At 68.3% G+C, this 53973-nt stretch carries 60 protein-coding genes and 1 pseudogene (1 of these 61 cut by a window edge); 27 read left to right on the top strand and 34 right to left on the bottom strand.

What is annotated here, in order from left to right:
• Positions 1 to 104 precede the first annotated feature (104 nt).
• Together JYG37_RS29105 and JYG37_RS29100 are read right to left on the bottom strand one after the other, a co-directional pair.
• The gene (locus tag JYG37_RS29105; RefSeq protein WP_050014981.1) at positions 105 to 704 is read right to left on the bottom strand and encodes a GNAT family N-acetyltransferase; all 600 of its coding nucleotides are present in this window, start codon (positions 702 to 704) and stop codon (positions 105 to 107) included.
• Between the two features lie 59 nt (positions 705 to 763).
• Positions 764 to 1678 carry a LysR family transcriptional regulator gene (locus JYG37_RS29100; RefSeq protein WP_050014980.1) on the bottom strand — a complete coding sequence of 305 codons (915 nt, stop codon included), beginning with the start codon at positions 1676 to 1678 and terminating at the stop codon, positions 764 to 766.
• Between the two features lie 107 nt (positions 1679 to 1785).
• Between JYG37_RS29100 and lysA the strand changes: the two genes are divergently transcribed.
• Positions 1786 to 3024 carry a diaminopimelate decarboxylase gene (gene lysA / locus JYG37_RS29095; RefSeq protein ID WP_124556027.1) on the top strand — a complete coding sequence of 413 codons (1239 nt, stop codon included), beginning with the start codon at positions 1786 to 1788 and terminating at the stop codon, positions 3022 to 3024.
• Between the two features lie 144 nt (positions 3025 to 3168).
• Here the strand turns inward: lysA and JYG37_RS29090 are convergent, their stop codons facing one another.
• Entirely contained in the window at positions 3169 to 4056 is an 888-nt protein-coding gene (locus tag JYG37_RS29090; protein WP_050014976.1) for a DMT family transporter, read from the bottom strand.
• Positions 4057 to 4180: 124 nt separating this feature from the next.
• On the opposite strand from JYG37_RS29090, the gene JYG37_RS29085 reads away from it, so the two are divergent.
• The 3 genes from JYG37_RS29085 to JYG37_RS29075 all read left to right on the top strand — a co-directional run bounded on the left by JYG37_RS29085 (position 4181) and on the right by JYG37_RS29075 (position 6995).
• The gene (locus JYG37_RS29085; protein ID WP_213346293.1) at positions 4181 to 5656 is read left to right on the top strand and encodes an aminotransferase-like domain-containing protein; all 1476 of its coding nucleotides are present in this window, start codon (positions 4181 to 4183) and stop codon (positions 5654 to 5656) included.
• 281 nt (positions 5657 to 5937) lie between these two features.
• Complete coding sequence (locus JYG37_RS29080) at positions 5938 to 6522, top strand: M35 family metalloendopeptidase (protein WP_239468981.1); 585 nt, start codon at positions 5938 to 5940, stop codon at positions 6520 to 6522.
• A gap of 86 nt (positions 6523 to 6608) precedes the next feature.
• The gene (locus JYG37_RS29075) at positions 6609 to 6995 is read left to right on the top strand and encodes a hypothetical protein (RefSeq protein ID WP_050014970.1); all 387 of its coding nucleotides are present in this window, start codon (positions 6609 to 6611) and stop codon (positions 6993 to 6995) included.
• 42 nt (positions 6996 to 7037) lie between these two features.
• On the opposite strand, the gene JYG37_RS29070 is transcribed toward JYG37_RS29075, so the two are convergent.
• The gene (locus tag JYG37_RS29070; RefSeq protein WP_050014968.1) at positions 7038 to 8471 is read right to left on the bottom strand and encodes a nicotinate phosphoribosyltransferase; all 1434 of its coding nucleotides are present in this window, start codon (positions 8469 to 8471) and stop codon (positions 7038 to 7040) included.
• A 73-nt stretch (positions 8472 to 8544) separates the two neighbouring features.
• Positions 8545 to 9585, bottom strand: coding sequence for a bifunctional nicotinamide-nucleotide adenylyltransferase/Nudix hydroxylase (locus JYG37_RS29065; protein ID WP_213346292.1), 1041 nt, complete (start codon positions 9583 to 9585; stop codon positions 8545 to 8547).
• A 191-nt stretch (positions 9586 to 9776) separates the two neighbouring features.
• On the opposite strand from JYG37_RS29065, the gene JYG37_RS29060 reads away from it, so the two are divergent.
• On the top strand, positions 9777 to 10229 hold the full coding sequence (locus JYG37_RS29060; protein WP_089489557.1) for an SRPBCC family protein: 453 nt from the start codon (positions 9777 to 9779) through the stop codon (positions 10227 to 10229).
• On the opposite strand, the gene speD is transcribed toward JYG37_RS29060, so the two are convergent.
• The 5 genes from speD to JYG37_RS29035 are packed head-to-tail and all read right to left on the bottom strand — an operon-like array spanning position 10192 to position 13729.
• Positions 10192 to 10608, bottom strand: coding sequence for an adenosylmethionine decarboxylase (gene speD / locus JYG37_RS29055; RefSeq protein WP_124638794.1), 417 nt, complete (start codon positions 10606 to 10608; stop codon positions 10192 to 10194). The two genes, JYG37_RS29060 and speD, sit on opposite strands and share 38 nt — an antisense overlap.
• Positions 10605 to 10754 (bottom strand): hypothetical protein, encoded by a 150-nt coding sequence (locus JYG37_RS29050; protein ID WP_155634559.1) that lies wholly within the window; start codon positions 10752 to 10754, stop codon positions 10605 to 10607. Before JYG37_RS29050 ends, speD begins: the two co-directional genes overlap by 4 nt.
• The gene (locus tag JYG37_RS29045) at positions 10751 to 12265 is read right to left on the bottom strand and encodes a DUF4178 domain-containing protein (protein WP_213346291.1); all 1515 of its coding nucleotides are present in this window, start codon (positions 12263 to 12265) and stop codon (positions 10751 to 10753) included. Before JYG37_RS29045 ends, JYG37_RS29050 begins: the two co-directional genes overlap by 4 nt.
• A 9-nt stretch (positions 12266 to 12274) precedes the next feature.
• Positions 12275 to 13315, bottom strand: coding sequence for an SPFH domain-containing protein (locus JYG37_RS29040; RefSeq protein ID WP_050014959.1), 1041 nt, complete (start codon positions 13313 to 13315; stop codon positions 12275 to 12277).
• A 27-nt stretch (positions 13316 to 13342) separates the two neighbouring features.
• Positions 13343 to 13729, bottom strand: a complete 387-nt coding sequence (locus tag JYG37_RS29035) for a DUF350 domain-containing protein (RefSeq protein ID WP_006480820.1) — start codon at positions 13727 to 13729, stop codon at positions 13343 to 13345.
• Positions 13730 to 13850: 121 nt separating this feature from the next.
• Here JYG37_RS29035 and JYG37_RS29030 point away from each other — a divergent pair, with 121 nt between their 5' ends.
• The 5 genes and pseudogenes from JYG37_RS29030 to JYG37_RS35105 form a co-directional block, all read left to right on the top strand.
• Complete coding sequence (locus tag JYG37_RS29030; RefSeq protein WP_213346290.1) at positions 13851 to 15365, top strand: polyamine aminopropyltransferase; 1515 nt, start codon at positions 13851 to 13853, stop codon at positions 15363 to 15365.
• Positions 15365 to 16984, top strand: coding sequence for an FAD-dependent oxidoreductase (locus JYG37_RS29025; RefSeq protein ID WP_204384392.1), 1620 nt, complete (start codon positions 15365 to 15367; stop codon positions 16982 to 16984). The genes JYG37_RS29030 and JYG37_RS29025 overlap by 1 nt, the downstream gene beginning before the upstream one ends.
• A gap of 124 nt (positions 16985 to 17108) precedes the next feature.
• Positions 17109 to 17891, top strand: a complete 783-nt coding sequence (locus JYG37_RS29020) for an N-acetylmuramoyl-L-alanine amidase family protein (RefSeq protein WP_213346288.1) — start codon at positions 17109 to 17111, stop codon at positions 17889 to 17891.
• A gap of 54 nt (positions 17892 to 17945) precedes the next feature.
• Positions 17946 to 18332 carry a lysozyme inhibitor LprI family protein gene (locus JYG37_RS29015; protein WP_089470254.1) on the top strand — a complete coding sequence of 129 codons (387 nt, stop codon included), beginning with the start codon at positions 17946 to 17948 and terminating at the stop codon, positions 18330 to 18332.
• Positions 18333 to 18445: 113 nt separating this feature from the next.
• Positions 18446 to 18544, top strand: a pseudogene (locus tag JYG37_RS35105) (GNAT family N-acetyltransferase); the annotation flags it as partial.
• Between the two features lie 25 nt (positions 18545 to 18569).
• Here JYG37_RS35105 and JYG37_RS29010 read toward each other — a convergent pair.
• From JYG37_RS29010 to JYG37_RS29000, 3 genes are all read right to left on the bottom strand, one after another.
• The gene (locus tag JYG37_RS29010) at positions 18570 to 19916 is read right to left on the bottom strand and encodes a glutamine synthetase family protein (RefSeq protein ID WP_124630676.1); all 1347 of its coding nucleotides are present in this window, start codon (positions 19914 to 19916) and stop codon (positions 18570 to 18572) included.
• 157 nt (positions 19917 to 20073) lie between these two features.
• The gene (locus JYG37_RS29005) at positions 20074 to 20631 is read right to left on the bottom strand and encodes a helix-turn-helix domain-containing protein (protein WP_050014949.1); all 558 of its coding nucleotides are present in this window, start codon (positions 20629 to 20631) and stop codon (positions 20074 to 20076) included.
• Between the two features lie 17 nt (positions 20632 to 20648).
• Positions 20649 to 21938 carry an NAD(P)/FAD-dependent oxidoreductase gene (locus JYG37_RS29000; protein ID WP_089489771.1) on the bottom strand — a complete coding sequence of 430 codons (1290 nt, stop codon included), beginning with the start codon at positions 21936 to 21938 and terminating at the stop codon, positions 20649 to 20651.
• Between the two features lie 76 nt (positions 21939 to 22014).
• On the opposite strand from JYG37_RS29000, the gene JYG37_RS28995 reads away from it, so the two are divergent.
• From JYG37_RS28995 to JYG37_RS28945, 11 genes are all read left to right on the top strand, one after another.
• On the top strand, positions 22015 to 22449 hold the full coding sequence (locus JYG37_RS28995) for a hypothetical protein (protein ID WP_213346286.1): 435 nt from the start codon (positions 22015 to 22017) through the stop codon (positions 22447 to 22449).
• Positions 22450 to 22520: 71 nt separating this feature from the next.
• Entirely contained in the window at positions 22521 to 23669 is a 1149-nt protein-coding gene (locus JYG37_RS28990; RefSeq protein WP_213346285.1) for an acyl-CoA dehydrogenase family protein, read from the top strand.
• A gap of 36 nt (positions 23670 to 23705) precedes the next feature.
• Entirely contained in the window at positions 23706 to 24110 is a 405-nt protein-coding gene (locus JYG37_RS28985) for a thioesterase family protein (protein WP_050014941.1), read from the top strand.
• A 17-nt stretch (positions 24111 to 24127) separates the two neighbouring features.
• Complete coding sequence (locus JYG37_RS28980; protein WP_050014939.1) at positions 24128 to 25147, top strand: NAD(P)H-dependent flavin oxidoreductase; 1020 nt, start codon at positions 24128 to 24130, stop codon at positions 25145 to 25147.
• Complete coding sequence (gene pheA / locus JYG37_RS28975; RefSeq protein ID WP_124595067.1) at positions 25144 to 26286, top strand: prephenate dehydratase; 1143 nt, start codon at positions 25144 to 25146, stop codon at positions 26284 to 26286. Before JYG37_RS28980 ends, pheA begins: the two co-directional genes overlap by 4 nt.
• Positions 26283 to 26954, top strand: a complete 672-nt coding sequence (locus tag JYG37_RS28970) for a hypothetical protein (RefSeq protein ID WP_050014935.1) — start codon at positions 26283 to 26285, stop codon at positions 26952 to 26954. The genes pheA and JYG37_RS28970 overlap by 4 nt, the downstream gene beginning before the upstream one ends.
• The gene (locus JYG37_RS28965; protein WP_176017007.1) at positions 26951 to 27475 is read left to right on the top strand and encodes a shikimate kinase; all 525 of its coding nucleotides are present in this window, start codon (positions 26951 to 26953) and stop codon (positions 27473 to 27475) included. Before JYG37_RS28970 ends, JYG37_RS28965 begins: the two co-directional genes overlap by 4 nt.
• 153 nt (positions 27476 to 27628) lie before the next feature.
• Positions 27629 to 29074: an efflux transporter outer membrane subunit gene (locus tag JYG37_RS28960; protein ID WP_213346283.1), complete on the top strand. Its 1446-nt coding sequence runs from the start codon at positions 27629 to 27631 to the stop codon at positions 29072 to 29074.
• A complete protein-coding gene (locus JYG37_RS28955; protein WP_050014931.1) occupies positions 29071 to 30270 on the top strand; it encodes an HlyD family secretion protein in 1200 nt (399 codons plus the stop codon). The genes JYG37_RS28960 and JYG37_RS28955 overlap by 4 nt, the downstream gene beginning before the upstream one ends.
• 2 nt (positions 30271 to 30272) lie before the next feature.
• Complete coding sequence (locus tag JYG37_RS28950) at positions 30273 to 31811, top strand: DHA2 family efflux MFS transporter permease subunit (RefSeq protein WP_213346281.1); 1539 nt, start codon at positions 30273 to 30275, stop codon at positions 31809 to 31811.
• A gap of 144 nt (positions 31812 to 31955) precedes the next feature.
• Positions 31956 to 32096, top strand: a complete 141-nt coding sequence (locus JYG37_RS28945; protein WP_204384394.1) for a hypothetical protein — start codon at positions 31956 to 31958, stop codon at positions 32094 to 32096.
• Here JYG37_RS28945 and JYG37_RS28940 read toward each other — a convergent pair.
• The 5 genes from JYG37_RS28940 to JYG37_RS28920 are packed head-to-tail and all read right to left on the bottom strand — an operon-like array spanning position 32093 to position 35675.
• The gene (locus JYG37_RS28940; protein WP_060011815.1) at positions 32093 to 32404 is read right to left on the bottom strand and encodes a DUF1330 domain-containing protein; all 312 of its coding nucleotides are present in this window, start codon (positions 32402 to 32404) and stop codon (positions 32093 to 32095) included. The genes JYG37_RS28945 and JYG37_RS28940 overlap by 4 nt on opposite strands.
• Positions 32401 to 32751, bottom strand: coding sequence for a non-heme iron oxygenase ferredoxin subunit (locus JYG37_RS28935; RefSeq protein WP_089489772.1), 351 nt, complete (start codon positions 32749 to 32751; stop codon positions 32401 to 32403). The genes JYG37_RS28940 and JYG37_RS28935 overlap by 4 nt, the downstream gene beginning before the upstream one ends.
• Before the next feature lie 14 nt (positions 32752 to 32765).
• Entirely contained in the window at positions 32766 to 33293 is a 528-nt protein-coding gene (locus tag JYG37_RS28930) for an aromatic-ring-hydroxylating dioxygenase subunit beta (protein WP_050018150.1), read from the bottom strand.
• Positions 33294 to 34553: an aromatic ring-hydroxylating oxygenase subunit alpha gene (locus JYG37_RS28925; RefSeq protein WP_050018149.1), complete on the bottom strand. Its 1260-nt coding sequence runs from the start codon at positions 34551 to 34553 to the stop codon at positions 33294 to 33296.
• A 15-nt stretch (positions 34554 to 34568) separates the two neighbouring features.
• Entirely contained in the window at positions 34569 to 35675 is a 1107-nt protein-coding gene (locus JYG37_RS28920) for a 3-deoxy-7-phosphoheptulonate synthase (RefSeq protein WP_204384396.1), read from the bottom strand.
• A gap of 206 nt (positions 35676 to 35881) precedes the next feature.
• Here JYG37_RS28920 and JYG37_RS28915 point away from each other — a divergent pair, with 206 nt between their 5' ends.
• Positions 35882 to 36322 carry an acyl-CoA thioesterase gene (locus tag JYG37_RS28915; RefSeq protein WP_050018148.1) on the top strand — a complete coding sequence of 147 codons (441 nt, stop codon included), beginning with the start codon at positions 35882 to 35884 and terminating at the stop codon, positions 36320 to 36322.
• 40 nt (positions 36323 to 36362) lie between these two features.
• On the opposite strand, the gene JYG37_RS28910 is transcribed toward JYG37_RS28915, so the two are convergent.
• From JYG37_RS28910 to JYG37_RS28900, 3 genes are all read right to left on the bottom strand, one after another.
• Entirely contained in the window at positions 36363 to 36602 is a 240-nt protein-coding gene (locus tag JYG37_RS28910) for a LuxR C-terminal-related transcriptional regulator (RefSeq protein ID WP_050018147.1), read from the bottom strand.
• A 267-nt stretch (positions 36603 to 36869) separates the two neighbouring features.
• A complete protein-coding gene (locus JYG37_RS28905) occupies positions 36870 to 37808 on the bottom strand; it encodes a LysR family transcriptional regulator (protein ID WP_050018146.1) in 939 nt (312 codons plus the stop codon).
• Positions 37809 to 38079: 271 nt separating this feature from the next.
• Positions 38080 to 38289 (bottom strand): hypothetical protein, encoded by a 210-nt coding sequence (locus JYG37_RS28900; protein WP_124630668.1) that lies wholly within the window; start codon positions 38287 to 38289, stop codon positions 38080 to 38082.
• A gap of 409 nt (positions 38290 to 38698) precedes the next feature.
• On the opposite strand from JYG37_RS28900, the gene JYG37_RS28895 reads away from it, so the two are divergent.
• From JYG37_RS28895 to JYG37_RS28885, 3 genes are all read left to right on the top strand, one after another.
• The gene (locus JYG37_RS28895; RefSeq protein ID WP_050018145.1) at positions 38699 to 38926 is read left to right on the top strand and encodes a hypervirulence associated TUDOR domain-containing protein; all 228 of its coding nucleotides are present in this window, start codon (positions 38699 to 38701) and stop codon (positions 38924 to 38926) included.
• A complete protein-coding gene (locus JYG37_RS28890; RefSeq protein WP_050018144.1) occupies positions 38923 to 39507 on the top strand; it encodes a DUF488 domain-containing protein in 585 nt (194 codons plus the stop codon). The genes JYG37_RS28895 and JYG37_RS28890 overlap by 4 nt, the downstream gene beginning before the upstream one ends.
• 118 nt (positions 39508 to 39625) lie before the next feature.
• A complete protein-coding gene (locus tag JYG37_RS28885) occupies positions 39626 to 40363 on the top strand; it encodes a sulfite exporter TauE/SafE family protein (protein WP_124557348.1) in 738 nt (245 codons plus the stop codon).
• A 48-nt stretch (positions 40364 to 40411) separates the two neighbouring features.
• Here the strand turns inward: JYG37_RS28885 and JYG37_RS28880 are convergent, their stop codons facing one another.
• From JYG37_RS28880 to ftrA, 6 genes are all read right to left on the bottom strand, one after another.
• Positions 40412 to 40990 (bottom strand): NnrU family protein, encoded by a 579-nt coding sequence (locus JYG37_RS28880; protein ID WP_050018142.1) that lies wholly within the window; start codon positions 40988 to 40990, stop codon positions 40412 to 40414.
• A 314-nt stretch (positions 40991 to 41304) separates the two neighbouring features.
• The gene (locus JYG37_RS28875; RefSeq protein WP_050018141.1) at positions 41305 to 41916 is read right to left on the bottom strand and encodes a TfoX/Sxy family protein; all 612 of its coding nucleotides are present in this window, start codon (positions 41914 to 41916) and stop codon (positions 41305 to 41307) included.
• Positions 41913 to 43022, bottom strand: coding sequence for a malate/lactate/ureidoglycolate dehydrogenase (locus JYG37_RS28870; protein WP_050018140.1), 1110 nt, complete (start codon positions 43020 to 43022; stop codon positions 41913 to 41915). The genes JYG37_RS28875 and JYG37_RS28870 overlap by 4 nt, the downstream gene beginning before the upstream one ends.
• Before the next feature lie 60 nt (positions 43023 to 43082).
• Positions 43083 to 44537, bottom strand: a complete 1455-nt coding sequence (locus JYG37_RS28865; RefSeq protein ID WP_006480804.1) for a M20 family metallopeptidase — start codon at positions 44535 to 44537, stop codon at positions 43083 to 43085.
• A gap of 78 nt (positions 44538 to 44615) precedes the next feature.
• A complete protein-coding gene (locus JYG37_RS28860) occupies positions 44616 to 45686 on the bottom strand; it encodes an NAD(P)H-dependent flavin oxidoreductase (RefSeq protein ID WP_213346280.1) in 1071 nt (356 codons plus the stop codon).
• Between the two features lie 85 nt (positions 45687 to 45771).
• Positions 45772 to 46734, bottom strand: coding sequence for a transcriptional regulator FtrA (gene ftrA / locus JYG37_RS28855; protein ID WP_176017002.1), 963 nt, complete (start codon positions 46732 to 46734; stop codon positions 45772 to 45774).
• Positions 46735 to 46864: 130 nt separating this feature from the next.
• Here ftrA and JYG37_RS28850 point away from each other — a divergent pair, with 130 nt between their 5' ends.
• Together JYG37_RS28850 and JYG37_RS28845 are read left to right on the top strand one after the other, a co-directional pair.
• Entirely contained in the window at positions 46865 to 47284 is a 420-nt protein-coding gene (locus tag JYG37_RS28850) for a rhodanese-like domain-containing protein (RefSeq protein ID WP_124630662.1), read from the top strand.
• A 90-nt stretch (positions 47285 to 47374) separates the two neighbouring features.
• Positions 47375 to 47701, top strand: coding sequence for a superinfection immunity protein (locus JYG37_RS28845; RefSeq protein ID WP_050018136.1), 327 nt, complete (start codon positions 47375 to 47377; stop codon positions 47699 to 47701).
• A gap of 15 nt (positions 47702 to 47716) precedes the next feature.
• Here the strand turns inward: JYG37_RS28845 and JYG37_RS28840 are convergent, their stop codons facing one another.
• The 7 genes from JYG37_RS28840 to JYG37_RS28810 all read right to left on the bottom strand — a co-directional run.
• Positions 47717 to 48877, bottom strand: a complete 1161-nt coding sequence (locus JYG37_RS28840; RefSeq protein WP_213346279.1) for a cytochrome P450 — start codon at positions 48875 to 48877, stop codon at positions 47717 to 47719.
• 104 nt (positions 48878 to 48981) lie between these two features.
• Positions 48982 to 49248, bottom strand: coding sequence for a YodC family protein (locus JYG37_RS28835; RefSeq protein WP_050018134.1), 267 nt, complete (start codon positions 49246 to 49248; stop codon positions 48982 to 48984).
• 344 nt (positions 49249 to 49592) lie between these two features.
• Positions 49593 to 50453, bottom strand: a complete 861-nt coding sequence (locus tag JYG37_RS28830) for an isocitrate lyase/PEP mutase family protein (protein ID WP_050018133.1) — start codon at positions 50451 to 50453, stop codon at positions 49593 to 49595.
• Between the two features lie 141 nt (positions 50454 to 50594).
• Positions 50595 to 52262, bottom strand: coding sequence for an ankyrin repeat domain-containing protein (locus JYG37_RS28825; protein WP_213346278.1), 1668 nt, complete (start codon positions 52260 to 52262; stop codon positions 50595 to 50597).
• A 182-nt stretch (positions 52263 to 52444) separates the two neighbouring features.
• Positions 52445 to 52870, bottom strand: coding sequence for a GNAT family N-acetyltransferase (locus JYG37_RS28820; RefSeq protein ID WP_050018131.1), 426 nt, complete (start codon positions 52868 to 52870; stop codon positions 52445 to 52447).
• Between the two features lie 57 nt (positions 52871 to 52927).
• Positions 52928 to 53788: a MurR/RpiR family transcriptional regulator gene (locus tag JYG37_RS28815; protein WP_050018130.1), complete on the bottom strand. Its 861-nt coding sequence runs from the start codon at positions 53786 to 53788 to the stop codon at positions 52928 to 52930.
• A gap of 55 nt (positions 53789 to 53843) precedes the next feature.
• Positions 53844 to 53973, bottom strand: the 3' end of a protein-coding gene (locus JYG37_RS28810; RefSeq protein ID WP_050018129.1) for a NirD/YgiW/YdeI family stress tolerance protein. 224 nt of this gene lie beyond the right edge of the window; 130 of the gene's 354 nt are visible here — the last part of the coding sequence; its start codon lies off the right edge, out of view; it ends in the stop codon at positions 53844 to 53846.

The following is a 53973-nucleotide window of genomic DNA, read 5'->3' as shown; positions in this document are numbered from 1 at the left end:
TCGCGCGCGGCGCACCGTTTCCCCCGCCGTCCCGCCGCCGCCTCCCCTGCCGGCGGCGCGACGCACGTTTCGAGCATCGAGCGCTCCGCCTCGCACGTCACGCGTTACGTCGCCAGCTTCGCGTCGAGTCGCGCCCGCACTTCCGGCCATTCGTCGTCGATGATGCTGAAGCGCACCGAGTTGCGCTTGCGGCCATCCGGCATGATCCGTTCGTGACGCACGATGCCCTCCTGTTTCGCACCGAGCCGCAGGATCGCCGCGCGCGATTTCTCGTTCAGCTCGTCCGTCGTGAACTGCACGCGCACGCATCGCAGCGTGTCGAACGCATAGCCCAGCAGCAACCGTTTCGCTTCGGTATTCGCGCGCGTACGCTGCGCCGATTCGCTCAGCCACGTATGACCGATCTCGAGCTTGCGATTCTTGCGGTCGATCTTCCAGAAGCGCGTGCTGCCGATGGCGCGGCCCGACGCGCGATCGACGATCACGAACGGCATCACGGTGCCGGCCGCCCGCCCCTGCAACGCCGTGTCGATGTAGGCGTCGACCGTCTGCGCGCCGGGCACGACCGTGACCTTCAGGTTCCACAACGCGCCGTCAGCCGCGGCATCCAGCAGCGCCTGCCGGTCGGATGTGTCGAGCGGACGCAGGACGACACGTGCGCCGGTGAGGGTCGGTTGTTCGAGAAAAGACGATGCGTCGGTCATGACGGGATTCCGGAAAATGACGGCGATGGCGGCGAAACGCCCATCATACGGCGGTGCCGCTAGCCGAGGTGGGCGGCCAGCCGGCGGCGGATCGCCTTCGCTTCGGCGCGCAGCGCATCGGCGAACGCGTCGACGAGCAGGTTCTTCGGCCGGTGCTCGGGCACGATCACGCTGACCCGGTACGGAAACGACCGCGTCAGCGGCCGCACGTGCAGGTCGCGGCCGACGAAATCGAGCGCGGTGAGCGGGTTGACGATCGCGGCGCCGAGCCCCTGCCGCACGAACGCACACACCGACACGGCCGACGGCGTGTCGACCACCGAGCGCGGCGCGATGCCGAGTTGCGCGAACGCCTCGTCGATCAGGATGCGATACGGATCGTTCAGCGACAGGCTCACGAACGGGCGATCGGCGAGATCCAGCAGGTCGATCGCGTCCTGCGCGAGCAGCGGATGGCCGCCGGGCAGCACGCACACTTCATCCACTTCGAGCAGCGGCGTGAGCACCGTGCCGGCCGGCGCGACATCGCGCTCGGTCAGCCCGAGGTCATAGCGCTGCGCGGTGAGCCACTCCTCGAGCACCGGCGACTCCTGCGTCGCGACCGACACGCTGACGCCCGCATGCGCGTCGTGAAAGCGCCGGCATGCACCGGGCAGGATCGCGTGCGAGAACGCCGGCAACGCGATTACCGACAGTTGCCCGTCGCGAAACTCGCGCAGGCGCGCGGCCGTCGCCGCGATGCGTTCGAGCCCCGCATACGCGAGCCGCACATCGTCGAACAGCGTGAGCGCGGCCATCGTCGGGCGCAGCCGGCCGTGCGCGCGTTCGAACAGCGCAAAGCCGACGACCTGCTCCATCCGCGCCAGTTCGCGGCTGATCGTCGGCTGCGACGTGTACAGCATCTCGGCCGCGCGCGTCGTGCTGCCGGTGACCATCAGCGCGCGAAAGACCTCGATATGACGGTGCGTCAGCATGATCTATATATCAGAAACGAATCGAATGAAGATAAACAGGCATTTTACCGTATAGCCAATCAGGCGCATCATCCGGCTATCCGTTCATTCGATCCGATTCATCCGCCATGTCCCTCGATTCCCGCCAGCTCGCGACGCTCGCGCAGCAATACGGCACCCCGCTGTGGGTGTATGACGCCGACGTCATTCGCGACCGCATCGCCCAACTGCGCCAGTTCGACGTGATCCGCTATGCGCAGAAGGCAAATTCGAACGTCCATATCCTGAAGCTGATGCGCGACGAAGGCGCATGCGTCGACGCCGTGTCGCTCGGCGAGATCGAGCGCAGCCTCGCGGCCGGGTTCAGCCCGGGCGGCGAGCCGGAAGGCGTCGTATTCACGGCCGACCTGATCGACCGCCCGACGCTCGCGGCGGTGCTGAAGCACGGCGTGACCGTGAACGCCGGCTCGCTCGACATGCTCGCGCGCATCGGCGAGCACGCGCCCGGCCACCGCGTGTGGCTGCGCGTCAACCCCGGGTTCGGCCACGGCCACAGCAACAAGACCAACACCGGCGGCCCGCAGAGCAAGCACGGCATCTGGATCGACGACGTGCCGCGCGCGATCGAGATCGTGCGCCAGTACGGGCTGAAGCTGGTCGGCATCCACATGCACATCGGGTCGGGCGTCGACTACGGCCACCTGTCGCAGGTGTGCGATGCGATGGTCGATCTCGTCACGTCGCTCGGCCACGACATCGACGCGATCTCGGCCGGCGGCGGCCTGTCGATTCCGTATCGCGACGGCGAGCCGCGCGTCGACGTCGGACACTACTTCAGCCAGTGGGACGCCGCGCGCAAGCGCATCGAACGGCATCTCGGCCATCCGGTGCGCATCGAGATCGAACCGGGCCGCTTTCTGGTTGCCGAAGCCGGCACGCTCGTCACCGAGGTGCAGGCCGTCAACCGCCGGCCGAAGCACGATTTCGTGCTGATCGACGCGGGCTTCAACGACCTGATGCGCCCGTCGATGTACGGCAGCTATCACGCGGTGTCGGTGCACGCGCACGATGGCGCGTTGCCCGCCGGCCGGCCGCTCGTCGACCTCGCGATCGCCGGGCCGCTGTGCGAATCGGGGGACGTGTTCACGCAGGACGCAGGCGGCGTGGTCACGCACCGCAAGCTCGCGCAGCCGCAGATCGGCGACCTGCTGTTCCTGCACGACGCCGGCGCGTACGGCGCGTCGATGTCCTCGAACTACAACAGCCGGCCGCTCGCGCCGGAAGTGCTCGTCGATCGCGGCACGCCGCGGCTCATCCGCCGCCGGCAGACGATCGGCGAATTGCTCGCGCTCGAAACGTTCGAGTAACCCGCGCGCGGCGTGACGAACGCCAACGGCCAGGCTTGCCGCTACCGGTAGCCTGGCCGTTTTGCCTGGTGTCTTGCTGCCGGGCGCAGGATCGCTATCGTGCGTTCGGCAGCAACGGGCTTGCCGCCAGCCGCGGCGCGTGCATCACCCCACGCGCTGCACGGGCGCCATCTTCGAGAAGTACTTCGCGCCCGCCACGCAGCCGACCACGATTACCGTCACGACGACCATCGACGGCGGCACCGTCTCGTGCAGCAGCCCGGCCGCGAGCAGGAAGCCGAAGAACGGCTGCAGCAGCTGCAACTGGCCGACGCCTGCAATCCCGCCGAGCGCCAGCCCGCGATACCAGAACACGAAGCCGATCAACATGCTGAACAGCGACACGTACGCGAGCCCCCACAGCGCGGCGGCATCGACGCCGTCGAACGACGCGGGCCACGTCAGCCACGTGAGCGGCAGCATCAGCGGCAGCGACAGCACAAGCGCCCACGAGATCACCTGCCAGCCGCCGAGCTGGCGCGACAGGCGCGCGCCTTCCGCATAACCGAGCCCGCACGCGACGATCGCGGCCAGCATCAGCGCATCGCCGACCACCGACGCGTGCCCGCCGTTGCGCAGCGCGAACGCGGCCACCGCGCCGCTGCCGACGATCGAAAAGATCCAGAACGGCAGCCGCGGCCGCTCGCCGCCGCGCCACACGCCGAACAGCGCGGTCGCGAGCGGCAGCAGCCCGACGAACACGATCGCATGCGCGGACGTCACGTGCTTCAGCGCAAGCGCCGTCAGCAACGGAAAACCGACCACGACGCCGAGCGCGACGACGGCCAGCGACACGGCCTCGGTGCGCGACGGCCGCTTCTGCTTCAGCACGACGAGCAGCAGCAGGCCGAGCGCGCCGGCGATCGTCGCGCGGGCGAACGTGAGAAACAGCGGGTCGAGCCCTTGCACCGCGACCCGTGTCGCGGGCAGCGAGCCACTGAAGATGATGACGCCCAGCATGCCGCTGAGCCATCCGTCGGTCGTCTTTTGCACGGTCAATCCTGAATGGAAAGTGGATGACCGATGATCCGCCGCCGGCGAAAACGGCGTAAGCTACAGCCCAATACAATTCAGACAAACTGTACTGGACAACCGGCCGTACAGTTCATCGTCCACCATGCACCCTTCCGCCCCGATTCCCGCTCCGCCCGCACCGTCGCGCACGCGCGTGGAAACCGTCATGGACACCCTGCGCGCGCGGATCGCGAGCCGCGCGCTGATGCCCGGTGCGCGCGTGCCGTCGATCCGGATGATGGCCGACGCGCTCGACGTATCGAAATCGACGGTCGTCGATGCGTACGAGCGGCTCGCGAGCGAAGGCGTGCTCGTCGCACGGCGCGGTTCGGGCTTCTATGTGTCGGGCCACGCACCGCCGCTCGCGCTCGCCGAGCTGGGCCCGCGCCTCGATCGCGAGCTCGATCCGCTGTGGCTGTCGCGCCAGTCGCTCGAAGCGGCGCCGACGTCGGTGAAGCCCGGTTGCGGGTGGCTGCCGTCGTCGTGGCTGCCCGACGAAAGCCTGCGTCGCGCGCTGCGCGCCGTGTCGCGCGACGAAGCCGATGCGCTGACCGACTATGCGACGCCGCTCGGCCTGCCCGCGCTGCGCCAGCAGCTTGCATGGCGGCTCGCGCAGCACGGCGTCCACGCGGAACCCGCGCAGATCATGCTGACCGACGGCGGCACGCACGCGCTCGACCTCGTGTGCCGCCTGCTGCTGGAGCCGGGCGACACCGTCGTGCTCGACGATCCGTGCTACTTCAACTTCCAGGCGCTGCTGCGCGCGCACCGTGCGCGGATCGTCAGCGTGCCGTTCACGCCGAACGGCCCCGATCTCGTGCGCTTCGAGCAAGCACTCGCCGAGCATCGACCGCGCCTGTACATCACCAACGCCGCGCTGCACAACCCGACGGGCGCGACGCTCGCGCCGCCCGTCGCGCACCGGCTGCTGACGCTCGCGGCCGAGCACGGCCTGCTGATCGTCGAGGACGACATCTTCGCGGATTTCGAGAGCACGCCCGCGCCGCGCCTCGCGGCGTTCGACGGGCTGTCGCGCGTCGTGTCGATCGGCAGCTTCTCGAAGACGCTGTCGGCCGCGATCCGCTGCGGCTATGTCGCCGCGCGGCCGGAATGGATCGACGCGCTCGTCGACCTGAAGCTCGCGACGTCGTTCGGCAACGCGCAGATCGGCGCGAACGTCGTGCATCGGCTGCTGATCGACGGCACGTACCGGCGCCATCTCGACAGCCTGCGCGCGCGGCTCGCGGATGCGATGGGCGAGACGATCCGGCGCCTCGCGCGAGCCGGGCTCGGGATCTGGACGGAGCCGCGCGGCGGGTTGTTCGTGTGGGCGCAATTGCCGGACGGGCTCGACGCGGCGCGAGTCGCACGTCATGCGCTGGACCACGACGTGGTGCTCGCGCCGGGCGACGTATTCAGCGTGTCGCGCAGCGCGTCGTCGTACATGCGCTTCAACGTGTCGCGCTGCAAGGGGCCGGCGGTGTTCGATGCGCTCGCGCGGGCGATGGACGCGGCGCGGGTGGGAGAGCGCGGCGGCGCGCAAGCCGATGCAGGCCGGGGCGTGCTGGCTGATGAATGATCGAGGCCGGCAACATTCTTCTTGCCGAACAGATCCGCAACGCCCGAGTTGCATCGGTCAAGATGCCGTGATTCACCCATCGAAAATCGTACCTGTCTCATAGACGGGCATACCTTCTTAAATCGATAGTAGCCCCCTCATTCCGGATAACTATCGAGTCCATGGGCCTAACTTTCAACTCACACGACACCACACGCCAAGAAGAAGACGAAGAGTGGATTTGCGTCGGGACCACCTGTACCAACACAATACCCGGTTCCATTCACGCTATCGAACTCGACATGACGCAAATCTGCGAGAACATGTCGAACAAGACGTTCAGGCGGTTAATTGCACGTCTGCGTGACGCTGCAGTCGTCCTGATTCGCGAGCGGATGGAGGCGCTCGCCGCTTGGGATCAGGAAGAACAAAGCCGCGTCCGGACGTGGTTCGGGCGATCTGACGAAACAGTCCGGCAACGTTTGGGCATCGGGTTACCCAAGCTTCTGAGCGTCATGCAGCAACTCGAACCCGAGAACGTCATCAGATGGGACGAGCAAACGCAGAGGAACATAACGTGCACCGTATTTCCCGACAATTGGATTACGGATGCAGCAGTATGCAAACCCGACTCACACAAACGAATGATTGCAATTTACCCGCACTTCTGCACGCTTCCCGATGCTCGGCTTTCTACGAACTGCAAGCTGAAAGTGCTGATTCACGAGTGCACGCACTATATCGACACCTTCGATTCAAACGACGAAATCTATGGATTCGGCACCGGCCTGAAATATTGGGCTCAGACACACGCGGATGTAGCAATCGACAATGCAGACAGCCTCGCTTGTTATATTTCATTTTTCGACGACCGGACCCTGTGGTGATATCTCCCGCTCGCATGATCAGCATGGCAATCTGTACTTGCCTGTCGTTCCCGATTTCGTCCACTGCATGTACCGTTTCCGAAGACATGCTCGACAGCGTCCCGCTCAATTCCGATGCCATTCCCAACAAGGATCGCGTCAGAATAGCGGAGATGGTCATCCGTGCGCGCGAGTGGCCTGACGCCGAAATTCGAGGCATCGTCACGGCCGGCGCCTACATTGGCGAAACGAATCCGCAGGCACTCGCGCGGCAAAGATCGATGCACTTGACAGACTATCTGGTTCAACTAGGAGTCAAGCGCGAAAACATATGGTCGGACACCCACATGATTTCGAAGCCCTATCCGAAAGACAGTGCGGGTTACGAAGGCTATCTTCAGATTGGAGTGACGCTGGTCCCCATATGCAACGGTGGATGTCAGCATCTGTGCGGTGACCCGCGCGTCGCGCCGACATCCAGGGCACTCCGTTAAGATGCCAAAGTAACGCAAACCTGTCTCAGGGCCTCACCCGCGTCACACCTCCCCCGCGTGCGCCCTTGCCCTGACCTCCGCAAACGACGTATCGACGAGCAGACGCCCGGTGTCGAACACCGTCTCGAGCGCCTCGTCCCATTCGCCTTCCCGCGCCCGATCGTCCCACGCAACCGGCAGCGTCGCCGTCCGATACTCGCCGGTGCGCCAATTGCGCAGCAGCGTCAGCCGTCCTCGCTTCGAGCGCTTGCCCTGATCGGTGACCGGATCCTTGCGGACGTCGTGCCATACGCCGCCGCGCCGGATGGCCGAGCACTTCATCGCGAAGCGCTGCGTATCGCGATTCACCCGCTGCAACAGCGCACCGCCCATGCCGAACACCACGTTGCCGGCCGCGTAGCCTGCCTCGTCGAGCGCGGCGAGGATCGCTTCGATCGACTGCTCGTCGACGCCGTCGCCCTGGATCACGCGCACGTGATTCAGCACGCGCCGCCCCTTGCCGTTCACGGTCGAGCCGAACGACACGTCGAGCGCCCGCACCGTTTGCAGCACGATCGTCACCGGGTCGCCGGAATCGGGACGCACGACGAGCGTCGCGCCCGAATCGATCACCGCCTGCCGAAGTTCGCCGCCCCACAGATCGAGCGCGGCGAACAGATCATAGGAGTCCGATACGACCGATACGATCGCGCCCGGCAAACCGAAGCGGTTGATCATGTTGCGGTACGCGTCGGCCTCGCCTTCGCGCCCCCACGACGTGATCGTGCTGTGCTCGGCCGCCGGCACCGAGTAGGCGGCCATCGGCTCGCGATAGAAGCGGTTCGCGGCCAGCACGCCGAGCACGGTATCCGAGCCCATGAAGCTTACGAGATGCGCGGCGCCGCCGATCGCGGCCGATTCCGCGCTCGACACGCCGCGCGCGCCGAAGTCGTGCAGCTTGAACGGCAGTTGCGCGAGATCGTCGTCGGTCCTTTCGAGGAAGCGGCGGATCGTTTGCCGCAGGTGCCAGCTGCGGGTCGCCACCGTCACCGGATACCAGATGCGCAACAACATCGTCTCGAGATACGACGCGAGCCAGAACACCTGCGGATCGTCGCATTCGACCGTCATCAGCACGTTGTGCACCGGCACGATCGAGCCTTCCGGCACCGCACGGATCTTCACCGGCAGGTAGCCGTCGTAGTGCTCGACGATATGGCGCCATCCGGCTTCGTTGAACGGCTCGCCGTGCACGGCGAAGAAATCGCGCGCGTCGTCGATCATCGCGTGCGTGACCGGCTTGCACAGGTACTCCTTCAGCAGCATCTGAAGGCCGAAGAACAGTGTGCGGTCATAGCGGCCGCCGCGCGATTCGACGTACGAGAACATCGCCGATGCGTCCGGCGGATATTGCAGGAAGTGGGAAGCCTTGTACGAATCCGTGTTGAGAATCGGATTGGCGAGAACCGCGGCAAAGCCGCCGGGATCGTTTTGCATGGCTAGAGCTCCTCTAGGCCGTTGAAGTGCCGCCGCGTCTGTCGCGGCGGACCGAATGCGGGGAATCAGCGCGTCACAGCTTCCCCAGGAAGTGATACGCGATGTCGAAGTGATCCTCGAACATCACGTTGCGCATCTGCGCGAATTCGTTGAGCGGGACCCAGCGCGCCTTGTCGGCGTCGTCGCTGCCCTTCACGCGCGGCAGCTCGCCGGTCGGAAAGTTGAACAGGCACGCATGCGTGATCGTGCGGCCGCGCAGCGAACGCGTCGGGTGATCGAACACCTGGCGATCCTTGATCGAGCCGCGCAGCACGGGCTCCGGCAGCTTGAGGCCGGTTTCCTCGCGCAGTTCGCGAATGCACGCCGCATCGAGCCGCTCGTCCTGGTTCACGAAGCCGCCCGGCAGCGCCCACAGGCCACGGCCCGGTTCGCTGCGACGGCGCACGAGCAGGATATGCCCCGAGTGCACGACCACCGCGTCGACCGTCACGAACGTGACCGGATACGGCGCTGCCGCCCACGCCTTGCGATACGCGGCGATGAATTCGGCTTCCGACTTCAGTTGCGCGAATTCCGGCTGCGTGCGGAACCGCTCGAGCCAGCCGAACACGGGTTCGGGCACGGCCCACTGCACGAAGCTGTTGGTCCGTTCGGCGAAATACTGGTCGCGGATCTCGGTAGCGGAAATGTCTTCCGTCGCGTCGACGTCGACGAGCTCCCATTGCGGGAACATCCGCAGGTAATACGACGTGGCGTCCTTCTCGTGGCCGATCAGCCCGACCTTGCGCTGCGCGACGTCGCCGAGCGCGCCGGCCACCGCATCCTGCACCCAGCGCACCCAGTCGCCGTCGTTGTAGGTCGAATCCTGCAGCGGGGCGATCGTCACGCGGTCGCGCTCGGACGCGTCGAGCAGCGAAGCCAGCATCTGGCGGCGCTCGTCGAACGAGAACGGATCCTTGATGGTGCGGGGCTTGTCGGTCGATCCAATCAGCACGCACACGCGCTCGGCCCGGCTCAGTGCCAACTTCAGCACGTTCAGGTGACCACGATGCGGAGGCTGGAAACGACCGATGAAAACGAGCGCGTCGAAGCGCCGGTTCTGTTGCGTACTCATGAGGCTCCCTCAAGAGATTGAAACGCTCCGGGTCTGTCCCGAAGGGTTGGGATAAATCCTAGGGGAATTCCCGAAGTGCGTCAATCGATCCCATTCGAGCCCACGCTCGACTTGACGATGTCTGACGAAACACAGGTTATTGGCGCGGTACACTCGATTGCATTCCAATCCGAACCCTGGCGCGCGCTCTCATGAGGATCTCAGTCAGCCGGACCGTCGGCGTCGATCGCAGACGCCTCTTCACGTGGTCGCAGGATTACGCGCGGCGGCTCGTGTGGGACAGCTTCCTCATCGATGCCTATCTGCTCGACGGAACGACCGCCCATGTCGGCGTCGATGCGTTCTGCCGCAGCCAGTCGGGCGCGACGATGGTGTCGCGCTACATCTCGTACCGTCCGCCGCAGGTCGCCGCCGTCGAAATGGTCGACGGGCCGAAAGTGCTCCAACGCTTCAGCGGCAGCTGGAACTTCACCGAGCACACGCCCGGCATGACCGAAGTGAAATTCACGTACCACTTCCGCGCCCAGCCTGCCTGGCTGCGCTGGCTGCTCGAACCGCTGATCGGCGCGTTCTACCTCGTGCACACGCGCCGGCGTCTCGATTCGTTCAAGCGCTGGGCCGAAGCGGAAGCGCTGCCGCGCTGAGCGGCGCGCCGCCGCGCGCAACCTGCTGCCGTACCTGCGCCTGCGTGCCGAGCGCCGCGGCGATCGCATCGACCGCGTCGGCCGCGCGCGCCGCGCCGCACATGAACGCGTCGACGGCCGCGAAACGATGCTCGGGCCACGTATGGATCGTGATGTGCGACTCCGCCAGCAGCACGACACCCGTCACGCCATGCTCGCCGCCGAAATGATGGAAGTGCGCGCCAATCACGCGCGCGCCGGCCCGTTGCGCCGCGTCGGTGAGGATCGCCTCGAGTCGCGCGGCGTCGCGCAGCAGCGCCGCGTCGATGCCGGCCAGGTCGGCCAGCACGTGCAAGCCGAGCACCGCGCAGGGCGGCGCGATCCCGTCGCGCGCGGTCATTTGTGCGACCCGTACGACGAGTAGCCGCTGCGCGCCGACGAACTGCCCCACCCGCCGCCGCCCGAACCGCCGCCGCCGATCGACGCGCAACTGAACAGCGTGACGACGATCAGGCCGTAGATGCCGTAAAGGATGTACCGGATCACGCGTTGCCCCCGTCCGACGCAAAACGCGCCCACAGCCATTCCGGCAGCCACAGCACCAGCAGGCCGACCAGCACGTAGACGGAGCGTCCGGTGAACGAGAACAGCGAACCCAGGTTGAAGACCACGAGCAACGCGCTGAACATGAACGGCAGCGGCGCAAAACTGTGCGGCCCCTTCCTGCCGAACAGGCCCATCGATTCGGTGGCGCCCGCGGCGGCGGCGGTGGCCGTCGCCAGCGCCGGCGTGCCGAAACGCTCGGCGAGCGCGCTGCCCGTCAGCGGCCGCGCACGCGACCAGACGATCTCCGCGTCACTGCGCTCGCGCGTGAGCTTGTCCTTCTGCCAGCCGTAATCGATGATCGACGTGCGGTCGCCCGCCTGCACGCGCCAGTTGAATGCCCCGACCACGTAGACGACCTCCGATTCGTATTCCTCGCGCAAACGATAGGTCTTGCCGCCATCGGTCACGCTGGATTCGCCGCCGATCGTCGGCCAATGGTCGAGCACCTGCACGCGCTCCCAGCGCCCTTCGCTTTGCACCAGCCACAGGAAGCCGCGCTTCGGGTTCAGCAGCAGGTATTCGTCCCAGGTCTCGGCGTCGCCCGGCACGCGGCAGCGCATCATGCCGATCACCGTGTACTTCACACCATCGAACGTGCCGATCGCGCCGAGTTCGAGCGCGCCCTTCACCGATTCGAGCTTGCGCTGCGCCGCGAACACGGTCTGCTGCTCGGCCGTGCACTGCACGCCCGCATGGCAGCTGCCGCACACGACGTAGTCGGCCACGTTCGGCGCATAGGACAGTGGCGCACCGCAGCTCGGGCACGCGAACGGCACCATCTCCGCGCCGCGTTTCTCGCGCGTATCGTTTTCGGTATCGCGCAAGCCCGTGAACCCGAGCGCATCGAATTCCAGCGCCTCGCCGGAATAAACGGCCGGGATGCCGCCGTTCGATTCGGCGTCGGAATAGTCGTAGGTCGCGAATGCATTGCCGGTGCGCAGGTCGACGACGCGCGCCTCCCAGCCGGCATCGACGCGGAACGGCAGCTCGCCGTCGCCGCCCGTGCAGCGTGCGGTACGCACGTCGGACACCAGATACGCGCGGCCGCCGCGGTCGATCCGCATGCCCGGCTCGAGCGTGCCGAATGCGGGCCACGCGGCGCCTGCCGCATCGTCGGGTTCGCGCACCGTGATCGCGTACTGGCCCGACGCATCCGACAGCCATCCGAACGCGCCGTCGTCGAACACGACGTACCATTCGCTCCACGCACCGGCGTCGTAGGTCATCTGGATGCGGCCGAGCACCGTGAACACGCGGCTACCGTAGCGCCCGGCCGTGCCGATCTGGATCGGCGATGCATCGTCGAGCACCGTGGCCAGTTCGCCGATGCGCTCGACGTCGGCGCCGCGCTTGAGCAGCGTGCTGCGGCAGAACGCGCAGACGGCCATCACCGCCGCGGCCGAGCGAAACTCGACCGGCGCGCCGCATTGGGGGCACGAGGTACGGAACATGCGCGACGCTTACCGCGTGAGCTTCGCGAGGATCTCGGCCTTCGCGCGCGAATAGTCGTCTTCGGTCACGAGGCCCTTGTCGAGCAGCGCCTTCAACTGCTCGAGCCGCTGCACGTAATCGGTGCCCTCGGCCGCTCCCGCGGCGATCGGCGCCGCGACGGGCGCGGGCGGCGCAGCCTGCGCCGGTTGTGCGGCGCCCGCGATCTGGCCGGCCATCGCCTGCCCGATTGCCGCCCCGGCGGCCAGCCCCGCGCCGACCCCGGCGATGCCGCCCGGGTTTTGCGCGGCGAGCGGAATCGCCTGCGCGGTCTGGTATTGCGTGGCGCGCGCGAGATCGCCGGCCATCCCCGCTCCGATCCGCAGGTCGAGCGCCTTTTGCAGCTCGGCCGGCAGCGACACGCTCTCGACCGCGAACGCGTCGAGCGCAAGCCCGTAGCGCGTGAACACCGGCACCAGCGCGTCGGCCACACGCTGCGACAGCAGCGACTGGTTCGCGGCCATGTCGACGAACGGCACGTCGGCCGAGCCGAACGTCGTGCTCATCGCGGTGACGACCAGGTTGCGCAGTTGCTGCTCGAGATCGTCGACCGTATAGGCCGCGCGCGTGCCGCTGACCTCGCGATGGAATGCGGCCGCATCGACGATCCGGTACGAGTAGATGCCGAACGCGCGCAGTTGCACGAAGCCGAATTCGCGATCGCGGATCGTCACCGGCTGCGCGGTGCCCCAACGCCGGCCCAGCTGCAGCCGCGTGCTGAAGAAGTAGACGTCCGACTTGAAAGGCGACTGAAAGAATTTATCCCAGTTCTTCAGGTTCGTGAGCACCGGCAGCGTGCGCGTTTCCAGCGTATAGAGCCCAGGCTGGAACACGTCGGCGACCTTACCCTCGTTGACGAAGATCGCGACCTGCGTTTCGCGCACGGTCAGCTTGCCGCCGTACTGGATTTCCTGGTCTTCCATCGGATAGCGCCAGGCCAGTACGCCGTCGGTGTCTTCCGTCCATTGCAGGACGTCGATGAACTGCTTGCGGATGAATGAACCCAGACTCATGTCGGTCTCCTCGAAACGCGTGGCGCGTCAGGTCAGGCAGGCGGCATTGATAATGCCGACGACGAGCGACGCGGTGCCCATCAGGCCGCCCATCGCGACGTTGCGATCCTCGATCGCATGATTCATGCCGGGCATCACGCGCGTCAGCACCGCATAGGTGATCAGTTGCACGATCATCGCGCCGACGGCCCAGATCACGACTTCGCCGAGCGTGGAATTGTGCGCGATGCTGGACGCGAGCGTCAGGCAGAAACCGATCAGCGCGCCGCCGAACGACAGCGTCGCGGCCGCGTTGCCGTCGCGGATCAGCGCGAGTTCGTCGAACGGGGTGACCTTCAGGTACACTGCCGCGAACACAAGAAGCAGCACGAACGCCGACAGTAAATGAACCGCATAAAGATAGGCACTATTCATTCTTTTCCTCGGATTTTGTGCTCGGTTCGCCGCCCCGTCGCCGGTCGGCCCGCACGGGGCCGCCAGACGAAAATCCGCGCCAGTATATCCACATTGCCGAACACTGCACAACGGATGCGCGATGCTGCATAAGCGTGCGCTCGTCCTGTCGATTCTCGTGCTCGCGTCGTGCGGGCTCGGCTACGAACTGATCAGCAGCGCGCTGTCGAGCTACCTGCTCGGCGATTCGATCCTGCAGTTCTCGTCGGTGATCGGCTGCTACCTGTTCGCGATGGGGATCGGCTCGTGGCTCGCGAAGTTCGTCGAGGACGACGACGTGCTCGACCGCTTCGTCGACATCGAGCTGCTCGTCGGCCTGCTCGGCGGCGTATCGGCCGCGCTGCTATTCGTCGTGTTCGCCTGGCTCGCCGCACCGTTTCGCGCGGCGCTTTACGCACTGGTGCTCGCGCTCGGCCTGCTGATCGGGATGGAGATTCCGCTCGTGATGCGCGCGTTCCAGCAGCGCCGCCAGGCGTTCCGCCATACCGTCAGCGAGGTGCTGACCTTCGACTATCTCGGCTCGCTCGTCGTGTCGCTGATCTTCCCGCTCGTGCTCGCGCCGCGTCTCGGCCTGCTGCGCACGAGCTTCCTGTTCGGCCTCCTGAACGCATTCGTCGCGTTGTGGACGACGCACCTGTTCCGCGACGAAATCCGCAACGTGCGCGGCAAGCTGATGCGCGCGTCGCTCGTGATCGGGCTGCTGATCGCCGGGTTCGCGCTGTCGGAGCGCATCACGCACTGGGCCGAACACGGCGTATACGGCGACGAGACGATCTATTCGGAAACGACGCCGTATCAGCGCATCGTGCTCACGCAGTGGCACGACGACATGCGGCTGTACCTGAACGGCAACCTGCAATTCTCGTCGCGCGACGAGCACCGCTATCACGAAGCGCTGATCCATCCGGCCATCGAGGCGCTGCCGTGGGCGAAGCGCGTGCTCGTGCTGGGCGGCGGCGACGGCCTCGCGGTGCGCGAACTGCTCAAGCACCGCCATCTCGAACGGATCACGCTCGTCGATCTCGATCCCGCGATGACGAAGCTGTTCTCGACGTCCGCGCCGCTCGTCAAGCTGAACCAGGGCGCGCTGAAGGATCCGCGCGTGCAGGTGATCAACGACGACGCGGTGCGCTGGCTCGAATCGAATGCCGACGTGTATGACGCGATAGTCGTCGACTTCCCCGATCCGACCAACTTCGGGCTCGGCCGCCTGTATTCGGTGCCCGTATTCCGGCTGCTCGCGCGGCACCTGTCGGAGAACGGCTACACGGTGATCCAGTCGACGTCGCCGTATTTCGCGCCGCATGCGTACTGGACCATCATCGCGACGCTGCGCGAAGCCGGGTTCAACACGTGGCCGTACCACTGCTACGTGCCGTCGTTCGGCGACTGGGGCTTCGTGATCGCCGGCAAGCGCCGCGATTTCACGGTGCCGACGCACTACTCGGTGCCGACGCGCTGGCTCGATCCGCAAACGGCCGCCGAGATGTTCCACTTTCCGGCCGACATGCCGGCGCTGCCGATGTCGCCGAACGAACTCAACGACCAGCCGCTCGTGCGCCGCTTCGACGACGACTGGAAGCACGTACTGCGCTAATGGACCGTCGCACGTTCCTCGTCGCGTCGGCGGCCGCGTCGCTCGCCGCCTGCGGCCGCACCGGCTGGATCGAGACGACGCCGCGCATCGACTACCCCGGCATGCGCGAAGGCCACGCGCTGCGCGACCATGCCACGCTGCCGCCGCCGTCCGGCACGATCGAGACGGACGTCGCGATTCTCGGCGCCGGCGCGGCCGGGCTGTCGTGCGCATGGCAGCTCGCGCGCGCCGGCCATACGCGCTTCACGGTGCTCGCCGGCCCCGAATTCGGCGGCAACGCGGCCGGCGGGCGCTTCGGCACGCTCGGCTATCCGAAGGGCGCGCACTACCTGCCGCTGCCGTCGCTCGAATCCGTGCATCTGCGCGACATGCTCGCCGATCTCGGCGTGATCGAATCCGCCCCGTTCTCCGCGCGCCCCGTGTACGACGAGCGTGCCCTCGTCCACGCACCGGACGAACGCCTGTTCATCGGCGGGCAGTGGCAGGACGGCATCGTGCCGACCGCCGGCCTCGACGCCGACGCACTCGCGCAGCAGGCGCGCTTCTTCGCGTACACGGACGGGCTGCGCACCGCGCGCGGCGCCGACGGCCGCAAGGTGTTCTGCATCCCGATCGCGGAATCGTCGCGCGACCCGCGCTGGCGCGCACTCGACCGGCGCTCGTTTCGCCAGTGGCTGCGCGACGAGGGCTACACCGCGAAGGCGCTGCACTGGTATCTTGACTATTGCTGCCGCGACGACTACGGCGCCGGTTACGAGCACGTCTCCGCATGGGCCGGGCTGCACTATTTCTCGTCGCGCGGCGGCCATGCGGGCGACGCGGGCGACGGCGCGGTGCTGACCTGGCCCGACGGGCTGCACACGATGGTGACGAAGCTGGGCGATTCGATCGCCGCGCGCACCGGCTCGAACGCATGGTCGCGGGACGGCTTCGCGGTACGCGCGACCGAACGTGCGGGCAGCGTCGACGTGCTGTGCGCCCGCGTCGGCCGCGACGGCGCGCTGTCGACGTTCATGCTGAAGGCGCGCCGGGTCGTTTCCGCGATGCCGCTGTTCGTCGCGGCGCGCGTGTTTCCTCAGATACACGCATACGGCTTCGATCCCGCGCACGATCTGCCGCCGCGCGCGCCGTGGCTCGTGGCCAATTTCCTGCTCGACGGCATGCCGGCCGAGGAAGCCGGCGTACCGCTCGCGTGGGACAACGTCGTCTACGGCGGCGCGGGGCTCGGCTATGTCGTGTCGACGCATCAGTTGATCCGGATGTCGCCGCCGACGCGCTCCGTCTTCTCCGCCTATCAGGCATTGAGCACGCAAACGCCGGACGATACGCGCCGCTGGCTCGCGCAGGCGAAGCCCGACGCGTTGCGCGAGCAGGCGGCAATCGACCTGCAGGCCGTGTACGGACGCGAGCTGTGGAAGCATGCGACCGCACTCGAGATCACCGTGCGCGGCCATGCGATGGCGACACCCGACGTCGGCTTCCTGAGCCGACCGGGGCTGCTCGCGCTGCGCGATGCCGACGGCCCCGTCGTATTCGCGCATGCCGACCTGTCCGGGCTGTCGCTGTTCGAGGAAGCGTCGTACTGGGGCATGCTGGCGGCCCGGCGCGTGCTGGCCTGACAACCGCCGTTCGTCATTGCGGCGTCGCCGCCAGCCGCTATAATCGCGCGACATTCCGACTGCATAGAGCAGGCCGACGGTGGCGCGCCGTTCGACGCGCCGACCGCCCTTCTCGACAACAACAATGACGAACCGAACCTTCCGACGCCTTCGCCCGCTGGTGCGCGCCGCCGCGCGCGTGCTCGCGTGCGCCCCGCTGCTCGGCGCACCGCTGGCGCTGCACGCGGCCGATGCCGCCGTTGTCCGCGGCGCTTCCGGGACCTCCGTAACCGAGCCCGCGAGCGGGCGCTACATCGTCGTCGACACCGGCCATACGCCCGCGCATCCGGGCTCCACCGGCGCGAGCGGCCGCGTCGAATACCTGTACAACCTCGACCTGTCCGGCGCGGTCGCCGACACACTCGCCGCGCACGGCGATCGCGTGCTGCGTACGTCGGCGGACGGCCGCGAGATCGCGCTCGATCGGCGCTCGACGCAAGCGCCCGACGCGAACCTGTTCGTATCGATCCATCACGACTCGATGCAGCAACAGTTCATCGACGCGGGCCGGCAGCGCGAATTCCGCGGCTTCTCGGTGTTCGTGTCGGAACGCAATCCGCACTATGCGGAAAGCCTGCGTTGCGCGAAGGCGATCGCCGAGCGGCTGGTCGCGGCCGGCGAACGGCCGTCGCTGTATCACGCGCAGCCGATCAAGGGCGAGAACCGCCCGCTGATCGACCCGCCACTCGGCATCCACCGCTTCGACGATCTCGTCGTGCTGCGCACCGCGCCGATTCCGGCCGTGCTCGTCGAAGCCGGCGTGATCGTCAATCCGGACGAGGAAGCGCGGCTCGCGCGGCGCGAGACGATCCAACGCCTGTCCGCCGCGATCGCGGGCGGCATCGACGCGTGTACGACACCCCGATAAACGACGGTATCGCCCGTCGGATTCACCGGTTTTCACCCCGTCAGGAGACTCACCATGAAGAAGAATCTGCTCGCATCCTGTGCGCTGCTCGCGCTTGCCGTTCCGTTCGCCGCGCACGCGGCCGGCTGCGGGAAGCCGCGCAGCGCGTTCGACCAGGTGTATTGCACGAGCACGCAGTTCTCGCAGTCCGACCGAGATCTCAACGACGAATACGGCCGGCTGCGCAAGCAACTGAGCGGCGATCAGCAGGCGACGCTGAAGGCCGGCCAGCTCGCGTGGCTGAAACAACGCGACGCGCAGTGCAGCGAGACCCGCGGCAGCAGCTACCTCGTCGATATCCAGTGCGCGAACGACATGACGCAGTCGCGGCTGTCGTTCCTGCGCGAGCGTGAGCGCGAATGCTCGAGCACCGGGTGCGTGACGTCGAAGCTCGGGGAGTAAAGCGTCGAGCATGCCATGCCGCGAAGCCGCTTCGCGGCATGCGTTCTCCGAAGTCTTCGATGACCCGATCGACTACTTTTTCATCGGCGATCTTCTGCCGCTGAAACGTTATCTACGAACGCGAAGGTTTCGTCGCCGAACGCGACATCAAGACCTTCGAGATCGACGGTACGCCGATCGAGGAAGTGCACTACTGGCGCGCACTCCCGTAGCCGGCTGCGTCGACGCGCGCGGCCATCACAGAAACCACCGATACTCCCGCGCGCCGATTTCGTTGCGAAAATCCAGTTCCTCCTGCCGCTTGTTCTCGCAATACACCATCACGAACTCGCCGCCGAGCCCTTCGCGCACGGCCGGATGATCCTGCATCGCGGCGACCGCCGACAGCATCTCCTGCGGAAAATCGATGCCGCTGCCGCGATCGTCGTTGAGCGGCGCAATCGGCTCGAGCCGCGCATCGAGCCCGTGCTCCATCCCGCTCAGGATCGCCGCCAGCACCAGGTACGGGTTCGCATCCGCGCTCGCGAGCCGGTGCTCGATCCGCAGGTTGCGTGCGTCCGATTCCGGAATCCGGATGCACGCGTCGCGATCCTCGAAGCCCCAGCTCGCGCGGCTCGCCGCGTTCACCATCGACCCGTAGCGCCGGAACGCATTGTGGTTCGGCGCAAACACCGGCATGCAGTGCGGCAGCAGCGCGAGGCAGCCGGCCACCGCGTGCCGCAACGGCCGCTGCCCGTCGGCCGCAAGCACGTTGCGCCCCGCGTCGTCGTACAGGCTCACGTGCACGTGCATCCCGCTGCCCGGCGCATGCAGGTACGGCTTGCCCATGAAGCTCGCGCGATAGCCATGCCGCAACGCGACGCCGCGCGTGCTGCGACAGAACAGCGCCGACCAGTCGGCCGCGCGCAGCGCGTCGTCGGTATGCCCGAAATTGATCTCGAACTGGCCGGGCCCGAGTTCCGCGGTGATCACCGTCGCATCGACGCCCTGTTCGCACGCGGCGTCGACCATCTCGTGCAGCACGTCGGAGAATCGCGACAGGCGCTCGATATGCATGTTCGGCTGATCGTCGCGGTCATCGCTCAGGCGATCGCGCGGATACTGCGGCATGCCTTGCTCGAGCTGCGCGGCGAACAGGTAGAACTCGAGCTCGAATGCGACGACCGGCCGGATGCCGCGCGCCGTGAACCGCCGCAGCACGCGCGCGAGCACCTCGCGCGGCTCGAATTCGATCGGCGAATCGGTGCCGTCGGAGCTGATCAGCATCTGCGCGAGCGGCTGCCGTTCCCAGCGCACGGGCTTCAGCGTGCCGGGGATCAGGCGGCGCGGCGCATCGGGATCGCCGTCGTTGAAGCAGTAATCGCCGATCTTGTAGAGGCCGCCCTGCGTGCCGAGCAGCACGCAGTTCTGCGGCAGCTTCAGCAGCGAGCCCGACGCGACTTTTTCGAGCGCGTCGATCGGATAGCGCTTGCCGTAGAAATGCCCGGGCAGGTCGAGGCAGATCAGGTCGACATAACGGATCTCGGGGTGCGCCTGCCGGAACGCGCGGACTTCACTGACCAGCGCGGGAACGACGTCAGCCATGTCTCATCCTTTCCATGTCTTGTAGGGCGGTGACGCCACGCGGCGAACCGGATTCATGCGGCACACGGCGCAGCGCAAGCCGCAAATCACTCAGCAATGCAAACAGACTGCACGGCGCGGCGGCCTCCGACGCCGCCCGCCCCGCCGACCACTCGGCTCAGGTGAATACCCAGATCACGCGCGTCGGCGCGTCGGTCAGGTTCGCATACCGGAAGCGCTTGTGCGCGGGAAGCTGAAACGCATCGTTCGGGCCGAGCGTGACGTGCGTGTCGTCGCCGTCGAGCCAGATCGTCAGTTCTCCTTCGAGCACGAAGCCGCCCTGCTCGTCGCTGTCGTCGACCGGGCGCTCGCCGCTGCTCGCGCCCGGCCCGAGATGGCTTTCGAGGATCGAGAAGCGCGACCGCATGTTCGGCGACACGAGGATGTCGGTAATACCATTCGCGTAATACACGGTGCGCCGCTCGCCGGGCCGCGTGACCCACGGCACGCTGCGCGGTTTGCTGAGGCTGTAGAAATACGTGGTCGGCACGCCGAGCGCCTCGCCGATCGCGGTGAGATCCGCGACCGTCGGACGCGACAGCCCGCGCTCGACCTGCGACAGAAAGCCGACCGAGCGGCCGATCCGTTCGGCGAGATCGTTCAGCGTGACCTTGCGATGCTTGCGCAGGTCGCGGATCAGGATCGCCAGACTTTCTATCTCTTCCTGTTCGTTCATGATGGATTCCGGTGCAATCAAACGGTATCGCGCAGGCGGTACCAGGCCTTGCCGATCGCCTCCAGCGGCGCGGCCAGCCGGTCGCCGCCGGGAAAGCGCGGGTTGCGGATGCGCTGGTACTGCGCGAGCAGGTGTGCGTCGCCGAGCACGGCGTCGGCCACCGCGCGCGCACCGGCGAGCGTCGGCAGCACGCCGTGCCCCGAAAAGCCCTGCAGCCAGAAGCGCTGCCCGTGGCGACCGATGTCCGGCGTGCGACGCATGCTGATGTCGATGTGACCGCCCCACGCGTAGTCGAGCGGCACGCCGGCCAGTTGCGGAAACACGCGTTCGAGATGCGGGCGCGTCGCCGCCGCGATATCGGCCGGAATGCCGCCGAGATACGTGCAGCCGCCGCCGAACAGCAGCCGGTTGTCGGGGCTCAGGCGGAAATAGTCGGGCACGAACTGGTTGTCGATCACGCAACTGTTGCGCGGCAACAGCGCATGCGCGACGTCGGGCGCGAGCGGCGCCGTTGCGACCTGGTACGTGCCGACCGGCAGCAGCCGGCGCGCGAGGTCGCGATCGAGCCGGTCGACGTACGCATTGCACGCGAGCACCAGCACGTCCGCCCGCACTTCGCCGTGCGCCGTGCGCGCGACGTGGCCGCCGGCCGTCTCGCGGCAGTCGAGCACGCGGCTCTGTTCGAAGATGCGGCCGCCCGCGCACTCGATCGTCTGCGCGAGGCCGAGTGCGAGCTTCAGCGGGTTCAGGTGGCCGGCCTCGGGATCGTGAAGCGCGGCGAGATAGCGCGTGCCACCGATCCATTCGGGCATCTCGTCACGACCGATCACACGCAGCCGGTCGTAGCCCCACCGCTCGGCGGCCTCGTCGCGCGCCTGCGCCAGCATCGCGACGCGCCGCGGCCGCACCGCGGCCCACAGGCTGCCGGGCCGGTAGTCGATGTCGAAACCATGCCGGGCCGGCAGTTCGCGCACCTCGGCCGCCGCCCAGCGCATGCTGTCCCACAGCAGCCGCGCGCCGTCGCGGCCGAGCGCATCCTCGAGCGGCTGCATGTCGCACGACCAGCCGAGCAGCGCCTGTCCGCCGTTGCGGCCCGATGCGGCCCATGCGACGCGGCTCGCTTCGAGCATCACGACGCGCTTGCCGGCAAGCGCGAGCCGCAGCGCCGTATGCAGCCCGCTGAAGCCCGCGCCGACGACCAGCACGTCGGCATCGATGCGTTCGTCCAGCGCCGGCCGATGCGGGATCGGCGTCGGGTAGGTGCCGGCGTAATAGCTTGCGACGTGACGGTCGGACTGCATGAACATGCGGATTTCCGTGAAAATTACGCCGGTAAATTTCATGAAAAACTAGCATGACAATTTCACGGAAGCAAGGCCGGGCATGATTTCACCGATCGTCGGCGCGACGGGGTCGGGCCTTTCGGATCGTCTGACGGTTTATTTGTCGCGCGCTCCACCGACGCCTGCCCGCCGCCCGGCAGGTGTGACGGCAACGAAACGAGCATCGGGAATTCGGCACGAACGCATTCCCCGCCGTCCTAATGATATGGACTGCGAATTCAATCGAATCGACCTGGACGACGAAGCATTGGCAATCCCACCGCGTGTCGCCCCACCACCGACACGCGATCGTCTTCCGTCATCGAAGCGCCGCGATACCGCCGACGACGACATGGCTGGACTGCCATCGCTCGCGCCGATGCGCGCGACGGGCATCACGATCACGTCCGCGTCCGGCAATCGCGCTCCGCCGCCCATCGCAACCCCGCTTGCACTCGAATCATCCGCCGCCGCACGCCGCGTCGAAGTGCAATAACTGACAGTTTCTCGCCCGGGGGCTTTTCATTAGATTGGCGACACGATCCATGCAAAGTCTCGCGCCCCGACATGACTCTCACCGCCAGCGAAGCACAGCACACGACGACCGCCGCATACCGGAACATCGCCGAACGCCATGCGCGGTCCGCCCCTTGCGGCGCCTTCCATCGCGATGCGTGGGATGCCTTGTCCGACGCGGGACTGTGGCGCGTGCCGGTCCCGCGCGAACTCGGCGGCGCGGGCGGCACGTGGCACGACTTCGTCGATGCGTTCGAAGCGGTCGCCGCGGCGCTGCGCTCCGTCGGCTTCGCGATGGCGCTCGCGAATCAGGCGACGCTGATTCGCGCGCTCGTCGCATACGGTTCCGACGCGCAGCGCACGCGGCATCTGCCGTCGCTGCTGTCCGGCGCCATCGGCGCCACGGCGATCTCCGAGAAAGGTACCGGCACCGAAGTGCGCGCGCTCGAAACGTGCCTCGTTCGCGACGGCGACCACTACCGGCTCGACGGCCACAAGTACAACATCAGCCACGCGCCCGAAGCGCGCCTGATGATGATCGTCGCGACCCTGACCGGCGACGGCAAGCCGGCCACCGCGCTGGTGCTGATCGATCCCGAACGCGCGGGCGTGCAGCGCAGCGCCCCGCAGGCGACGTTCGGCGTCGCGGATCTTCCGATCGGCGACGTCGCGCTGTCCGGCGTGCGCGTCGATGCCGACGAACTGCTCGGCACGCCCGGCGACGGGCTGCGCCTGCTGATGGACATCGCGTCGATGAATCGCGCACTGTTCGGCCTGCTGTGCGCGAACGTCACCCAGCCGTTTCTCGCCGACGCACTCGCGCACGCCAGCGCCCGCAAAACGCTCGGCGTCGCGCTGGACGCGCATCAACACGTGCAGCGACGGCTGGTCGACGTCCAGGTCGGCATCGAACGCACCCGCTGGACGGCACGCGCGGCGCTCGACCTGCTCGTCGCGCAGCGTCCCGAGGCGCTCGCGAACTGCTCGATCGCGAAGCTCGCGGGCGCGCGCGATCTCGCGCAGGCCGCGCTGCACCTGCTCGCGATTCACGGCAGCGACGGCTACCGGCGCGGGCCGCTCGCCACCTTCGTCGCCGACGCGCTCGCGATGGGCTCGGCCGGCGGCACCGAAGAAATGCACTACCGCAACATCTTCAGCCAGATGCAACGCCGCGCGGCCGCCACGGCGCGCGCGGCGTGACCGCACACCCTTCCCTCACCCGTTCAGGAGTTGCCCTTGACTATCCAGACTGGCCTGCGTGCCCGCGCCACCCACCGCGTCGACACGATTTCGCTCGCCGATCAATGGGGCGGCGAAGCGCACGCGCTCGCGAGCCCGATCATGATCATCTTCATCGAACAGACCTGCATGCAGGCGACCGACCATCTGCTGCCGGCCGGGCAGATGACGGTCGGCTACAACTTCGAGATCAAGCATCTCGCACCGACGCCGCCCGAATGGGAAGTGACGGTCGACGCCGAACTGATCGAGGTCGACGGCCGCATGATGACGTACCGGGTCGAGGTGCGCGACGCGGTGGGCGTCGTCGGCGAAGGCGTGCATACGCGCTGCGCCGTGAGCCGCGACGGCTTCCACCGCCGCCTGGAAGAGCGGCGCGACAGCGCGGCGCTCGCCCGCTAACGAGCCGGAGCCCGACCATGATTCCGCTTCCGCTGCAGGGTCTCCGGCTGCCGGTGATTGCGTCTCCGATGCTGATCGCGAGCTATCCCGAGATGGTGCTCGCCCAGTGCAGGAGCGGGATCGTCGGCGCATTTCCGGCGCTCAACGCGCGGCTCAGCGCGCAGCTCGGCGACTGGATCGACACGATCGACGGCACGCTGCGCGCGTACCGGGACGCCCATCCCGATGCGCCGGTCGGCCCGTACGCGGTCAACCATATCTGCCATCCGTCGAATCCGCGCGTCGAACAGGACCTGCGCATCTGCATCGACCGACGCGTGCCGCTGATGATCACGAGCCTGCGCGCACCGTCGCGCGACGTCGTCGATGCGATCCATGCGTACGGCGGGATCGTGCTGCACGACGTCACGACGGTGCGACATGCGCAGAAGGCGCTGGAAGCCGGCGTCGACGGCCTCGTCCTCGTCGCGGCGGGGGCGGGCGGCCACGCCGGCACGCTGTCGCCGTTCGCGCTGGTCACCGAAGTGCGGCGCTTCTACGACGGCTTCATCGCGCTGTCCGGTGCGATCGCGACGGGCGACGCGATCGCCGCCGCGCGCGCGCTCGGCGCCGATTTCGCGTACATCGGAACGCGCTTCCTGGCGTCGCACGAAGCCAACGTGGTGCAGCGCTACAAGGACACGATCGTCGAAGCCAGCGCGGCCGACATCATCTACACCGACGCATTCACCGGCGTCCACGGCAACTACCTGCGCCAGAGCATCGAGGCGGCCGGGCTCGACGCGCGGCGACTCGCCCGGGTCGACGGCGCGCAGCTCGATTTCTCGCCGGACGGCGGCGCGAAGCAGTGGCGCGACATCTGGGGGGCCGGCCAGGGCGTCGGCGCGATGGACGCGGTGCTCAGCGTCGCCGAAATCGTCGAACGGCTCGCGGCCGAATACGCGCGCGCCGTCGCCCGCATGCAGCCGGGCGCGGCGACGCACGTCGCCCCGCACCGGCCGGCCGTTTCCGCGACTTCACGGACCGATACGCGATGACGCCGACCGAACTTGCCGCCCCGTCGTCCGTCGACGATGCGATCGCACGCCGCCGCGCGCAGATCGACGTGATCGACGACCAGCTTCTCGAGCTGATCGGCCAGCGCATCGCTCACGCAACCGAGATCGGTCATCTCAAGCGGAATGCGGGGCTCGCGGTGCGGCAGCCCGCCCGCGAAGCGTCGATCGTCGCCGAGCTGTGCACGCGCGCGCCGTGGGGGCTACGCGACCGCGACCTGCGCGCCATCTGGCAGACGCTGTTCAGCGCGAGCCGTGACGCGCAATCGCTGCCGTCCGTCGCGTTCCTCGGCCCGTCGGGCACCTACACCGAAACCGCGATGCTGCGTCACTTCGGCGAATTCGCCCGCGGGCAGGCGCACGAGACGATCGACGCCGTATTCGACGCGCTTGCGCGCGGCGACGCGGAATGCGCGGTCGTGCCGGTCGAGAATTCGTCCGAAGGCACCGTGACCCGCACGCTCGACCTGCTGATCGCGCAAGCGGCGCCCGTCACCGGCGAGATCGAACTGCCGGTCGCGCACTGCCTGCTGAGCGCCAGCGGCTCGCTCACCGGCGTCGACAGCGTGGTCGGCCATCCGCAGGCGCTCGCGCAATGCCGCGCGTGGCTCGACGCGCATGCGCCCGGCCTGCGCCGCATCCCGGTGTCCAGCAACGCGGTGGCCGCGCGCGAGGCCGCGCACCTGTATGACTGCGCGGCGATCGCCGGCGAACCCGCGGCCGCGCTTTACGGACTGCGAATCGTCGCCAGCGCGATCCAGGATCACCCGGACAACCGCACGCGCTTCGTGATCGTCGGCGGCCAGACGCCGGCGCCGACCGGCTACGACCGCACGAGCATCGTGCTGCGGCCGACCGATGCGCCCGACGCGCTGGCGCGCGTGTTCGACGCGCTCGCCCACCACCGCGCGCCGCTGCTCTGGGTCGACGTGCGCCCGGCACGGGACGCCGGCCATGCATATCGGTACTGCATCGACTTCGGCGGGCATCCGCTCGATCCGAACGTGCGCGCGGCGCTCGACGAGATTGCGTTCGCCGCTTCCGAGCTGCGCGTGCTCGGCGCCTATCCGCGTGCCGCGGGCGGTACCGACCGGCACGCCGACGGCCCCGCCGCATCATGACGACGGCGCCCGCTTCGTCCCGCGTCGCGGCCCGGCTGCTCGCGATTCGCGACGGTCGCGACGATCGCCTGCTCGTGCTGTGCGGCATCGCCGCGGCGGACTGCCTGCCGCTTGCCGCCGGACGATGGCTGCGCGCGCTGCGCGCCGAATACGACGACGAACTGGAGCTGCTGCCGTTCGTGCGCGGCACGCCCGACGCCGCCGGCATCGCGTGCCTGCTGCGGCGCTGCGAGCGTCTGCGGCTTCCGGCGGTGGCGATCGGCGACACCGCGGCGACCGCCTATGGCCGCTGGCGCGCGTGCCTGCCCGCGGCGCCGCTGACCTGGCGGGTGCTCGAAACGTCCGCTGCACGGGCCGCGACACCGCTGCCCGGCGGTCTGCTGGCGCGCTGGCCGGTACGCGCGGCCGAGCCGGTCGACTGGCCGCGCTCGCGCCGCGTCATTGCGGATCTCGGCGCTGCGTCGCCGGCGCTTGGCGCGCGCATCGGCGCGCTCGCCGACGCACTGTGCGACGGCACGCTCGTAGTCGCCGGCATTGCGCTGGACACGGCCGCCGGCGCGCCGCACACCTTCATCACCGATGCGCTGGACCCGCTCGCGAACTACGTCCGGATGCAGCGCATCGCCGCCGTGACGCGCCGCGCGCCGTCGCTGCGGAGCCGCCTGTGAACCCGCGCCCGCAGGCCGGCCCGACGCGCATCGCGCTCGTCGGCATGCCCGGCGCCGGCAAGACGACGATCGGCAGCGCACTGGCCCGCGCGCTCGCGTTGCCGTTCGTCGACGCCGACCGCGAACTCGAACGCCGCTTCGGCGCGCCCGTCGCCGTGCAATTCCATGCGGGCGACTTCCGCGCACGCGAAGCCGACGTGATCGACGCGCTGACGTGCGGGCCGGCGCTCGTGCTCGCGACCGGCGGCGGCGCCGTGCTGCGCGACGACACGCGCGCGCGGCTCGGCCAGCGCTGTTTCGTGATCCACCTCGCGACCGATCTCGACACCCTGTGGCACCGCACGCGCGGCGACGCGTCCCGCCCGCTGCTGAACGTCGCCGACCCGCGCGCGGCGCTCGCCGCGCTGCACGACGCGCGCGAATCGCTGTACCGCGCCTGCGCGCACTGCCGCATCGACACCTCGGGCCAGTCCGTCGCACAAACGCTCGCGGCAGCGCTCGACGCACTCGCCATCGCGTAACCCGCGCGCCCCTGTCTGCCCCCCTTCCGCTGTTTCGACGATGCCGTCCGGTGCGGCCGACTGCCATTTCTACCAGTTGCCGATCGTCAAATAATATCTAAAGATATATTTTTAGATACAGATCGTTTGCCTTCACGCGACAGGAAACCGACCATGCCCCTCCTCATCGACCGCGCGCGCGGCGCCCGCCGCCTGGTTCCCGCGCTCGCCGCGCTCGCGATCGCCGGCTGCGCGCCGTTCGGCCCGCAACGCCCGGCGGCCCGGATCACGCCCGTCGAGCAGCTCGATGCGGGCGCCGCGATCGGCGCGGCCAGCGCCGGCTCGCCGACGGTCGCCGAACGCTGGTGGACCGCGTTCGGCGATGCGCAGCTGGATCGCCTCGTCGACGATGCGCTGGCCGGCGCACCGACGCTGCAGGCGCAGCGCGAACGGGTCGCGCAGGCGCTGGCCGACGCCGACGTCGAAAATGCCGCGCTGCTGCCGCAGCTCGGCGCGACGGCGAGCGCGGTGCCGACGCGCCTGCCCGGCAGCTACCGGACGCCGCCGCCCGCGGCCGGGCACTGGCAGGTCGACGCGCAGGCGCTGCTCGGCGCGTCGTGGGATCTCGACATCGCCGGCCGGCAGCACGCGCTGGCGCGCGCCGCCGCACTGCGCGCGGACCAGCAGCGCGCGCTCGAACGCGCGGCCGCCGTGTCGTTGCAGGCGGCGATCGTCGAAACGTATCTGCAACTCGCGCTCGAACAGCGACTGCTCGCGATCGCGCGCGATACGCTGCAGCAGCACAGCTATCTGCTGCGCCTCACGTCGCAACGCGCGGACGCCGGCCTCGACATGCAGGTCGCCGTGCTCAGGGCGAGCGAACCGATTCCGCACGCGCAGGCCGACATCGACACGCATGCGGCCGCGTCGGCCCGGCTGCGCCACCGGCTCGCCGCGCTCGTCGGCCGGGGGCCCGGTTACGCCGATGCGCTGACGCCCGCCGCGCCGCCGGCCGCGGCGCTGCCGATGCCGGCCGTCCTGCCCGCGGCGCTGATCGGCCGCCGGCCCGACGTCCTGGCCGCGCGCTACCGGGTCGAAGCCGAAGCGGCGAACATCGACGCGGCGCGCGCCGCGGTCTATCCGGACGTCAACCTGCTGGCCTTCGCCGGCGTGCAGAGCTTCGGCTTCCGCGCGCTGTTCCACGGCAACAGCGGCACGCTCGGCGCGGGCCCCGCGATCACGCTGCCGATTTTCGAGGGCGGGCGCCTGCGTGCCGGCCTGCGCGCGCAAACCGCCGCGTACAACGCGGCCGTCGCGACGTACGACGACACGGTCGTCAACGCGCTCGCGCAGGTCAGCGACACCCTCGTCCAGATCGACACGCTCGGCCGGCAGCGCGCGCTTCAGCGCGAGGCGCTGTCGCGCGCGCAACAGGCCTACACCATCGAAACGCAGCGCTACCGGAAAGGCATTTCCGGCTATCTCGACGTCCTGCTCGCCGAAGGCCGGCTGCTCGACGACCGCGCATCGGTCGCCCGCGCGGACGCGTCATTCGCGATCGAGCATGCCCGCCTGATCGCCGCGCTCGGCGGCGCCACTTCCACTGGAGTCACCCAATGAACCGTCCCGAATCCCCCGCCGCCGAGCCCGCGCTGCAACGCGCGCGCCGGCGCTACTTCCGCTGGTTCTTCATCGCGCTCGCCGGCGCGGCCGGCCTCGCCGCCGTCGCGTGGGCCACCACCCGAGGCACCGAGACGACCGACGACGCGTACGTCTCCGGCGACGTCGTGCAGATCTCGCCTCAGATCGGCGGCACCGTCGACGCCGTGCGCGTGCAGAACGCCGACTGGGTCCGTCCCGGCGACCTGCTGTTCAGCGTCGACAAGACCGACGCCCGGCTCGCGCTGGACGAAGCGGTCGCGCAACTCGCGCATGCGGTGCGCCAATACCGCACCGCGCATGCGGACGCGGTGCGCGACGAAGCGCAGATCCGGGTGCGGCGCACCGAATGGGCGAAGGCGAACGACGACCTGCAGCGCCGCCTGAGCCTCGCGCAAGACGGCGGCGTGTCGCGCGAGGACCTGCGCCATGCGCGGGATGCGATGGACGGCGCGGCCGCCGCGCTGAACGCGCAGCAGGCCGCGTACGATGCGACGCTCGCGCGCACCGACGGCACGTCGATCGACACGAATCCGCTCGTGCGCGCTGCGGCCGCCCGGGTCCGCAGCGCGGCGCTCGCGCTGCGCCGCACCGAAATACACGCGCCGCTCGGCGGGCTCGTCACGCGCCGGGTCGTGCAGGTCGGCCAGCACGTGTCGCCCGGCACGCCGTCGATGGCGCTCGTGCCGCTCGATCACGTGTGGGTCGAGGCCAACTTCAAGGAGTCGCAACTGCGCGGCATGCGCGCCGGGCAGCCGGTCGAGCTGTTCTCGGACCTGTACGGCAGCGACGTGGTGTTCCACGGGCGCGTCGTCGGGCTCGAAGCCGGCACCGGCGCCGCGTTCGCGGCCGTGCCCGCGCAGAACGCGACCGGCAACTGGATCAAGGTCGTCCAGCGCGTGCCGGTCCGGATCGCGCTCGATCCCGCCGAGCTGCGCGCGCACCCGCTGCGTATCGGCCTGTCGATGACGGCATCGGTACCGGTCGATCACGGCCCCGGCACCGCGTCGGCGTCGCCGCCCGCCCGTCCGCCCGAAGCGCGCCGGTCGATCGACGCCACGTCGATCTATCGCGACGACGACGAAGCGGGCGAGGCGCTCGTCACCGAGACGATTCGCGCGAACAGCGGCGCACGCCCGCTCGCACCGGGAGCCTGACGATGCGCTTCTTCACCCGGAACGCGGCGCCGAAACTGCCGCTGGAGCCGCTCGCCGGCATGCCGCTGGCGCTCGTCGCGATCGCGGTCAGCGTCGCGAATTTCATGCAGACGCTCGACCTGACGATCGCGAACGTCGCCGTCCCGACCATCGCGGGCGATCTCGGCGTCGCCCCGGACATGGGCACGTGGATGCTGACCTCGTTCGCGACGCCGCTCGCGATCACGCTGCCGCTCACCGGCTGGCTCACGCAGCGCTTCGGCCAGGTGCGGCTGTTCCGCGTGTCGGTGCTGCTGTTCGTGCTGACGTCGGTCCTGTGCGGGATGGCGCCGAACTTCGAGTCGCTGCTGCTGTTTCGCGCGCTTCAGGGCGCCGCGTCGGGCCCGATCACCGCGCTGTCGCAGGCGCTGCTGATGGCGGTGTTCCCGTCGACGCGCCGCCACGTCGCGCTGGCCGTGTGGCAGACCACGACGTTCGTTGCACCGGTGCTCGGGCCGATCGCCGGCGGCTGGATTACCGACAACCTGAGCTGGCCGTACATCTTCTACGTGAACGTACCGCCGGGCGTGCTCGTGCTGGGCGTGCTCGCGCGGCTGCTGAAGGGACGCGACAACGCGACGCGGCGGCTGCCGGTCGACGTCGTCGGGCTGCTGCTGCTCACCGCCGCATTCGGTTCGTTCCAGTTGCTGCTCGATCGCGGCCAGAACCTCGACTGGTTCGCCTCCGACGAAATTCGCATGCTGGCGGTCGTGAGCATCGTGTCGTTCGTCGCACTGATCCTCTGGGAATTGACCGACGACCATCCGATCGTCGACCTGCGGCTGTTCGCGGACCGCAACTTCACGACGAGCACGCTCGCGATCACGGTCGGCTTCGGGCTCTACTTCGGCGCGCTGGTGCTCGTGCCGCTGTGGCTGCAGACCCAGCAGGGCTACACGGCCACCTGGGCCGGCATCGCCACCGCACCGCTCGGCGTCGCGGGGATCGTGATCGCGCCGCTGCTCGGCCGCTTCCAGGGCCGCACCGACCCGCGCCTGCTCGCGACCGTCGCGCTCGTCGGCTGGGGCGCCGCGTCGTTCTGGCGCATGCATTTCAACAGCGACGTGACCCTCGGCGACATCGCCGCCAATTCGCTGCTGATGGGCGCCGCCACCGCGTTCTTCATCACGCCGCTCGTGTCGCTGTCGCTCGCCGGGCTGGCCCGCGAGCGGCTGCCCGCGGCATCCGGGCTGCAGAACGCGCTGCGCCGGATCGGCACCAGCGTCGCGACGTCGGTCGCGCCGACTTACTTCGAGCGTCGTTCCCGCGTGCACAACACCTATCTCGTCGACCACATCACGCCGTACGATTTCGCGTCCGCCGACTGGTTCGCGCGGCTCGATCACGCGGGGCTGTCGCCGTCCGGCGCGCTCGCGTCGGTCTCGCATGCGATCGACGTCGAAGCGCACATGCTCGCGCTGAACGATTTCTCGTTCGGCTGCCTGCTGCTGTTCGGCGCGACGCTGCTGGCGGTCTGGTCGATCCGCTATCGTCATGCGTGACGTCGTGAGGGGAAACCGCCGGAAGCCGTGTCGGCCGGCGGAGCGACTGACCGGCTAACCGCGCGGCGGGCGGCGGGCGGCGGGCGGCGGGCGGCGGGCGGCGGGCGGCGGAAGTCTCTGCCGGATCGCATCGCCGCCTCACCGATGAATCGACTGCGCAGGGCCGCGTTCGGCGGCGCCCCGAATGAAAAAGGGGGCTCCGCGCCGAACGACACGGCGCGGAGCCCCTTCTACTTCTACTTCTACTTCTACTTCTACTTCTACTTCTACTTCTACTTCGCTTAACGCGGATCGCCGGGCGCCGGCACGTAGCCGTCGGCAAGGATACCGATCGTCCGCGCGGCCGGCTCGCGCAGGCGCTTGGCCGCCTGATAGCCCTCCGACCGATACCACTCGCGGGCGCGCTCCGCCGACTCGAATTCGAGCACGACGACGCGCTTCGGCGCCCAGTCTCCTTCCAGCGTCTCGACTTCGGCGCCGCGCACCAGGAAGCGCCCACCGTACTCCGCCACCGTCGGCGCACCGAGCCGGCGGTACGCCTGGTAAGCGTCGACGTCGTGCACATCGATATCGAACACCACGTACGCGCTCATGATCGCGCCTCCGCTGGCGCCGCCGCATCGGCCGGCGCGAGCTGCACGAACACGCGGCCGTTCTCGATCTTCACCGGATAGGTGTGCACGCACGTCGTCAGCGGTGCGCACAGCGCCATGCCGGTCCGCACGCTGAAGCGCCCCTGATGCAACGGGCATTCGATCTCGTCGTCGAGCAGGAAGCCGTCGCTCAATCGCGCGTCGCCATGCGTGCACTGGTTCTCGGTCGCGAAGATCTCGTCGCCGACCGCATACAGCGCGATGTCGCGGCCCCCCACCCAGACGCCGAGTATTCCGTCGGCGCGCACCGTTTCCGGCGCGACTGCATCGATCCATTCCGTAGTCACGTTCGGCACCTCGTTCAGATCGGGTAAATCAGCGAGTTCGGAATCATCTCGCTGTCGTACACGCAGATGCGCGACTCGAAACGCAGCCCGTGCGGCGTACGCACGATCCGGTCCAGGTAGCGCCCGGTGTTGTACACATCGCTCATCTGCTCGGTCTTCGTGCGCAGCACCGCGTAGTTCGTCTCCGCCTCGATCACCGCGTCGTCGAGATACGTGATGAACGGCAGCCCGATCACGTGGCGCTGGTAGTACGGATCGAAGAACAGCGTCTCCTTGATCCCGTAGACGCGATCCTTCAGCATGCCCTTGCTCTCGAAGTCCATCACCGCGAGGGGCAGGTTGCGCTCGTGGTTCTCGCGCGGCACCACCGTGTACCGGCATTGCTCGATGAAGAATTCCGGCCACGCGTCCCAGTCGCCGCCGTCGAGCACGGCCGCATATCTCGCATTGAGCTGGACGAGCGAATAGAAATCCTCGAAATTCGCGCCGCCCGCGTGCGGCTCGGCGGACGGTCGGTCCGTTCGTGTCGTGATCGTGCTCATTCAGGCCTCCATCACTTGGCGCCAGTACTGGTACATGCCGCGCACCAGCGTTTCGCTGACCATATGTTCGGTCTGCTCGTCGATCTGCCGGCCGCCGAGCTCGTTGTAGACGTTGCCGTGCTGGATCTGCTCGAAGCTCTGCTGCACGCATTCGATGACCTCGCCGTCGTCCGCCGACACGAAGCCGGCCGGCCCGAACAGATTGGCCTGACGCAGACGGCGCCGCGTCATCTCTTCCGTGTCGGTCTCGAAACCGAAATGCGTCCACACGTAGTCGAACACGCCCGGGCCGATCGGCCGGATGCGACGCGTCGACAACGCATTGACCTGCTGCTGGATGATGACGCTCGGCATCAGCGTGAGCATCACGACGGTCGGATCGCCCCACCACGGTTCGTGCACGACGTCGAGGAAGCGGTCGTCGTGCAGCGTCATGCGCTCCTTGAAGCTCGTCACGTTGTGGGTCACCTCGCCGCCGCCGCCGCCGCTGCGGATCGACACCATCGCGCCATGCCGGTGATGCGCATCGGTCACGAGCCGGGCGGGATTGTCCGCGCGCCACAGGCCGAAGTTGACGAACCAGGTATGCAGCAGCCCGGCGTGATACGGATCCTTGATGTTCTCGACCATCAGTTTCCAGTTGCTCGGCACGCGCTGCCGCGTGTAGCCGAGCACGGTCAGCTTCGGGCCGTGGAACAGACGATCGTAGTAAGGCAGGATGCGCGGGCCGAGGAAGTCCTCGAACGATTCGACGTTCTCGTCGAACGACGCGAACACGGCGCCGCCGCGCGTCGACACGCGCAGGCGCCGCAGCGCATGCTTGCCCGGCTCGAAATCCGCCGGCATGCCGCCGTTGATCGTGCCGCCCTGACGCACGCCGCGCCGGAACGGCACGCCGATCAGGTTGCCCTTCAGGTCGTAGTTCCACTGGTGATACGGGCAGTGGAAATCCTTCGCCTTCCCCGAGCGCTCGCGGCAGAACTGCATGCCGCGGTGCGCGCACGCGTTTTCGAAGACGACGATCTCGCCGTCCTCCGTGCGCGTCATCACGACGGATCGCTCGCCGACTTCCGTGCGCTGGAAATCGCCGGGAGACGGCACTTCGGCTTCGAGGCCGATGTAGCACCAGTGATTCGCATAGAACAGGCGCTCGAGTTCCCGCTGGTACAGCGCTTCACTCGTATACGCCTCGTAGGGTGTGCGGCTGGCGCCGTCGCCTTTCCAGTCGAGCGCGCGGGCGATGTCGATGGGTGAGTTCAAGAGAGCTCCTTTCATTCAGTAAGAAACGGCCTGCATCGCGACGGCGGCGCCGTGCGCGATGAAGCCGGCTGGCGAACGCCGCCGCGCAACCGCCGCGGCAGCCAACTGCTCGACGAGTTCGGCCGTGTGATCCCAGCCGAGACATGCGTCGGTGATGCTTTGGCCGAATACCGGCGGCGTGCCCGGCACCAGGTCCTGCCGCCCCTCGACGAGGAACGACTCGATCATCACGCCCACGATCGCGCGCTCGCCGCGATGCAGTTGCGCGGCGACGTTGCCGCACACGTCGATCTGCGCGCGGGTCTGCTTGCCGCTGTTGCCATGGCTCGCGTCGATCACGACATACGGGGGAAGATGGGCGTCGCGCAGCGCGGCGCAGGCGGCCGCGACGCTGGCGGCGTCGTAGTTCGGGGTCTTGCCGCCGCGCAGGACGACATGCGTGTCGGGATTGCCGCGCGTGGTCGCGATTTCCACGCCGCCGGACACGGACGACCTCAGGTAGCTATGCGACGCCCGCGACGCGCGGATCGCGTCGATCGCGACCTTCACGTTGCCGTCGGTGCCGTTCTTGAAGCCGACCGGCAGGTCGAGCCCCGACGCGGCCTGGCGATGGATCTGCGATTCGGTCGTGCGCGCGCCGATCGCGCCCCACGACACGAGATCGTCGAGATACGGCGCGGTCATCGGATCGAGAAATTCGGTCGCGGCCGGCAAGCCCAGCGCATTGATGCGGAGCAGCACCTTGCGCGCGACGCGCAGGCCGTCCTCGATCCGGAAACTGCCGTCGAGATACGGGTCGTTCAGCAGCCCTTTCCAGCCGACCGTGGTGCGCGGCTTTTCGAAATAGACGCGCATCACGATCTCGAGCACATCGGCGTACCGCTCGCGCAGCGGCGCGAGGCGGCGCGCGAACGCCAGCGCGGCGTCCGCATCATGGATCGAGCACGGGCCGACGATCAGCGCAAGCCGGTCGTCCTCGCCCGCGATGATGCGCGCCAATGCGCGCCGCGCATCGCCGATCGACCGTGCCAGGCCGGGATCGCAGGGCAACTCGGCGCGCAACCGCTGCGCACTGATCACCGCCACGCCTTGCGTCAACGCTGCCTCAACGGATTTTTCCATTTAACGCTCCACTCTCGCTGATCGGATGCCGATTTACGGAGGCAATTAGAGCGCGGTCAAATCCCCGGTGATACTGTCATTTATCTCAGAAGCATTTCACATAGTGAATATCTGTGATTTCCGACAGTATTCCGATATGCGGTTCACGTCTAACTTAACTCCTGCCAAAAACGTTCTCACCCGCCGTTCTGCCAAGGAGCCTCGCAATGACAAGAAAGTATTTTGAAACCCGAATCGACGTGAAGTATCGGGAAACGGACGCGATGGGCCATGTGAGCAGCCCCGTCTATTACGACTATCTGCAGCACGCGTACCTGACCTACATGCACGACCTGCTCGAGCTGCCGTATTCGGAAAAGCTGCCGCACATCATGGTCAAGACCGCGTGCGAATATCTGAAGCCCGCGCAGTACGGCGATACGATCACGGTCCGCAGCAGCGTCACGCGCTTCGGCTCGAAGAGCTTCGAACTGGAATACCTGATGGTGCGCGACGGGCAGGCGGGCACCGAGGATTCGGCCGACGATCCGGCGGTGGTGGCGCGGGCCGTGTCCACGCACGTGATGTTCGACTACGGCAGCAAGACCACGGTGCCGGTGCCGGAAGAGTTCAGGACGCGCGTGCTGTCGTTCCAGGGCGCGATCTGATGCGGCAACCGGGGGTCCACGACGGACGCCCCGGTACCGTTCACGCAAACACGATCAGGCCCATCAACACGGCTTTCACGACCGCATTGGTCTTGTTGGACGCGTTGAGCTTGACGATCGATCTCGAAATGTGGAAGTTGATCGTCCGCTCGGTCAGGCCGAGAATGATGCCGATCTCATAGGCGGTCTTCCCTTCCGCCGCCCATCGCAACACCTCGCATTCGCGCATGCTCAGCGCGACATCCGCGGGCGCCGCTATATTCGCCGCACACTGAATCATTCGTTTCTCCATCCAGAATAAGACGCCAATGTTTCAGATTCGTTATTTCCAGCGTTCACCTCAATTCACATACCCCTCGGATTGGATGTTTATTATTTAAAGGCGTCACGAATATTCGGCGAATTCACAAGCAACGATCGTCCCACGCATTATCTCCGGCGTTGTCACAATGGAATCGAGCATACCGAATCGATTTACGCTGCGGAAGATGCACGAGACGCAATGTATCAATGACGTTGACGCACGCCACCAGAGTTGCATGATGCGTCACATCGAAGCGGCCGCATGACAAGCGGGTGCGATCGCCTCGGCCACGCGCGGCGCGCAGATACCGCGCACGCAATCGCGCAGCCAGCGATGCGCGGGGTCGCGGTCGAAACGCGGGTGCCAGATCTGCGAGACGGTCAGGTCCGCGATCGGCAACGGCAGCGTGAAGCTGTACATGCCGACGCGGGACCGCTCGGTCTGCCGCTCCGGCACGCTGGCGACGAAGTCCGAGCTGCGCGCGAGCGACAGCGCGGTCGGAAAGCTCGACACGACGGTCGTCACCGAGCGCGCGATGCCGAGCGAATCGAGCAGCGTATCGATCGGGCCGTTGAACTGCCCGCGGCGCGACACGCTCACTTGCGGAAACGACGCGAAGCGCTGCGGCGTGATTTCGCCGGTCGCCAGCGGATGATCCGCGCGGACCACGCCGATGAAGCGGTCGCGAAACAGCGCCTGCACGCGCAGCTCCGGGCCGGCCTGGCCGATCACGCCAACCTCGAGATCGATGTCGCCGTTGCGCAGCGCATCGACATGCTTGTTGGGTTTCGGCGCGAAGCGCAGCCGCACGTCGGGCGCGGCGCGCGACGCGTGTTCGAGCAGCGCCGGCGCGAAGGTCTCGACGAATGCCTCGTTCGCGCGAATCGAGAACGTGCGCTTGAGCGTACTCATGTCGACCCGTTCGCACGGGCACATGACCGAATGCGCCTCCACGACGAGCGCATGCACCCTGTCGCGCAACTCGAGCGCGCGCGGAGTCGGGACGAGATCGCGCCCTGCCCGCACCAGCAACGGGTCGCCCGTCATCACCCGCAAGCGCGCGAGCGAGCGGCTGAGGGCGGACGGACTGAGGCCGAGCGCGTTGGCCGCGCCCACGACGCTGTTCTCGGACAGCAACGCGTCCAGAACGACGAGAAGATTGAGGTCGATGGAAGTCGCCATGTTGCGCTCTTGCTGTACTGTCGGGACCGGCCGGCCGATGGGCCGACGGCATCGTGCCTCGGGCGCATGTGCTCCGTGATTCGCGATAGACCGGAAATCGGCAATCGCGCCGCCGAGCCTGACGCACGATCGTGCGTCCGCCGAAATGGCGGGCAGCGAATGGCGGGGAGTATTCGTGCCACTGAGAAAATCCGCTGCGGATTTATTGCACTTGTGAACGATTGTGCACCGCGCTGCAATAAATCGCAACCGGACGCGATGCGTATCGGGTTTAAATGAAACGATGCGCGCGAATGAACAATAAAATAAAACCGATTTCGATTGCGTCGATCCGCGCATCGCGCACGCAAGCCGGCCGGTGAAGCAGGGCCCGCAACGGCAAAGCCAGTGCGGGCGCCACCAGGCGCTGCATGCCCGGCCGGCACGGCTTCCGCGCAAAGCACCGCACACTCCCGCGCATCGCGATCGAATGTCGGAACATTTAGACGCTTCTATTGACTTTCACACCGATATTCCGCGCTGGCTCGCATACGTTTATGAAACCCATTCGATCGGCCGATTCGCGCAGGTCTTCCCGCGATATGAGATAAACCCGTCGGATTGTGTGGCCTGCCCCTTTTGCGATTCGATCGATATTTCACTTGTCCGGTGACGTTTGGTCCGATCCGCGCTGCCCGAGTCTTTATCCTTGTAAAAATTTCGGCCAGAGAGAAAATCGCGCGACATTGGTTCGTCGGTCTCGTCGTGCAGGCAACGCAGCGCCGCGCGGCCGTCTATGTCTTTCTCCGCGAACGGTCGTGGCCGATAATGGGCACGCCGTTCGTCCCGGCATGACGACACACACCGCCAGGATCGACGCACACGGCAACCGCGCCAGGAGGACCCGCTGCATGACCACCCCATTCAAGCTGGGCGACCACGTCCGCTGGAATTCCGAGGCCGGCTACGTGACCGGCACGATCATCGCGATCCACACCGCCGACTTCGACTACAAGGGCCATCGCCATCACGCGTCGCCCGACGATCCGCAGTACGAGGTCAAGAGCGACCGGACCGACCATGTCGCCGCGCATCGCGGCCGCGTGCTCGAACGGATCGCCGGCAAGGACCGCGCATGACGCTCCCGTTCTACACGATCGGCCATTCGAACCGCACGCTCGACGAATTCGTCGGCCTGCTCGATGCGGTCGAGATCACGCTGCTCGCCGATATCCGCAAGATGACGCGTTCGCGCACCAACCCGCAGTTCAACGAAGCGACGCTGCCCGATACGCTCGCCGCCGCCGACATCGCGTACGAACACATCGCCGAACTCGGCGGCCTGCGCGGCAAGTCGCGCGGCATACCCGACGACGTCAACGACTTCTGGACGAACCGCAGCTTTCACCGCTACGCGGATTACGCGCTGTCGCCCGAATTTCACGCGGGCCTCGACCGACTGATCGCCCAGGGGCACGAGCAGCGCTGCGCGATCATGTGTTCGGAAGCCGTGTGGTGGCGCTGTCATCGACGCATCGTGTCCGACTACCTGATCGCGCGCGGCGAAACGGTACTGCACATCATGGGGCGCAACCGCGTGGAACCCGCGCGGCTCACGGCGGGCGCAGTCGTCCGGCCCGACGGCACGATCGTCTACCCAAATGTCGACGACGACCACGGCAGCGCCGCGCGAGCGAAAGACGCCCCACCGGACGCGTGACATCGCGCGCGCCCCGCGCCGGCTTCCGGCGGCCGCCATCCTGCATTACCATCGTGCGGCCACCCCGCCCGCGCTTCTCCGGCAGCGGGCCCCCCGCCACCTCTTCCGTTGCGCACCGATGCTCGCTCTCATCATCGTCGCCGGCCTCTGGGCCGGCCTGCAGAACGCCCTCGCGGGCGGCGGTTCGTTCGTCACGCTGCCCGCGCTGATCGTGTCGGGCATGTCGCCGCTCGCAGCCAACATCACGTCGACGGTCGCGCTGTTCCCCGGCCAGGTCACGACGGGCTGGGCGAGCCGGAACATGGTGAGCGGCGTGGGCAAGCTGCCGTTTCGCGCACTGTTCGCGATCAGCGTGGCCGGCGGCGCGCTCGGCGGCCTGCTGCTGCTGAAAACGCCGTCGTCGATCTTCTCGCACCTGGTGCCGTGGCTCGTGCTGTTCGCGACGGTCGTGTTCGCGTGGGGCAGTTTCTTTCGCAAACCGGGCGCCGGCGCGCAACATCTCGGCCCCGTCGCGGCCGGGGTCGCGCAGTTCCTGATCGCGATCTACGGCGGCTACTTCGGCGGCGGCATCGGGTTCCTGATGATGGCCGCGCTGACGATGGCCGGCCTGCCGCCGCGTCACGCGATGTCGACGAAGAATGCGCTCGCGGGCGTGATGAACGCATCGGCCGTCGTGCTGTTCGTCACCTCGCCACACCTGCACTGGCGTGAGGCGATCGCGCTCGGCGCCGGCGCCATCGTCGGCGGCCTGCTCGGCGCATGGGCGCTGCATCGCGTGAACGAACGCGTGCTGCGCATCGCGATCGTCTGCATCGGCGCGCTGCTGACCGTCGGGTTGTTCGTCAAGCCGATCTGACGCACGCACGCCGTTGCCGCGGCAGCCGGTCCGGCCCGGCGTGCACGTTCAGCCGAACGGCCGCACGCCGATCAGCGGGCCGTGCAGGAACCGCGCGAACACAGCCCACGCGACGAGGCCGGCCGCCACGGCCGCGACGTCGCCGGCCAGTGCGCCGGCCGGATAGCGGACGCCGTCGCGGCGATCCCGCGCACGCGACACGACAAAATCGACGATCGACCACACGAAGAACGCGCCGAACAGCACGACCGCGTGCACGGTGCCGTTCACGAGGAGGTGCGCGACCGCCCAGACCATCACGCCGGCCAGCATCGGATGCCCGACGAGCGTCTTGATCCGGTTGCGCGGCACGTACGACGCGGCGATCAGCACGAACGCGACCGCGGTCAGCATGCCCGTCAGGTGACGCACGCCGACCGGCGACACCCACAGCAGCGTCGCGCCCGCGCGCGCGAGCCCGTACCCCCAGACGATCAGCGCGAAGCCGACGATCGACGCGATCGCGTAACCGCCCTTCCAGCCCTTCTCGCCGATCCGCTCGATCGTCGCGGACCGCCAGCCGTCGGCGACGATCCGGATCGAATGCACACCGAGGAAGATCGCTAAACCGAGAATCAGGACGAGCATCGGCTGTCTCCGTCTGGAATGATGAGTGGGGAAGCGTTCCGCGCGGCGTCGGGTGCGCCGTTCGCGAGGCCGGCGGCGAGGCCGGCGGCGAGGCCGGCGCGGGTCGCGCGACGCATGGGCACAACCCGCGCCGATCATAAACGCCGGGGCCGCCGTTGTGAAGCATGCAGGACGTGCGGTGCGTCAAGCTCGATGCATGCGTGCGCCGGATCGTGCGGGCACATAGGCCGCGCAGCGTGCTGGTCGGCCGCGACGGGCGCGCCTGAAAGTAAGGAAAGCGAAAATCGCGAGGCGGTCGCTTCTCGTGATCGGGACTACGCCTGCTTGCGCTTCGCCGCGGGTTTCGGTGCCGGCGCGGGCGACGATTTCGATGCCGGTTTTGCTGTCTGCGCCGACGCCGGTTTCGCTGCTGCTTTCGCCGCGGGCTTCGTTTTCCGTGCCGACGCGGGTTTCGTTACCGATTTCGTCGCAGGCTTCGCCACCGGTTTCGCTGCACGTTTCGACGCGACCTTCGATGCCGCTTTCGGTGCAGCCTTCGCGCCCGCTCTGGACACAGTCTCCGACGCCGCCTTCGCCTTGCGCTTCGGGGTCCCGGCCAGCAGCGCCGCGCGATACGCGCCGCGGCACCAGTCGAACAGCGCGCCCGCATCCTCGAGCACGTCGGCCGGCGTTTCGTAATAGCCCTCGAGCGAGACGGTGCGCGTGGGCCTCGCATACGAGAACGGCCCCATCCCCGCCGCGACGAACGCCGGGCGGTTCACGTCGTCCACCCGCAGGAACAGCGACCCGCGCGACATGAAGCCGAACATCACGCCGTCGAGCCGCAACGCCGCACCGCTGAAGAACCGTACAACGGCGACCGTGCCGAGCGGCGCAAGCTGATACGCGATTTCCTCGCCGTGCGCCTTCTCCGACTGCCAGCTCATGCGGGCACCTCGCAGCGCTGCGTCCATGCATCGAGCTCGGCCGCGTCGACACCAACGGCCGCCGCGCTCTCGCGAATCTGCCGCCACGTCGCGCGGTCGACCGGAATGCCGGTCGTGCCGCGTGCGGCGCGGCTCGCCTCTTCAGGTTCGCCCGGCATCTGCACCGGCGTATCGCCGGCCTGCGGCGACGCCTTCGCCCACGCGACGAACGCATCGGCTTCGCGTTCGGCATCGGCCGCGTCGAACGCTTTCGGATCGATCAGCACCGACAGCATCCCGTTGACGATCGCGCTCGTCTTCTGCAGCGTATCGCCGTACGTCGTATGCCCGCCCACGAGCGCGCCACCGAAAATCTCGCACATCGCCGCAAGCGCATATCCCTTGTGCAGCCCGAACGGCAGCAGCGCGCCGAACGGCTGCTCGTGCATCACGGCCGGATCGTCGGTCGGCTCGCCGCGATGGTCGATCAGCGACCCGGCCGGCACGCGCTTGCGCTGGTTGTACGCGACCCGCGTCTTGCCGTACGCGATCGCGCTCGTCGCGAAATCGAGCAGCAGCGGCGGCTTGCCCGCACGCGGATACGCGGCGCAGAACGGGTTCGTGCCGAAACGCGGATCGGTGCCGTGCAGCGGTGCGACCAGCAGATCGCCCGGCACGTTGACGAAATGGAACGACACGAGCCCCGAGCGCGCGCACTGCTCGGCCCAGTGCCCGATACGGCCGAGGTGATGGACGTCGCGCAGCCCGATCGCGCAGATGCCCATGCGCCGTGCGCGTTCGATCCCTTCGACCATCGCCTCGAACGCGATCACCTGGCCGAAGCCGCGCCCGCCGTCGATCGTCAGCACCGCGGCGCCGTCGCGGACGATCGACGCGTGCGCGTTCAGCTGCAACTGCCCTTCCCGCCACGACGCGACGTAATTCGGGATCATCCCGATCCCGTGCGAATCGTGGCCCGCGAGATTCGCGCCGACCAGGTGATCGGCGACGAGCGTCGCCTCGCGCGGATTGCTGCCGGCCCGTTCCCAGAGTGCCGCGACGAATGCATGCAGCGGTTCGGCGCGCATGCGCAGCGGTTCGGTATCGGGCGTCGGCAGTGCGGTCATCGGCAACACTCCATCCAGTCGGTTCGGGTCGGGCAATCGGTTCGTCGAACGCTGCGACGCTCAGCGCGCGGTCGCGATCACGTCGGCCACCGCCGCCGTGAGCTTCTTCGCGTACGGCACGTGCAGGAACTCGTTCGGGCCGTGCGCGTTCGACTTCGGCCCGAGCACGCCGCACACCATGAATTGCGCGGCGGGGAAGCCTTCCTGCAGCACGTTCATCAGCGGGATCGTGCCGCCGAGGCCCATGTACGCGCAGTCGGCGCCGAAGTGGCGGCGCGACGCGGCGTCGAGCGACGACGCGAGCCACGGCGCGAGATCCGGCGCGCTCCAGCCCGTCGCCGCGCCCGCGTCCGGCTTGAACGTGACCTTCGCGTTGTACGGCGGATCGAGTTCGAGCAGTTCCTTCAACTGCTGCACGGCCTGCGCGGCGTCGACGAGCGGCGGCAGCCGCAGCGACAGCTTGAACGCGGTGCGCGGACGCAGCACGTTGCCCGCATCGGCGAGCGCCGGCATGCCGGCCGCGCCCGTCACCGACAGCGACGGACGCCACGTCGAATTCAGCAGCGCCTCGCGCGGATCGGTCGTGGTCGGCAGCACGGGCTTGCCGTCCTGGCCGCACGCCCAGGGCAGCCCCTTCCACACCGTGTCGCCGAGAATCGCGGCGGCCGCTTCGGCTTCGCGCACGCGGCTCGACGGAATCTCGCAATGGAACGCGCCCGGCAGCAGGTTGCCGTTCTTCGCGTCTTCGAGGCGTTCGAACAACTGGCGCATCACGCGGAAGCTCGACGGCGCGATGCCGCCGTACACGCCCGAGTGGATGCCTTCTTCCAGCACCTCGACCTGCAGGTCGCCGGACACGAGGCCGCGCAGCGACGTGGTGAGCCACATCTGGTCGTAGTTGCCGGCGCCCGAATCGAGGCACACGACGAGCGATACCTGGCCGAGCCGGTCGCGCAATGCGTCGACGTACGGCAGCAGGTCGTAGCTGCCCGACTCTTCGCAGGTCTCGATCAGGCCGACGCAGCGCGGCCGCTCGATGCCCTGCTCGTCGAGCGCGCCGAGCGCCGCGAGGCTCGCGTAGATCGCATAGCCGTCGTCCGCGCCGCCGCGGCCGTACAGCTTGCCGTTCTCGAATTTCGGCGTCCACGGGCCGAGATCCGCGCGCCAGCCGTCGAATTCGGGCTGCTTGTCGAGGTGGCCGTACAGCAGGATCGTGTCGGTGCTGCCCGAACGCGTGGCCGGCGACTCGAAGAAGATCACCGGCGTGCGGCCCGGCAGACGCACGATTTCGAGCTTCAGGCCCTTCACCGGCTGGCGTTCGGCCCACTGCGCGGCGTCGGTGACGACGCGTTCGAGATATCCGCGCTTCGCCCAGTCGGGGTCGAATGCGGGACTCTTCGCGGGAATCGCGATGTAGTCGGTCAGTGCGTGGAGGATTTCATCGTTCCACTTGCGCTCGATGAAGGTAACGAGCTTGTCATGGTCGAGGACGGGGGTAGTGTCGACGGAAGTCATGGTGGGGGTGCCTGGATCGGGCTGACGAAAATCCAGATCATACGCCGATGCTCCCCCGCCGGCGCCCCTCCTGGCCGTTCAGCCAGCCGTCGGAAACGCGTCGCGCAGCCCGGCCGCGCACGCGAGTGCGTCGCGCCACAGGCGCTGCGTCAATTCACCGGCATCCTCTTCGCGCGCGAGCGCCGCGGCCTCGCCCGACCACAGCAGCGAGAAATCGTCGCGGCCCTGCCGCTCGAACGCGCCGCGCAGCGGATCGACCGCGGCCGTCGCGAGCGGAAACGCCGGCGCGAGCGCACTCATCGGCCCCTGTTCGCGCATGAAGCGCGTCAGCAGCCCGCGTGCGGGGCGGCCCGTGTACAGGTTCGTGATGCGTGTGCCGTCGTCGCGGGCGGCGCGCACGGCCGCGCGATGTTGCGCCGAGCGGCCGGCCTGCGGCGTCAGCAGGTAGCCGGTGCCGATCTGCACCGCGCGGGCGCCGAGCGCGAACGCGGCCGCGATGCCGCGCCCGTCGGCGATCGCACCGGCTGCGATCACCGGCGCGCGTACTGCATCGACGATCTGCGGCAGCAACGCGAACAGGCCCGGTTGCGCGTGGATATCGTCGGTCAGGAACATTCCGCGATGGCCGCCGGCCTCCGCGCCCTGCGCGACGATCGCGTCGACGTCGCGCGCATCGAGCCAGCGCGCCTCCTCGACGGTCGTCGCGGACGACACCACCTGCGCGCCCGTGCGGCGCACGCGGTCGAGCAGCGCGTCGTCCGGCAGTCCGAAATGGAAGCTCACGACGGCCGGCCGCAGTTCCTCGACGACCGCGCACATCGCATCGTCGAACGGCGCGCGGCCGGGGCCGCCTTTCACGTCGGCCGGGTCGAGCCCGGCTTCCGCGTAGTAGCCGGCGAGCGCCGCGCGCCAGCGCGCGTCGACCTCGGCATCGGGCGCGGGCGACGCATGGCAGAAGAAGTTCACGTTGAACGGCGCGGCCGTGCGCGCACGGATCGCCGCGATCTCGTCGCGCAACTGCTGCGGGCCGAGCGCCGCGCACGCGAGCGAACCGAGCCCGCCGGCTTCGCACACGGCGATCGCGAGCGGACTCAGCGAGCCCACCATCGGGGCCTGGATCAACGGCAAACGGGAAGGCAGCATCGTCATCGGCATCCTTGTTCGGAATGAGTGGCCGTCGCCACACCAGTGGTTCTTTTCTTCGTCGCGCCCGAGCGATGCCGCCCGGCGCCTGCTACGTGCCGCCGCGATCCATCCCGCGCCGGTACGCGGCCGGGCTCGTCGCCGCGACGCGCCGGAAATGCCGGCGCAGCGATTCCTCGGAACCGAACCCGGCGCGCGCCGCGACTTGCGCGAGCGGCAACGCGGGCTGCGCTTCGAGCATGTCCTTCGCGACGTTCACGCGTTCGCGGATCAGCCATGCGAGCGGCGACATCCCGGTCGCATCCGCGAACTGACGCTGCAGCGTACGCGTACTCATCGCGGCCTGCGCGGCGAGCGACGCGAGCGTGTGCGGCTCGACCGCATGCGCGCGCATCCAGTCGATCAGCTTCGCGAGCCGGTCGGTGCCGCCCGGTGCGACCGGACGCGGCACGAACTGCGCCTGCCCGCCGTCGCGATGCGGCGGCAGCACGAGGCGCTGCGCGACGCGGTTCGCGATCGCGCCGCCGTGATCGCGGCGCACCAGGTGCAGCAGCATGTCGAGCCCCGCCGCCGAGCCGGCCGACGTGACGATCTGCCCTTCGTCGACGTACAGCGCATCGGGATTCACGCGCAGCGCCGGATAACGCGCCTGCAGGCGCTCCGCATATCGCCAGTGCGTCGTCACGGTGAGACCGTCGAGCACGCCGGCCGCCGCCAGCACGAACACGCCCGAACAGATCGAGCAGAGCCGCGCGCCGCGCCGATGCGCGGCGCGCAGTTTCTTCAGCAACGGCTCGGGCGGCAGTTCGTCCGGATCGCGCCAGCCGGGAATCACGATGGTGTCCGCGCGATCGAGCGTCGCGAGCCGGTACGGCGCCGCAACGGTGATGCCGCCCGCCGCGCGCACGGGCCCCGGCTCGCTCGCGCATACCGCGAAGCGATACCAGTCGACGCCGAGTTCGGGGCGCTCGAGCGCGAACAGTTCGACCACGCAGCCGAATTCGAACGTGCAGAGACGATCGTAGGCGAGCGCGACGACGAGATGATTGTGCATGACGCGATGTTACCGGAACTTGTCGATCGCGCCACTGCCGCGAAACGAGCCGAACCGCGATACTGCCCTTCATTGCGGCGCGTTCCGTGCCCGCTCGGTTCCGTACCCGCTCAACCAGGAGAGCCCGACCATGTCCTATGTCACCGACGTCCCCGCTGCCGACAGCCCCGCCGCGCTCGCGCATTTCGAGGCATCGCTGCGCTTCGAGACCGATTGCTGGGACGTGCACGACGCACTCGCGTCCGGCACGCCCGATTTCGTGCTGCTCGACGTGCGCGGCGCCGACCCGTTCGCCGCCGGCCACGTGCCCGGCGCGCGCAACCTGCCGCACCGCAAGATCATCGAAAGCAAGCTCGCCGGTTATCCGGCCGGCACGCTGTTCGTCGTCTACTGCGCGGGGCCGCACTGCAACGGCGCCGCGCGCGCGGCGATCCGGCTCGCGCGCCTCGGCCGGCCGGTCAAGCTGATGATCGGCGGCGTGACGGGCTGGCTCGACGAAGGTTTCGCGCTGAGCAACGACGTGCAGCCGGCGGACGCCGAAGCCGGCTGATCGTCACCAAAAGCGCAACAATCAATTGCCTGCACACGAACGGAAAAAGCGCGACAATCAGCCTCATTGCAGTTCGGACGGAGCAGCACCATGCATGATGAAGTCCTGATTCAACTGGCCGGTTCAGTCGCGGCGATCGCGCTCTATTTCCTGCCGGCCGTCATTGCCGACCGGCGCGGCCGGCACGACAAGCTGACGATCGCGATGTTCAACGCGCTATTCGCGTGGACGGGCATCGGCTGGCTGATGACGCTGTACTGGGCGTGCCAGCCGAATCCGCGCACCGACGTCGCGCAGACGATCCTCGCGAAGCGCCGCGGCGTCAGCATGCGCACCTTCTCGACCGGCCTCGTCGAACGCGTGCAGCGCCGCGTCGCCGCCCAGGAGCAATGGGCGGAAAAACAAGGCTGCCGTTAAGTCCCTCTTTCCGCTTCACCGCGTCGCGTCGAACTGCGGCATCCTGACGTTGGTCGACGCGCGGTAATCCCACTTCAGTACGTCGCGCGGCGGCCAGCCGCCCGCGCGCAACCGCGCCGCGAACGCCCCCGCCGTCACCGCCCGTGCGATCCGCTCGCCCGGACACCCATGCGGCCCCGTGCCGAAGCCGAAATTCGGCCCCGCCGCGCGGCCGGGCATCAGCCGATGCGGCTCGCGATGCACGGCCGGATCGCGGTTCGCCGCCGCGAGCACGACGAGGATCGCGTCGCCGGCTTCGACGCTCACGCCTTCGATCGACGTGCGCGCCGCGACGAACCGGCGCGTGTTCTGCACCGGCGCATCGAAACGCGCGACTTCGACAACGAATGCGTCGAGCGCGAACGCGTCCGGCGCCACGCCGGCTTCGCCGTCCCATGCCACGAGCGCATTGCCGAGCCAGGCGGCCGTCGCCTCGCACGTCTGCGACAGCAACCCGACGAGATTCGCGACCAGCGCGCCGCTCGCGTGCCAGCCGGACGCGCGGGCCGCCTGCTGCACCGCGGCGACCAGCGTGCCGTCGCGCGCATGCGACTGCGCAACCCGTTCCGTCATCCGGTCGAGCAGTTGCCGCGCCGCGTCGCTCGCGCGCGCCAGCGCCGCGGCATCCGACAGCGGCGACAGCGCGGCGACGAACTCGACGACCCGCTTGGCAATGTCGTCGAGTTGCGCTTCGTCGAAGCCGAGCAGATCGGCAACCGCGCACACCGGCACCGTCATGCACCACGCATTCAGCGCATCGGCATCGCCGGGCGTCGGCAACCGCCGCGCGGCAAGCGCGTCGGCGCGAGCGCGCAGCGCATCCGTGTCGATCGGCGCGAACGCCGCGCGCAACGCCTGCTTCGGCATGTCGTGTCGCGACGGGCCATCGTTCATGCGCACCAGCTCGCCGAACAGCGCACCGGCCGTCGTACCGCGCAACGCGGGCGGCACCGGCGCGTCGAGCGGGCGTACGCGGCAGGCCGGATGGCCGAGCACGGCCGTCACGGTCGCCGCGCGGCTCGCGACCCACAGGCCGAGCGTGGCGTCGAACGCAAGCGGCGGCCCGTCGACGAGCGCGGCGTAATAGGGATAGGGATCGCGGTGCGTGACCGCGGCAATGGGATCGGTCGGGTTCATGCGTTCAGTATCGGCGCAGCGCGCCGCCGCATGTTTCGGAATAGCGTGAAGTGTCGTTGCACGGACGCCGCGCGCCGCGCGTCGCGGCATCGCGGCGGCCGGCGTCAGGCCGCCGACCGGTAGCGGTGCGACTGCATGCGCAGTCGGACCCGCCCGGCCGAAATCGCACGCGGCTCGGGCGCCACCGTGTCGTGATGAAACATTTCCTGCCGGAACTCGCCGTTTTCGTCGAACCACTGGCAGATCAGCCAATCGCCGTCGTCGAACACGACCGGCCCGGCATACGTGACGGTCATGCGCGGCCCGCCCGTTTTCAGCGTCACGACATCGCCCACGCGAAACCTCACTCGATGATTTTCTCGGATCGTCATCGCTCTCTCAGCTTTTAATATATTGAATATATTGATATTCCCGGCAGCCCACTCGCCGGTCATTCGAACGTGACGCAGATTATCAATCAAAAAATCATCCGGCAACTGCCGCGCACTGAAACGTTCTGAACGAGAACCTGCAACAATGCACGACATCGTCGCGTATGACAGCCCGCCAAGCCTCAGATCCGGTGCGGTTTGCGCGCCGGCGGCAGCCGACCAGGCGGAATGCGGAGAATAAACGACGATTTTCGCGTCAGCGTCGGCGATTAATGCGGACGCGAAACCAATTGATTATTGTCAATCAATGCTTAAGTGGAAACGATTCCGGATTTTATTGGGGCTCATTCGCCGAACAAAATCGGCGAATTATCCGGCGCCGCGAACCAGCGGTTGATATCGCGCCCCGGCACGGCTGCCCGCGTAAAGGTGAACGTGCCGTCGCGCCGCATTTCCGTCGCCGCGTGCAGGAACGCGCCGAGCGCGGCCCGCGCCAGCGCGCCGCCGACGCTGACGCGCTTCACGCCGAGCGCCGCCAGTTCGTCGAGGCTCAGCAACCCGCCCTGCAGCCCCATGACGACATTGACGGGCGCGCCGACCGCCCGGGTCACGGCCGCGATCTCGTCGGCGTCGGTGATACCGGGCGCATACAGCACGTCGGCGCCGGCGTCGCGATACGCGACGAGCCGCGCGATCGTGTCGTCGAGGTCGCGGCGGCCGTGCAGGTAGTTCTCGCAGCGCGCGGTCAGCGTGAACGGAAACGGCAGCGCGCGCGCCGCGTCGACGGCCGCCGCGATGCGTTCGACCGACGCGTCGCGCGCATAGATCGGTGTATCGGCGCGGCCGGTCGCATCCTCGATCGAGCCGCCGACCGCGCCCGCCTCGGCCGCCAGCCGGATCGTTTCGGCCACCGTGTCGGGCGCGTCGCCGAAGCCGTTCTCGAGATCGGCGCTGACGGGCAGGCCGCCCGCGGCGACGAGCTCGGCGATGTGATCGAGCATCGCGTCGCGGTCGATCGCGTTGTCGGGCTGCCCTTTCGAAAACGCGTACCCGGCGCTCGTCGTGGCGAGCGCTTCGAAGCCGGCCATCGCGAGCAGGCGCGCGGTGCCGGCGTCCCACGGGTTCGGGATGATGAACGCGCCGGGGCGCGTGTGCAGTGCACGGAAAGCTTCGGCGTGGCGGGCTTGCTGGTCGGAACGGGTCATGACGAACTCCGGGAAGGTGTTGACGGTGAGCTTACGCCGGTCGTGCACGCGACGTTTCAGCGTTTGCCGAAATGTCGTCGCGCAACGGAAACACCCGGGCCGGCCGGATGCGGGCCGCCACGTTCAACGGCCCGCGTCGCGTCACGTCGATGCGGGCCGCCCGTCGTCGATGCCGAGCAACACGTCGGTGACGGCGTCGGAGAACCGCATCGCGCGGCCGTCGATCAGCACGCCGTCCGGACTCGACGGATCGCGCACCGCTGGCGGCACGCCGTGCGCGAGCAGCACGCGCGCGCACGCGTCCCAGTCGGGATCGCCGACGCCCTCCGGCTCGTTGACGGATGCCCACGACAACGTACCGAGCGCATCGCTGCCGAACCCGTGCAGGTCGCGCCAGCTCGCGCCGTGTGCAAGCAGGAACGCCAGCAGTTCGGCATCGCCGCGGAACACCGCGTGATTCAGCGCGCTCGCGTCCCAGTCGCCGCCGCGCGCGGCGATCGGCCAGCCCAGCTCGACCATCACCTTCACCGCGTCGCGCGAACCCCATGCAGCGGCGTCCGGTAGCAACCGCAGCCGATCGTCGGACAGCGCACCGGGCAGTTCGGGGTGTTCCGCCTGAATGCGCCGCGCGTCGTCGGCATCGGCGCGCGCGCAGGCCGCCATGAACGCGTCTTGCGCATCGAGCGCCTCCTCCGCGCCGGCCGCGCGCAACAGCGCCGCGACGTCGGACAACCCCGTCTGCATCGCGAGCCGGTATGCGCTGACGCCCGCCGCGGTCCGCGCGCCGGGATCGGCGCCGGCCGCCAGCAGCGCGGCGACGTGGCGTGCCGGGCAACGCACGGCGATCGCGCGCAACAACGGCGCGCCCCACATCCTCGTCGGCCCCTCGCCGGCCGGCTCGTTCGGGTCGCCGCCATGCGCGAGCAACAGCTCGAGCGCGGCCGCGTCCGGCACGTCGAGGGCGCGCCGCAACGCATTCGTGCCGCCCACCCGTGCGCCGTGCTCGAGCAGCAGACGCGTGCACGCCGGGTTCTCCACCGAGTGATACAGCGATTCGCCGTCGTTCGGATCGGCGCCGGCTTCCAGCAGCATCGCGGTGAGCGCCGGATCGCGATTGACGCCGGCGGCGCCATACAGCGCCGACAACGGTTCCGACTCGTCGGGCTCGGCAAGCGAGGCCGGCGGATACCGGTTCCCGATCCGCTGGTTCGGATCGGCGCCCGCCTCGAGCAGATGACGCGCGCACGCACGCAACCCGGCCGCGAATTCGGGAAGCTGCGCGAGCCGCGAATGCGTGACGGCGACGAGCGGCGGCAGCTTCAGCGCCCCGCCGGCGCGCGCGATCCAGCCGGGATCGGCGGCCAGCGCCGCCTTCACCGCGTCGAGATCGCCCGCCGCGCATGCGATGGTCGGGTCCGCCGACACGAGATCGGGACGATCGAGCAGCAATTGCGCGGCGACGCGCGGCCGGGCCGCGTCGAAACCGCCGGTCACGTCGGCGCCGTACGCGAGATCGAGCCAGCGCCGGATCAGCAGCGATCGCGGTTGCCGCGTGAGTGCGTGCGTTTCGACGAACACGCCGAGATCGGCCCACGAAGCAAAGCCGTACTCGCGTGCGATGCAGGACTGCGCGTCGTGCAGGCGCAGCCCGAGCGCGAGCGTTTCGTCGTGCGTGCGATGCGCGGCGGCGGGCAGGGATGCGACGAAGCGCGCGACGGCATCGGCGTCGCCCTGCCGGTACAGGCGCAACAATGTCTTGGCCTGCTTTTTCAGATGATCGGGATGAGCGTCGGGAGGCAGCTTTTTCATGCGGATCCTCGTGCATGGATGGCCGAAGGTCCGCAACACCGCCAGCACGAAGGATGGGGAAGACTGGATTGACTGCGACAGGTGGGTTGAACCCTTTCCGCGGACCCGGAAGCGACCTGCATCGCTGCCCGGTATCGTAGGCGACGGCTGACCGCATCGTCAACCGGGCCGGGCCGCGCCGTTCAGCCCGCGAGTTGCTTCGTCAGGAAGATGCGCGTGTGCCCGACCGGGTAATCGGGCAGCTCGCCAAAGCGCACATAGCCGCGCTTCTCGTAGAACGGCCGCGCCTGGAAGTCGAACGTATCGAGCCACGCGCTGTGGCAGCCGCGCGCGATGGCCTCTCGTTCGGCCAGATCCATGATGCGCGTGCCGGCGCCCTGGCCGCGCGCGGCCTCGGGCACGACGAGCAGGTCGACATGCAGCCAGCCGAACGCCGTGCCGCCCCACAGGCCGCCGACCACCGCGCCGGCGGCGTCGGTCGCGATCACGGCCAGCGGCCGGAAATCGACCGGGCCGGCGTGGCTTTCGTTGAAGCGGATCAGCGGCGCGACGATCTGCTTGCGCACGTCCGCGTCGGCCGCGTCGGTCACTGCGTAGGTCAACGTCATCGGTTACGTCGGGTCGTGAATGAGAGTTGGCTGAAACCATCCATACCGCCACGCGCGTCAAACGACGTACGCGCCCTTCGCGTGCAGTTCCGCTTCGGTCCGTTCGAGCGCCGCGATCGCATCGCTGCCTTCGAGCGCCAGCAACTGCGCGACGAGCGCCTCGGCCATCGCGTGCGCGGCCACCAGCGACGGAAAGAACGACGGGCTGTCGTGCGTGAAGATCAGTTGCGCGTCCGCGTGCAGCGCGATCGGCGACACGGCGCTGTCGGTGATCGCGACGATCCGGCTGCCCTGCGCCTTCGCGGCCTGCGCGACACGCGTCGCTTCGGCCGAATACGGTGCGAAGCTGACGATGACGGTCACGCTCTGCTTCGCGATCGTCCGCAGCTCCATTTCGAGCGAGCCGGCGACGCCGTTGAGCAGCGACACGGTCGGCCGGAACAGCCGATAGCCGTAGACGAAACCGAACGCAACCGGATAGCACGAACGAAACCCCGCCACGTGCACGTGCGACGCCTTGCGGATCAGCTTCGCCGCATCCGCGAGCGTGTGCTCGTTCTGGGCGGCGGTCGCCGACAGGTTGTGCTGCTGCGCGGCGAGCAGATCGTGCGCGAGCGACGCCTTCGCGTCGGGCCGCACGAGCGAGCGCGCACGCTGCGTGAGCGGCTCGGGACGCGTGCGCACGCGCGCGACGCACAGGTCGCGCAGCTCGTTCCAGCCGGGAAAGCCGAATTGCTGCGCGAGCCGCACGAGCGACGCAGGCTGCACCTGCGCGCGCTGCGCGACCTTGCGCATCGACGACGTGGCGACTTCGTCGGGATGATCGAGCAGGAAGGCGGCGCCCGCCTGGAATTGCGGGCTCAGCTCGGAAAATTGCGCCCGGATCCGGGACGCGAGTTCGTCGAAATTGGCGGCCATCTTGGTGGGAACGGGAACCGGTCGTCCATGGTATCACCGGCCCCGCGCCCACCGGTCAGCGCAGCACTTCGACGTGATCGGCGTCGACCTTCACGCGGCCCGACCATTTGCGCTCGAATTCGCCGGTCAGCTTCACTTCGTTCTTGTCGCTGACGGGCTGGCCCGCCGCCCACAGCTTGCGGTCG

It is taken from the genome of Burkholderia sp. LAS2, assembly GCF_018417615.1.
GTDB lineage: Bacteria > Pseudomonadota > Gammaproteobacteria > Burkholderiales > Burkholderiaceae > Burkholderia > Burkholderia sola.
The sequence above is the reverse complement of the archived record's forward strand: the minus strand, read 5'-3'. Positions and strand labels throughout refer to the sequence as shown.

Coding starts and splice junctions, on each gene's coding strand:
- JYG37_RS28870 (WP_050018140.1), bottom strand. CDS start 43,022: ATGACCGCACTGCCGACGCCCGATACCGAACCGCTGCGCATGCGCGCC.
- JYG37_RS29020 (WP_213346288.1), top strand. CDS start 17,109: ATGACGAACCGAACCTTCCGACGCCTTCGCCCGCTGGTGCGCGCCGCC.
- JYG37_RS28995 (WP_213346286.1), top strand. CDS start 22,015: ATGATTTCACCGATCGTCGGCGCGACGGGGTCGGGCCTTTCGGATCGT.
- JYG37_RS28845 (WP_050018136.1), top strand. CDS start 47,375: ATGCATGATGAAGTCCTGATTCAACTGGCCGGTTCAGTCGCGGCGATC.
- JYG37_RS28890 (WP_050018144.1), top strand. CDS start 38,923: ATGACGCTCCCGTTCTACACGATCGGCCATTCGAACCGCACGCTCGAC.
- JYG37_RS28840 (WP_213346279.1), bottom strand. CDS start 48,877: ATGAACCCGACCGATCCCATTGCCGCGGTCACGCACCGCGATCCCTAT.
- pheA (WP_124595067.1), top strand. CDS start 25,144: ATGACGCCGACCGAACTTGCCGCCCCGTCGTCCGTCGACGATGCGATC.
- JYG37_RS28815 (WP_050018130.1), bottom strand. CDS start 53,788: ATGGCCGCCAATTTCGACGAACTCGCGTCCCGGATCCGGGCGCAATTT.
- JYG37_RS29010 (WP_124630676.1), bottom strand. CDS start 19,916: ATGGCTGACGTCGTTCCCGCGCTGGTCAGTGAAGTCCGCGCGTTCCGG.
- JYG37_RS29000 (WP_089489771.1), bottom strand. CDS start 21,938: ATGTTCATGCAGTCCGACCGTCACGTCGCAAGCTATTACGCCGGCACC.
- JYG37_RS29040 (WP_050014959.1), bottom strand. CDS start 13,315: ATGAGTCTGGGTTCATTCATCCGCAAGCAGTTCATCGACGTCCTGCAA.
- JYG37_RS29025 (WP_204384392.1), top strand. CDS start 15,365: ATGGACCGTCGCACGTTCCTCGTCGCGTCGGCGGCCGCGTCGCTCGCC.
- JYG37_RS28970 (WP_050014935.1), top strand. CDS start 26,283: ATGACGACGGCGCCCGCTTCGTCCCGCGTCGCGGCCCGGCTGCTCGCG.
- JYG37_RS29075 (WP_050014970.1), top strand. CDS start 6,609: ATGCTCGACAGCGTCCCGCTCAATTCCGATGCCATTCCCAACAAGGAT.
- JYG37_RS28910 (WP_050018147.1), bottom strand. CDS start 36,602: ATGATTCAGTGTGCGGCGAATATAGCGGCGCCCGCGGATGTCGCGCTG.
- JYG37_RS28850 (WP_124630662.1), top strand. CDS start 46,865: ATGTCCTATGTCACCGACGTCCCCGCTGCCGACAGCCCCGCCGCGCTC.
- JYG37_RS28940 (WP_060011815.1), bottom strand. CDS start 32,404: ATGAGCGCGTACGTGGTGTTCGATATCGATGTGCACGACGTCGACGCT.
- JYG37_RS28825 (WP_213346278.1), bottom strand. CDS start 52,262: ATGAAAAAGCTGCCTCCCGACGCTCATCCCGATCATCTGAAAAAGCAG.
- JYG37_RS29015 (WP_089470254.1), top strand. CDS start 17,946: ATGAAGAAGAATCTGCTCGCATCCTGTGCGCTGCTCGCGCTTGCCGTT.
- JYG37_RS29060 (WP_089489557.1), top strand. CDS start 9,777: ATGAGGATCTCAGTCAGCCGGACCGTCGGCGTCGATCGCAGACGCCTC.
- JYG37_RS29035 (WP_006480820.1), bottom strand. CDS start 13,729: ATGAATAGTGCCTATCTTTATGCGGTTCATTTACTGTCGGCGTTCGTG.
- JYG37_RS28880 (WP_050018142.1), bottom strand. CDS start 40,990: ATGCTCGTCCTGATTCTCGGTTTAGCGATCTTCCTCGGTGTGCATTCG.
- JYG37_RS28875 (WP_050018141.1), bottom strand. CDS start 41,916: ATGAGCTGGCAGTCGGAGAAGGCGCACGGCGAGGAAATCGCGTATCAG.
- JYG37_RS29105 (WP_050014981.1), bottom strand. CDS start 704: ATGACCGACGCATCGTCTTTTCTCGAACAACCGACCCTCACCGGCGCA.
- JYG37_RS28865 (WP_006480804.1), bottom strand. CDS start 44,537: ATGACTTCCGTCGACACTACCCCCGTCCTCGACCATGACAAGCTCGTT.
- JYG37_RS28900 (WP_124630668.1), bottom strand. CDS start 38,289: ATGTTCCGACATTCGATCGCGATGCGCGGGAGTGTGCGGTGCTTTGCG.
- JYG37_RS29070 (WP_050014968.1), bottom strand. CDS start 8,471: ATGCAAAACGATCCCGGCGGCTTTGCCGCGGTTCTCGCCAATCCGATT.
- JYG37_RS28835 (WP_050018134.1), bottom strand. CDS start 49,248: ATGACGATCCGAGAAAATCATCGAGTGAGGTTTCGCGTGGGCGATGTC.
- JYG37_RS28990 (WP_213346285.1), top strand. CDS start 22,521: ATGACTCTCACCGCCAGCGAAGCACAGCACACGACGACCGCCGCATAC.
- JYG37_RS29100 (WP_050014980.1), bottom strand. CDS start 1,678: ATGCTGACGCACCGTCATATCGAGGTCTTTCGCGCGCTGATGGTCACC.
- lysA (WP_124556027.1), top strand. CDS start 1,786: ATGTCCCTCGATTCCCGCCAGCTCGCGACGCTCGCGCAGCAATACGGC.
- JYG37_RS28820 (WP_050018131.1), bottom strand. CDS start 52,870: ATGACGTTGACCTACGCAGTGACCGACGCGGCCGACGCGGACGTGCGC.
- ftrA (WP_176017002.1), bottom strand. CDS start 46,734: ATGCACAATCATCTCGTCGTCGCGCTCGCCTACGATCGTCTCTGCACG.
- JYG37_RS28980 (WP_050014939.1), top strand. CDS start 24,128: ATGATTCCGCTTCCGCTGCAGGGTCTCCGGCTGCCGGTGATTGCGTCT.
- JYG37_RS28860 (WP_213346280.1), bottom strand. CDS start 45,686: ATGACGATGCTGCCTTCCCGTTTGCCGTTGATCCAGGCCCCGATGGTG.
- JYG37_RS28830 (WP_050018133.1), bottom strand. CDS start 50,453: ATGACCCGTTCCGACCAGCAAGCCCGCCACGCCGAAGCTTTCCGTGCA.
- JYG37_RS28930 (WP_050018150.1), bottom strand. CDS start 33,293: ATGAGCACGATCACGACACGAACGGACCGACCGTCCGCCGAGCCGCAC.
- JYG37_RS28885 (WP_124557348.1), top strand. CDS start 39,626: ATGCTCGCTCTCATCATCGTCGCCGGCCTCTGGGCCGGCCTGCAGAAC.
- JYG37_RS28915 (WP_050018148.1), top strand. CDS start 35,882: ATGACAAGAAAGTATTTTGAAACCCGAATCGACGTGAAGTATCGGGAA.
- JYG37_RS28950 (WP_213346281.1), top strand. CDS start 30,273: ATGCGCTTCTTCACCCGGAACGCGGCGCCGAAACTGCCGCTGGAGCCG.
- JYG37_RS28905 (WP_050018146.1), bottom strand. CDS start 37,808: ATGGCGACTTCCATCGACCTCAATCTTCTCGTCGTTCTGGACGCGTTG.
- JYG37_RS29005 (WP_050014949.1), bottom strand. CDS start 20,631: ATGAACGAACAGGAAGAGATAGAAAGTCTGGCGATCCTGATCCGCGAC.
- JYG37_RS29045 (WP_213346291.1), bottom strand. CDS start 12,265: ATGTTCCGTACCTCGTGCCCCCAATGCGGCGCGCCGGTCGAGTTTCGC.
- JYG37_RS29080 (WP_239468981.1), top strand. CDS start 5,938: ATGACGCAAATCTGCGAGAACATGTCGAACAAGACGTTCAGGCGGTTA.
- JYG37_RS28920 (WP_204384396.1), bottom strand. CDS start 35,675: ATGGAAAAATCCGTTGAGGCAGCGTTGACGCAAGGCGTGGCGGTGATC.
- JYG37_RS29065 (WP_213346292.1), bottom strand. CDS start 9,585: ATGAGTACGCAACAGAACCGGCGCTTCGACGCGCTCGTTTTCATCGGT.
- JYG37_RS29030 (WP_213346290.1), top strand. CDS start 13,851: ATGCTGCATAAGCGTGCGCTCGTCCTGTCGATTCTCGTGCTCGCGTCG.
- JYG37_RS28895 (WP_050018145.1), top strand. CDS start 38,699: ATGACCACCCCATTCAAGCTGGGCGACCACGTCCGCTGGAATTCCGAG.
- JYG37_RS28960 (WP_213346283.1), top strand. CDS start 27,629: ATGCCCCTCCTCATCGACCGCGCGCGCGGCGCCCGCCGCCTGGTTCCC.
- JYG37_RS29085 (WP_213346293.1), top strand. CDS start 4,181: ATGCACCCTTCCGCCCCGATTCCCGCTCCGCCCGCACCGTCGCGCACG.
- JYG37_RS28955 (WP_050014931.1), top strand. CDS start 29,071: ATGAACCGTCCCGAATCCCCCGCCGCCGAGCCCGCGCTGCAACGCGCG.
- JYG37_RS28945 (WP_204384394.1), top strand. CDS start 31,956: ATGAATCGACTGCGCAGGGCCGCGTTCGGCGGCGCCCCGAATGAAAAA.
- speD (WP_124638794.1), bottom strand. CDS start 10,608: ATGACCGCGCGCGACGGGATCGCGCCGCCCTGCGCGGTGCTCGGCTTG.